Source organism: Mesorhizobium sp. M1A.F.Ca.IN.022.07.1.1, assembly GCF_003997575.1.
GTDB lineage: Bacteria > Pseudomonadota > Alphaproteobacteria > Rhizobiales > Rhizobiaceae > Mesorhizobium.
Map to the genome: position 1 here is coordinate 1 of NZ_RZST01000002.1, position 57,671 is coordinate 57,671.

Below are 57,671 nucleotides of genomic sequence, written 5' to 3' on the forward strand. Positions count from 1 at the left end.
CCACAGGTCGGCCTCGACGATCCGCCAGCGGCCGATCAGTTGGCAGCCCGCCGGCGCGGTCATGTCGGCACCGCCATGAGCTTCGGCAATCGCACCAGATTGTAGGCGGCGGCTGCGAAGGTGAAGCCCCACTCGACGCGGTCGCGGCCGCGCAACTTGGTCTTCTCCTGACCGGCGACCGTCTTGATCCAGCCGAACGCCTCCTCGATGCGCTTGCGAATACGCTGGCTGACGGCATAGCCGCCGTGCCGCGTCGTGCGGCCCTCGATGGCTGAGCGGCGGCCGCTGGTGTTCTGCGCCACATGCGGCGTCACCTTCATCGAACGCAACTCGTTGATGAAGTCCTCCGCGTCATAGGCCTTGTCGGCGCCAAGCGTGATCGCCCGCGGCCGGTCGGCGCGGGGCTCGATCATGTGCAATGCCGCCACTCGCTCGGCATGTCCGCCGGCCAGCGTCAGGCAGGCATCGATCAGCAGGCCGTGGCGGTTTTCCATCAGCCCATGCCCGATGAAGCACAGCTTCGTCTCCTTGCCTTTACCCTTGCGGTAGAGTCTGGCGTCGGGATCGGTGGTCGAGGCATGCGTATCGTTCGACCGCTTCTGGCCATGGAAGTCCGCTTCGGCATTGCGCCCGCCGCCTTGAGTTGGCGGCTCGCCCAAGCCATTCCCCGGGCCTTCACCCGAACCGTCCTTTGGCTTGACCCTCTTCATCGAAGCCCAGGCATCGATCAGCGTGCGTCGACCGAGAAGTGATCCGTGGACAGGAGCTTCTTAACCTTGGGCTGCGCCAGCACCGCAGCAAGGAACTTCGTCGCGATGTCGCCCTCCAGCACCCGGTCACGGTTTTTGGAGAACACCGAATGGTCCCAGGCCGCGGCGTCGACGCCGATGCCGACGAACCAGCGGAACAGAAGGTCGTATTCCAGCCGCTCCATCAAAAGCCGCTCCGAGCGGATCGTATAGAACGCCTGCAAAAGCATCGCCCGCAGCAGCTTCTCCGGCGAGATCGATGGCCGTCCGATCGGCGAATAAAGCGCCGCGAACTCACGCTCCAGCGCCGACAGGGCTTCATTCACGATCGTCCGGATCGCCCGCAATGGATGATTGCGCCGAACCCGCGCGTCAAGGTCCACATAGCTGAACAGTTCGCCAGTTCGATCGTCGCCGCCGCGCACTCGTCACCTCCGAATCCCTTCGGAGCCAGTGAATCACCACTGCGGTCCAGTGGCGAGTGCCTTTTTCAACCCCTACTAGACCTTTGCTGGCAGCGGTGACTAGAACCCTTCGGGTACTTCATGCATTTGATGCCCCCTCCCATTGGCAGCTGTATTCGTGTAAACGTGCGATCAATTAACATGCTTAACGGTCACGATGACAGCGGGACCTCAAGCTGAGCCAACCCGAATATGGAAAAAGCTGAGCCGGAGGCAGTGGCAACCACGGTCGCTGTGCTCAGAATGGTGCGCGCCACTGGTGTGGTCAGACCCCATTTGATGCATTTTTTTGTGAGGTGCCGATGAGCCGTTTGGAGTACGAGCCGCATTTCCTTGTACCGTTTCGCGCCCGCACGGGTACCGATCGTGTCTATGTAAGGCCATTGACTTCTCAAGCCTTTCCAGGATCGTGCGCGTCGCGGCCGCCGCAAACAATTGGGACCTTTCGATATAGAACATGGCTGCCGAGATGTGGGTGGGATCCCTGGTTTTTGCGTTACATGTCGCGGGAACAAGCAACGCGATCCGGCCGGATATCATATCGAATTTTACCCGACAACCTACACCTTCATTGCTGCTCCCGCTCGTGCAGTATGGCGTCGCTCATCTTCTCGGCAATCATAATCGTAGGGATGTTCGTGTTTGCTCGCGGACAGAATGGCATTACCGACGCATCGGCAACTCTTAAACCCGATAGTCCATGAACGCGGCCTAACGGATCCGTCACACTGGTCGGATCCTGAGCAGATCCCATTCTGCAAGTTGAAGTTGGATGAAAGTTCCCGAAGACATTTTGCCTTACAAAGCGATCAAGAAACTCGTCATTAGCTAGAAGGTCTGAGATGCTGCGACCGTCTGTGATTGCAAATCTGATAAGGCTTCGACGAAGCGCCGAGGAACTATCCATAAGCGCCGCCAGAAAGGATGTAAGACCGTAGTTCAAACGGTTGTACGCACCTATTCGCTTTGCTCGTCCCGTCCAGGTAGAAGGAAAAGGATCGAGCGCAGTATTCACCAGAGCCTTATGACTAATCAGTCTCGCAATGAATCGAAACGCGCTCTTCAACCGCTCCGCGTCGCGTTCGTCGCTCAACATTTCAAAATTCACTTCAGGCTCAGCGAGATGAGAGGGACTTACGAGCGAAACAGTTCCTGTCGAGTAGACGCGATTAACCCAGAAATTGAGCGTCCCTAGACGTTTGCCAACGGGATGCCAGGCAGACTTTGCCAGAACCGAGACGGCCATATCGGTAGGGGGGCAACCGTCGTGACCGGATGAATATCGAGCATGCATCTGGATATATCCTGTCGCGGTCGGCAACATCCTATCCTTCGGTTTCAAGTACGCCGATATGGCGACCCCGGCGTGCTCCTGCAGATTTTTTCCGACCCCTTCAACGTCTGCGATGACTTGAATGCCGAGTTTTGATAAAGCCTTACCTGGGCCAATCCCGGATCGCATCAGTATCGCCGGTGAATGAATAGCGCCAGCGCATAAGATAACCGTTTGAGCGATATAGGATGGTCGGCCAGTTTTACTGTCAGTATCAACGCCAGTTACCTGGAGACCCGAAAAGGTTAACTTTACGACCGTGGTCTCAGACAATATTATTAGGTTTGGCCGAGCGCGGACACTCTCTGGCAAATAGGCCATCGCAGCTGATACGCGGCGACGGGCGAGATTTGTGAGTGGAACAACTGAGTGGCCATCGCGGAACTCACCGTTGAAGTCTGGCCGGTAGGGTATATTCTCGTCTTCAAAAGCAGTCGACACCGCGTTGACGAACCCTGACCACTCTCCCTTATCGGCACGGCTAATCGGCAGCGGCCCGCTATTGCCGTGCAAGCGATCGCGAAAGTCCAGATCGCATTCAAGCCGGCGGAAATATGGCAGGACGCCTTCCCAATCCCAACCCGTTGCCCCGGTGGACGCCCACTCATCATAATCGGCAGGGCCGCCCCGGTTGGCGACCTGTGCGTTGATACTGGAGCCTCCTCCGATGACACGAGCTTGCTCATAGTGGACACGTCGGTTGCTATTTCGCGCAACCGCTGCGGTAAGCGACGGCCATTGGTACCGTTGATTATAGTAAGCTCGCGTGGGGTTGCCATCGAGGATATCCTCAGGGATAGCGTGCGGGGGAAAGTCAGGACCAGCCTCTATGAGCAGGACGCGACTGCCATTGGCCGACAACCTGTTGGCCATGACGCATCCGGATGAGCCGCCACCCACAATTATATAGTCGAAAAGCAACCGACCCCTCCCATCTTGCGAGAGAAAAATTAGCACAATCTACAGTGACGACCTGCAAAGAGAGCCGTTATTAGCAGTGAAGCTGCAATCTTCTGTGGCGTCCGCAGAATGTGCTCTTCGGCTGTAGTACTGCGTAGAGATGCCAATTTCCCCCGCCAGCACTGAAGGAGTCTATAACCATCGAAGCCAGCCTCAACGGAGACGCGGGCGAGTTTTACCCGCACAACGACCTCAGTTTTTTCGGAAGCGATTGCACGAACACGCACTGCTGCCGATAGTGTGCGTGCTAGCGCGCATTGCGCGTGGCCACGACGCATGCATCGCGAAGGCGCCACGCGAGCAAAGCACGGAGAAGCATGCCGCAATTATCTCGACTTCACCGCTACGGCTGAACAAGATCGCTTAACATAATTGGCTGAGAAGGTACCTGATCGCGCGTGACGGTGCTGCGCTGGGCCCTGCTGCCTTCACCGGATGATGGCGGCGAGATTCGGATGCCGATATTTCTCGTCTGGACGTAGCCATCAAGTGCTTCCTGCCCCTTCTCCCGGCCGTAGCCAGACTGTTTGACTCCGCCGAATGGTGTTTCTACGCCGCCGACGTACCAGCCATTCACGTACACTTGGCCAGCCCAAAGGCGATCGGCGCACCATAGAGCACGGTCGATATCCCGCGTGAACACGCCAGCTGCTAACCCTTGGTCGGTATCGTTTGCTAGTTCGATCCCCGTAACTGCGTCATCGAAAACAGTTACCGCGAGAACGGGACCGAATACTTCTTTCTGGAAGAGATTACTGTCTCGCTTGACATCTGCAAAAACAGTAGCGGCCATGAAATAGCCGCTCCGCTCCGAAAGTGCGGCTCCACCGGTTACGACGCGTGCCCCCTCCAAAACGGCAATCTCACAGGCTCCCTCGACCGCCTTGCGCTGCTTCTGGGAGATCATGGGTGTGATGTCACAATTTTCTCGCCCCGGACCAACGGTTAGTCCTTCGACGCACGCTTTCACTTTCTCCAACAGTTCGTCTGCGATCGATCGTTCAACGAGCAGTCTTGTTAAGTTGTTGCAATTCTGACCGGCGTTCAGATAGGTTCCGATACGCACAGCGTCTGCGACAGCATCGAGATCCGCGTCGGAATATACCACTGCAGCTGACTTGCCTCCAAGTTCCATGATACATGGGACGATGCGTTCCGAGGCGGCCTTGAGCACCGTTCGCCCAGTTGCTGTGGATCCTGTGAACACGATGTGACCAACATCGGGATGCTCGATCAACGCTTGGCCAGCAGTCTGGCCGTAGCCGGTGATCACGTTGATGGCTCCGGCAGGCAACCCCGCGGTTTCACAGGCGCGCGCAAACTCGACCCCGGACAAGGGAGCCAACTCCGGAGACTTCACCACGACTGAGTTGCCGGTGGCAATGGCGCAAGCAAACGAACGAGCCGTTAGTTCAAGGGGGCCATTCCAGGGCACGATCTGGGCCGATACACCAAAGGGGCTCCGGACGGTGTAGTCGACAAACTCGGCGCCGCGAGGGATTGATCGACCTTCTAGCTTATCGGCCAGGCCAGCATAGTAGCGCAGGTATCGTATAGCGGTACGAACCTCACCCCGGGCAAGGTCCAACGCCTTGCCCGTCTCGATGCAGTTGATGGTCGCGATCTCCTCGCTCCGCGCCTCGAGCGCGTCTGCCACACCAAAGAGCATTCGTCCCCGCTCGTAGGGATGCATGTCTATCAGAATGCGGTCGCGAAAAACTCGGTTGGCGGCAGCAACGGCGAGACGAACTTCTTCAGGCCCGGCCTCAGCAACGACCGCAATCGTCTCCCCAGTTGAAGGATCATCAACCTCGATCCGTCCGCCGGACGAAGAATCTTTCCACTCACCGTCTATATAATTCTTGATTACTTCTGCGCCAGCCATCCAAGTCCTCTCCCAAATCTCAACTATCATCCAGATCGAAGTACTGACGTGCGCCACTTGGGGCAGAACGGTTCCGATGGTTCCGCGACAAGAAACGAAAACACATTAGGGCGGACATCGACCAGCCCTGCGAACGCAACCGATCGGTGCTATTTTTGCCGTACGCCTCTTCTTTCAGAGACTTGCCGCCGTGCTGTCCTGCACCGTTCGTATGATGTCGCGGATGATTGACAAGCCCCGACGCAGATCAGCCTCAGCTATGGTGAGGGCCGGCATGAACTTTAGTACTTCACCGTATGAGCCAGCGGTTTCTAAGACCAAATGGCGAGCGAAGGCCTCCTTCGAAACCCGCGCAGGTAACGAGTGATCTTTTGGTGAAACGAGTCCATACATCAGGCCGCGGCCTCGTACGCTCAGCCCGAGAGCTGGGTAATCGGCGGCGATAGATGCAAGTTCGGTAGCTAGGATCGCGGACTTGCGAGCGATCTCATCCTCAAACTTTGAATCGGACCAGTAAGTTTCAAGTGCCGCGCGAGCAGTGACGAAAGCCAAATTGTTGCCCCGGAATGTCCCGGTATGGGCGGCGGGCTTCCAAACGTCCAGGTCGGGCTTGATTAGAACTAGAGCCATCGGCGTCCCGTATGCCGACAACGACTTGGACAAGGTAACGATGTCTGGCACGATGCCAGATGGTTCGAAGCTGAAAAATTTTCCCGTGCGTCCGACACCAGCTTGAATGTCATCCAGGATCAATACAATCCCATGCCGCGAAGTTAGCTCACGCAACCGCTGCAACCATTCAACACTGGCAGGATTGATACCTCCTTCCCCTTGAACTGCCTCGAGGATGACCGCGGCAGGGTTATCAAAACCGCTTGACGGATCCGCGAGAAGCTTCTCAAGATAGTCGATGGTGTCGAACGAATCCCCGAGATAACCCTCGTATGGCAACGACGTCACGTGAGCGAGCGGGAAGCCGGCGGCTGCCCTCATCTCTTTATTCGCGGTCGCCGCCAAGGATCCGGCGCTGACCCCGTGATAGGATCCCGTAAACGCCACGATGTTCGACCGACCCGTTACCTGACGAGCCAGCTTCAGCGCCGCCTCCACGGCATTGGCACCTGTAGGACCCGTGAACTGCAGTTTGTACGTCAGGCCACGCGGCTTCAGGATATAGCGCTCGAAAGCTTCAATAAATCCCTTCTTGGCTGTTGTCGCGAGATCAAGGCTGTGCACGATCCCATCGCGCTCAATATAGTCTAACAAGGCCTGCTTAAAGGCTGGGTTGTTATGGCCGTAGTTGAGCGCACCCGCTCCACCGAAGAAGTCTAAATATTCCTGACCGTCTGCCGCTGTGAGGGTGGTGCCAACTCCCCGATCGAACAGGACCGGGAATGAGCGGACATAGCTACGCACTTCAGACTCCATGCGGTCGAAGAGTGCGAGGCTCACATCTTTGGCAATCTGGTTCATAAAGGAGGACTCCTTCGAGTTGAGTAGCCTGCAAGGCAGTAGCTGGTTCAAATGTGAAGAGGACGGCCAGTGCCGTTACTTGCAACGTAGCTCGTCCCGCAGCCCGGGTTCAGCGAAATATGGACCCGCGACCGCAGGAAATCAGCGTTCTTTAGCCACTTGCGCAGATTCCGAACAATCGGGCTTTGTGCCGGGTTCGCCAGTTACAAAACGGGCGGGATGACTTACTTATTGCGAGGGAGCTATGCGCGACGCCTCCGAGATGATGATCCTGCTGAGCAGCTCCGCACGGTCGGTCTCAGAGAGCTTATCAGGAGGAACCTTGAGCGCGTCCTGTGATCGATGAATCGATTGTAATTTGACAACTGCATTTTGTACCTACTCAAAATCCACCCCGATAGAACTGGGCGTTGGGGAAGAGCATTGAGCGGGAATATAGTCGCGCGTCTTGGAAGGCGAGGACGAGGGCATGTCGGCGCGGCAAGCAGCCGCGCCGTTCGGCGTGGGAGTGTCGAGGGATCCGCTGCGGGCGAAGATCGGCAATTGGCGCCACGCCCGCAGGGCCGCCGCGGGGCCTCCAGCCTCGATGCGCATGACGCATGAAGCCTCTTCATGCTCGGGCTGCTCGAGGAGCAACGCTGAAGATGGTTGGGCGGCTCGGAACTGGCTGCCGAAGCTATCCGCTTCCGATTGGGCGAAGACCCAACAAACGAGGTTCGAGCGCGCATGCCTGATGGTTTGGTGGACTTGCCGGATCGTCCCGGCGACTATCACCGACAAGCAGATTTCACGCCGGTCTTCACGTCTCAATCAGTGATGCCGCGTTTGTGATGGCAATTGATGCCAATTCCGCGATCTCCTTCCGTCATCCGGATGCCATTTCAGCCCATCCTCGGAACGGTGAGAACCGGGCTTGCCGGGAAAACGACTGTTCGGTTCCCATTGATCAAGGTGCGATGTGGATATGCTCGTGAATAGCGCGGGCCAATACTTGGCTTTCCACATCGCGGCCGATGGAAACGTAGTCCTCAGTGCTCTGCGCATCTGTGATTCGGGCAACATCTTGCTCGATGATCGGACACTCGTCGAGATCAGCGGTAACGTAATGCGCCGTAGCGCCGATCAGCTTCACGCCACGCTAGAAAGCCTGTTTGTAGGGGTTCGCGCCCTTGAAGGACGGCAGGAATGAATGATGAATGTTGATGATCCGGCCGGACATCTTATGGCAGAGCGCATCGGAGAGTATCTGCATGTATCGGGCGAGCACGACGAGTTCTGTCCCCGTCTCCTCGACGATGTGCATCAGCTGTGCCTCGGCCTGCGGCTTGTTTTCCTTCCTAACCTTGATGTGGTGGAAAGGAATATCGTGGTTCACGACCACCTTCTGATATGTCAGGTGGTTGGAGACCACGCCGACGATATCGATCGGCATCGCACCGATCTGCCAACGGTAGAGGAGATCGTTCAGGCAGTGTCCGAAGCTCGAAACCATCAACAAAACCTTCATGCGATGCGTGCCGTCATGCAAATTCCATGACATGCAGAACTGGTCCGCAATCGGGTGGAAACCCTCTTCAATTGCCTTCCGTTCGGCTCCCTCCTCACTGATAAAGGAGACGCGCATGAAGAACTTACCGGTTATCAAGGTCATCGAACTGTGAGCTGTCGACAATGTTGCAGCCTTGAGCTGCGAGGGCTCGAGATAGCAGCAACGATTCCCCGTGCGGCCGGACACGAGACCGTCAGAACATATTGCTTCATGGATTGTTTTCCATTGCTGCCGGTGATTGAATTCGGGAGATCACAGCGCCTTTTGCAGTTCCGGCAGAATGACGAAAAGGTCGCCGACGAGGCCGTGGTCGGCGACCTGGAAGATCGGCGCCTCCTCGTCCTTATTGATGGCGACGATGACCTCCGAATCCTTCATGCCGGCAAGATGCTGGATGGCGCCGGAGATGCCGACGGCGATGTAGAGATCGGGTGCGACCACCTTGCCGGTCTGGCCGACCTGCCAGTCGTTCGGCGCATAGCCGGCATCGACTGCGGCACGAGAGGCGCCGACGGCGGCGCCGAGCTTGTCGGCGATCGGCAGGATGACTTCCTGGAACTTCTCCGAGGAGCCCAGCGCGCGGCCGCCCGAGATGATGATCCTGGCCGAAGTCAGCTCCGGACGGTCGGTCTCGGAAAGCTTGTTCTCGACGAAGCTCGACAGGCCGGGATTGACTGCTGCCTGAACCGTCTCGACCGGGGCTGAACCGCCCTCGGGTGCAGCCTGGAAGGAGGCGGTGCGCACGGTGATCACCTTCTTGGCGTCGCTCGACTGCACCGTCTGGATGGCGTTGCCGGCATAGATCGGCCGCTTGAAGGTGTCGGGCGAGACAATCTCGATGATCTCCGACACCTGCGCGACATCGAGCAGGGCTGCCACGCGCGGCGCGACATTCTTGCCCGACGAGGTCGCCGGCGCGATGATCGTGTCATAGCGCCGGCCATGCCGACGACGAGCGCCGCCAGCGGCTCGGCGAGACGCTCGGTGAGCTCGTCGGCTTCGGCGAGCAGCACCTTGCTCACGCCCTTGAGCTTGGCGGCGGCGTCCGCTGCCGGCTTGGCGCCGTTGCCGGCGACCAGCACATGCACGTCGGAGCCGATCTGCAGTGCCGCCGAAAGCGCTTTGGCGGTCTGGTCGGAAAGCGTCGCATTGTCGTGTTCGGCAATCAGAAGAATTGTCATCTTTTGTCCCTTCCCAGCCCTACAGCACGCCGGCTTCGTTCTTAAGCTTGTCGACCAGTTCGGCGACGCTCTTGACCTTGACGCCCGCCTTGCGGCCGCCCGGCTCCTCGGTCTTGATCACCTTCAGCCGCGGCTTGACGTCGGCGCCGTAATCGGCGGGAGATTTCTCGTCGAGCGGCTTCTTCTTGGCCTTCATGATGTTGGGCAGCGAGGCATAGCGCGGCTGGTTGAGGCGAAGATCCGCGGTGACAATCGCCGGCATCTTCAGCTCCACCGTCTGCAGGCCGCCATCGACCTCGCGCGTCACCTTGGCCTTGTCGCCATCGATAACGACCTTGGAGGCAAAAGTGCCTTGCGCCCAGCCCAGAAGTGCGGCCAGCATCTGGCCGGTCTGGTTCGAATCGTCGTCGATCGCCTGCTTGCCGAGAATGACGAGACCGGGCTTTTCCGCCTCGACCACGCCCTTCAGCACCTTGGCGACACCCAGCGGTTCGGTCTGCTCGTCGGTCTTGACCAGGATGGCGCGGTCGGCGCCCATGGCGAGCGCGGTGCGCAAGGTCTCCTGCGCCTGCTGCGGCCCGATCGAGACAACGATGATCTCCTCCGCCTTGCCGGCCTCCTTCAGCCGGATCGCCTCTTCGACCGCGATCTCGTCGAACGGGTTCATCGCCATCTTGACGTTGGCGAGTTCCACCGCCGAACCGTCAGCCTTCACACGAACCTTCACATTCGCATCCACAACCCGCTTCACGGGCACAAGGATCTTCATCTCATTTCTCGTTTCTTGTGCTGTCTTGCAACATACTTACGGAAAATATCGCCACGCCCAAATGTAGGTTGCCCGCCAAACGGTCAGCTCCCATGCTAGGTGGTGCCGGAGGACGGTGCTTCGCTCTAAGATCACGACATCCTTTTTGCCGTTTCTTGCGAGATGAACCGCCACGCTCGTTACCGCGATTTCTCCACCAACAATCTGGTGATTGTGCGAACTGGAAGTTCACGAGGACGCAAAGGCGAGTTCGTGATCATCTTTATCCTCGTTTGGTTATTCAGCGGTTCGCAGCAGGGTGTTTTGAAAGTTCGGTCAGCAGGAGCTTCTGCATCAGCGCTTTCGCATGCCGAATAACGGCTTAGCCATCCCACTCTGGACAGAGTAAGCGGCGAGGTTCGCAGAGATTGTGCTAATTCGAGTGGAGGACGATTTCATTCTGCGTTGTTGTTGATTCGACCGCTGAAGATATGCGCGCCGTGTTCGAGGCGGCGGTAAGCGGTTTCTACCCATAGCGACGTCATTGCGGTCGATGGGCGAAATCCCCGTCGCGCCCCCAGCGCACCGTGAAACCAGACGGAACCTCCACATTCCGGCGGCGCAGCGAATTGGAGTCGAACATATCCTCCCAGGTTCAAAATTGCCACTACCTGTTAATTCAGTGCAGAACAGGAGCGAGGCAAGCCGAGCGCCGCCTTCTTGTGCGGCTGGTGGACAAATTCTGAAAGCTCACCGCGAGTCCAGTTCGTCGCACCACTCGGTTCGAAGTCATGGCAGGGCGTGATCTTCCTCCAGCCGGGTGCGTGTGATGGCTCCTGGTCGGGAATGGCATCTCGACATTGTCGATCAGCCGCGTATCTCCACGCCACGCAGCCCCGAGCAAGCGTCCGGGCCTGTCAAGCGTCTGCATCGGCGCGAGGTTCTCCTCAGCCCGCAATCGACATACTCGACCCGGACGTAGCATGCCGCACCGATCGCCGACCGCGCCTCCTCGAGATCGAGAAATGAGGAGATTGCGCATAAGTCGACCAGCGTAGAGAGCAGTTCTGACGCTTTTCAAACGCTCACTCTGGCGAGCTCAAGTGAAATCGTGACCCAAGGACTAATTACTTAAGCCGCTCGCGCGGCACTGGCGCGCGTGGTGAGGGTACAGCGATGAGCTGAACGCCGTGCATTGAGTTTGCGCTCCTGGCTGACGATTGTGGTTCTTCCCAATTATCAGACAGGAGGTCTCCACGACGAAGGAGAGAACCACCCCGCTGCGCGAGCGGATGATCGAAGACATGCGCATCCGGCGGTCGGGGGACAAGCCAGCAGGCTCATATCCGCTGAAGCGATCTCCGGACATTGCCGCACCTTGATGACCAGCGCGCCTATCAGCTGCACATCACCACCGCGGGCATTACTCCGCCCACCTTCAACGCGCGCGCATCGTCGCGCTGCGCTTCTTTTTCGGGACAACGCGTCAGATTCGCCGGAGGTCGAATGAAGTCCATAAGGATGCCTGTCGACGCCGCTGGTCGAGAGGAAATGGCGCAGTCTGTCACAGGCGGCAGCCGTACCCAGCCCCGGCGGCGTTGAATTGTGCGGTCTCGTTGGGTCAGCGCTATCAAGCCGAGGGCCGGGCCGGCATGGCTGACCGCTCGTCACGACCCAAGCACAGCCCAGCGCCACCGACCAGCCGATCTCGAGCGGATCGTTGCGTTGCGGCGACAGCGCTGCACCGGCCAGCACATCGCGCATGAGGTTGGCGTTCGCCGGCGACGGTGAACCGGGTCTTGCACGCGCGGGCCTTTCGCGACCAGCGAACTTGGAGCCGGCCGAGCCGGTGGTGCGCTACGAGCGCGAGCAGCAAGGGGAATGATCCCCATCGACATAATCGCAAAGTCCCTAGAATGAGAATGTTCCGCACCCGTTTTGGAGAGACCCACCATAACCACTTAAGAGTGCTTGGAAAGCGTTTTCGGACTCGCTCGACTTTGTTGCATCGCTCGACGGATCGCCTCTGTCGTTGTGGCGCACCCATGCAGAATCCGGCCCGTAGCGCATCCTTTGATTAAGATGACAAATGTTGAACCATCAAAGCGCTGGAAGCAAAACATCTAAAAGAAGCGAGCGACCGCAGGGCCGTATCGGGAGCTCTTTTTGCAGCCCGATATATTAGCCCACGTTGATGCGCGCTTGCGTGTTCTCGCCATGGTCACGGCGAGCCTTTCGGCATGCTGTTCTGCACAGCGCCGATGCTGTCGCGAACGATTGACAGACCACGGCGCAGGTCAGCCTCGGCAATGGTGAGAGCAACAAGAAATTTCAGTACCTCATTCTGCCCGCCACAGGTCTCGATCACCAAGCCGCGACGAAGAGCTTCCCGCGAGATTTGCACAGGTAATGAGTGGTGCTTCTGAAATACGAGTCCGTACATCAGTCCGCGGCCCCGTACACTTAGGCCAAGGTTGGGGAAATCGTCTATGATTGAGTTGAGTTCCTCAGCCAGAATGGCGGATTTGCGTCCGATTTCTTCCTCGAATTTGGAGTCAGCCCAATAAGTCTCAAGAGCCGCACGAGCAGCGATGAAAGCCAGGTTGTTGCCCCTGAAGGTACCGCTGTGCGCGCCAGGTGACCAAACATCCAGTTCAGGCTTCAGAAGAACGAGGGACATCGGCGTGCCGATCGCCGACAAGGACTTCGACAGAGTGACGATGTCCGGCACGATCTCAGCCGCTTCAAAACTGAAAAATCTTCCCGTGCGACCTACGCCGGCCTGGATATCGTCGATGATCATCAAGATTTCGTGTCGCTTGGTCAGATCACGGAGCCGCTGCAGCCATTGAAAGCTAGCGGGATAGATCCCCCCCTCACCTTGGACTGCTTCCAAAATGACCGCGGCGGGTTTATCGAGGCCACTGCTAGGGTCATTGAGCAGCTTCTCGAAGTAGTCGAGTGTGTCAACGGACGGGCCGAGATAGCCATCGTAAGGCAAAAATGTGACGTGCGCGAGCGGGTAACCTGCGGCACTTCGATACTTCTTGTTTCCGGTCGCCGACAACGATCCAGCGCTGACACCGTGGAACGAATTGGCAAAGGCGACGATGTTTGACCTGCCGGTCACTATGCGAGCCAGCTTTAGTGCAGCCTCGACCGCGTTCGTACCTGTGGGACCAGTAAACTGCAGTTTATAATTCAGACCACGTGGCTTCAGAATGTACCGCTCGAACGCCTCGATGAATGCCTTCTTGGCGCTGGTAGCGAGGTCGAGCCCGTGCACAATTCCGTCCCGCTCGATATAGTCCAGCACCGGTTTCTTGAAGGCCGGATTATTGTGCCCGTAATTGAGGGCGCCTGCCCCCGCGAAAAAGTCAAGGTATTCGCGACCGTCTGCAGCTATAAGGCTGGTGCCAACCCCGCGATCGAACAGGACCGGAAACGACCGGATGTAGCCGCGTACCTCGGATTCGAGACGCTCAAAAATCGAGATGCTCGCATCGCTCGAAGGCGCAAGTTTCTTGTCGTTAGCGGCGGTCTTCTTGTTCATATGCGAATTCCTTCGGATGAGAGTCTGATGGGTACGCGGCGTTTATGTTGCGAGTCGACATATCGTAGCTCTGAACAAACTCCGCATGACGGCGCCGGGTTCGCGTTCATGAGTGGTCAGAGACATGGCCCCATGATCTCCCAAAATGAGCGTTCGTCGAGTTAAAGATTTGCGATTTTTATAATACGGTGGACTGCTGGTCCTTGCAGGCCATGCCGTCCTCAGTTTCAGCCGCAACGTCGAGGCGAGATCGGACAAACCGCTCAGTGGGTGCCGCTTGAAAGCGCGCCGACCGGTCTGGGATCCGATCTGCGGATTTTCATATTGATGATGTCAAGCTTTCGCCCGGCCTTTTTCCGGTCCATGTCGGCCAGAACTCGCGGGGCCAGCCGCGTTACCTCCCTGCCCAACGCGTGACTGCGCCCTAGTGCCGCCTGCCGGCGTGGCGAGGCTTGTGCGCGCCCGCCACCGGGATCAGCGCCTCGGCGGCAGATGCGCGATCTGCGCACCGAGCTCATAGTAGCCCTCTCTGATGGCCCGGAAGGGGGCGTTCTGCGCCGGGGACACGGGCAGGAACATCCCATCGAGCCGCAGCTCGCCGCTGATATAGCGGGCGAGCTCGCGGCCGAACACGGTGCCCGGCGCGATGCCTCGTCCGTTGAAGCCCGTCAGCGCGATCATATTTTCCGCTGGGAAGTGAAGGCGGGGCAGATGGTCGTTCGTCATGCCGATCCGACCGTACCACTCATGCTCCAGCTCGATCTCACCGATCTGCGGGAAGAGCGCCCGGATACGCCGCCGCGCCCAGTTGCGATGGATCACGGTTCCGGTGCCGCGGAGCGCGCCGACGCTGCCGACGATGAGACGGCCGGCATTGTCTGTGCGAAAGGCGGTCAGCACGGTGCGGGTGTCCCACGCGCCGTGCCCTTCGGGCAGAATCGTGTGGCGAATTCTGTGGCTCAGCGGCGCAGTCGCAACATGGAAGAAGGGCAGCACCACTTGCTCGCCACGCAGCTCGGGGAAGATGCGCGACGTGTAGGTGTCGGTCGAAAGAACCGCCCACTTCGCCCGGACGGTTCCATCTTGCGTGGCGAGCCGCCAGTGGCGGCCCTCGCGCCCGATGTGCTCGACCGGGCTCGCCGTAAAGACGGTCGCGCCCGCGGCAATCGCCGCACCAGCGAGGCCGCGCACATAGGCGAGTGGCTGGATCGTCCCGGCACGCAGGTCGAGGAGGCTTGCGGGGAAGGCCGAGGCGCCTGTCTTGGCACGTGTCTCCGCGGCGTCGAGGATGTGCACCGGGGCGCCGAGCGCCTGCCACTGCCGAGCTCGCTCCGTGATCTCTGCAACACCTTTCTTATCGGCTCCACAATGGACCGTGCCGACCCGCTTCAGCTCGCACGGCAAGTTGTGCTTGTCGATGATCTCGAAAACGGTGCGTGGGGAATCGCGCAGCAAATTAAGCAAGCGACTGCCATAGACCGGACCGAGCGTCTCCTTGAGCGCCGATGGCATCACCCAGAGGCCCGCATTCACCAACCCGGTGCTTCGCCCGGCGGCGCCAAAACCAATTTCGGCTGCCTCGATCACGACAGCGTCCAGGCCCCGCTCGGCAAGGTGCAGCGCAGTGGACAAGCCGGTGTAGCCGGCGCCGACGATCGCCACATCGGCGACAAGGTTGCCTCGCAGATTCTCCGTTGCAGGCGGCGGCGGAGCTGTCCGCCCCCAAAGCCCATGCGACCGTCGATCGTTCAGCATTCTTTCCGGTCGCGATCGATTGTGGACATCTTCAAGAACTCTCGCTTTTCAAGGCTTGACTGCTCTGACGACCCGGCGAAATGAACCGGGAGTAGTCGACTATGATTGCCACCTCCCGACGAGGGATCGTCTACGTGTGCTGTGTGACGGCCTGCGGGTAAACTGGCGTCGATTTGTAATTCTTGCCTGGGCTCAGGCTGGCAGTGAATCTAGCATTCTCAGCGATCTGCTTGCGCAAAGATTGGGTAAAGATTGTCTTAAGGACTTATAACTGTTTTTGTCACCCGCAGCTGTATCCAGTTGCCTCAAGTCATCCGGCCTTTGCGGAAATGAGACCACGTCATGAGGGGCCGAAGCCGGTCATCCTGTCTGGGTTCCTGGTCTTATCAAGAATATGCACGAGACCGAGCTAAAAGCGGTGCCTACCCGGCCGCGTTATGGCCGGCAGCCAGGGCGCACTAATCACGAGGAAAGATGGAATTTGTCGAGAGGACCCGGACAAGATTCGCCGTTGTGCCGCCTGGGAACGTCCCACTGCTAATTGATTCGTTTCTTCTTTAGTCGCCACTGCTGAGCATGCATTGGTTCCTACGTGTGTTCCCACTAGTGGCGAGGCGGCCTTATGAGCTTCCGGGCCGCGCTTCACATCACCATCGTTCCGCCTAAGAGGAGGTCGGGGCGAGAACAGCGATCCTCGGCGACAACGGGGATCGAGCCTCGCCGTTCTGCTCACGTCGTAATACCTACCCGTATGCATGGGGGATTTTAGTTTTAAGTCGACGTATGTATGGCGTCATGGCGCCGCTGGTTTCTGAGGGCACCTTCGGCAACCCGAGCGGATTCGCGGTGCCGGGATTTGTGGGGAGGCGGGCCGATTCGGCACGTGCAGGTTCTGGACTGGGCACGCGCCGTGGATATCATGGTCTTTGCACCATCTAAACAGATTTGCAAAGCTTGATGACACGGGTCGGAAGCGGAGCAGGAATGTAGATAGATCAGATTCCGACGAATACCCTGAGATTGAGGGGAATATTGGTCGGCAACTATCATGGAATCTTCCGGTCGGTGCGGTCGGAGTAGGATTTGACCTGCACGCTCCCCGAGCGCAGTTGGATCTACGGAAAGGCGCCCGTGCCGCCCACCGCCTTTGAGCAAAGCTACCGGCTGAAGCGCCGTCGCGCCCTAGGTTCGGCGTGACCAGTTGTGTCGGCGATCACATGAAGTCATCGACGCGGCCTGACACTTCTCCAGGGCGCAGAAAACGGGGGACCGTCTTTGTTCGATTATATAATTGTGGGTGGAGGTTCTTCCGGATGCGTCATGGCGAACAGGCTATCGGCTAATGGAAGTCGGGTTCTGCTCATTGAGGCTGGTCCTGACTTTTGCCCCGATGCTATCCCTGATGATATCCTCGATGGCGACCCTACGAGGGCTTACTACAACCCGCGCTATCAGTGGCCCTCGCTCAGCGCAACCATAGTGCAGGATGTCAGCAGGCGTACACACTATGAGCAAGCCCGCGTCATGGGCGGGGGCTCTAGCATTAATGCTCAAGTAGCTAATCGGGGAGCCCCCGGAGACTATGACGAATGGGCGTCTTGCGGTGCGACGGGCTGGGACTGGGAAGGTGTCCTGCCATATTTCCGCCGACTAGAGTGCGATCTGGATTTTAATAATGAATTTCATGGCAACGACGGTCCATTGCCGATTAGACGCGTGAGCAAAGCAGAATGGTCCGGATTTATTCGCGCCGCTTCGAACGCTTTGGAAGATAACGGGATACCCTTTCGACCAGACTTTAATGGCGAGTTTGGAGATGGTCACTCAGTTGTTCCATTGACGAACCGCAACCGTCATCGCGTCTCAGCTGCAATGGCTTACTTGTCGCAGAGCGTCCGAGCCCGACCCAATCTGACAATCCTGCCCCGGACGACGGTGGTACGTTTAACCTGTTCAGGACGTCAAATAACTGGCGTCGAGACCGAAAGTGAGACCGGGAAGCCCTCATATAGCGCGTCAACGGTTATCCTATGTGCCGGCGCCATCCATTCGCCGGCCTTGATGATGCGATCCGGGATCGGCCCAGCTGAACAGCTGTTAAACGTCGGCATCCCGGTTGTCGCAGATATAAAGGGTGTCGGGAAAAATCTTCAAGAGCACCCGGGCGTCGCCATCTCGGCGTATTTGAGGCAGGACGATCGCATGGCGCCTGTCGCGACCGGCTACATTCAGATGCATGCTCGTTACTCGTCAGGTTTCGAGGGCTGCCCGTCGAGCGATATGGCTATCTCAGCCCTCGCCAAGTCCGCGTGGCATCCGATCGGTAAACGCCTCGGCACCTTGGCTTTTTGGGTCAACCGCGCCTACTCGACGGGAAGGGTTTCGCTCAAGAATTCTTCTCATGCTACTGAGCCGGAGGTGAATTTCAATATGTTGAGCGACAAGCGGGATGCTGAGCGGTTGAAGGAGGCGTTTCGGTTCGTAGCACAGCTGCTTCAGCACAAGGCGCTGGTGGCGCTCGCACTTGACCCATTTCCTTCCACCTGGACTGGGCGAGCAAAGCGGATTAGCAAGTACAATCGCCTTAATTTCGGGCTCACTTCCATTGTCGCCACGCTTATGGATAGTACCTCGTGGTTGCGTCGAAGCCTCATAAGATCTGTAATCACCGATGGTCATAGCGTATCAGACCTCCTCGAGAGCGACGGGCTTCTCGACCACTTTATACGCCAGAATGCCTTTGGAAACTTCCATCCGACTTCGACCTGTCGAATGGGACCTGCTCTGGAGCCAACTAGTGTCACGGATCCGTCTGGGCGCGTTCACCGAGTGTCGGGCTTAAGAGTCGCCGACGCGTCGGTGATGCCATTCTGCCCTAGAGCAAATACGAACATCCCAACAATTATGGTCGCTGAAAAGATCTCTCACGCCATACTGAATGAGCGCTAATCGAGACGTGAATGCCGTAAGGGATAGCATTATTCGGCGGAGCATTCCCAGACGTTCTGGCGCCTCCATTGGCTCGGCGTCAGTCGGCCCTGCTCGGGACAAGTCTATATACCGCTGTGCCTAGGCCTTCATCGCAATCTGTATCGCGGCACGGTAGTCGTCAGCTCTGACAAATTGCGGGGCGGGTTACTAACCCCTGCGATGCTTCGGGCAAGCAGCAGCCCTCCTGTATCAGGGATTGGAAGAGATGAATGACCTGAAGCTTCTAGCAGAAATGGAGGTGTCGGCAATTCGTCGGTCTGCCGATCGCGAACATGGAAGGATCGTGGAGGGCTCAGGTTCAAGTGAACCAGAGGCACTCCGCAACTCCGTCAGCCTTGGGCAATAGAGGTGATCGGATTAGCCCGCTGTCACAATGATTGGTTGGGCGACTTCGGGTTCGTGCTCATGGGAATCCGACACGTGAAGGAGCGCTAGAGGCGATACCGGTCAAGATGGATCGCCAGAATGCAGATACGTTGGCTTCGCGTATACGCTAATAGGGCACAAGTCTCTCAGGTTGGCCAAAGGTCATGCAGAACTCTCGGAGTTGCAGCCTTGGCCTCTTCGATCTCTGCTGCAGACAAACGGTCCGCCAATTGGCCTAGGACGGAGCGGGCGACCTCTTCCGGATCCACTGCCGGGTCGCGGTGGACGCCGTCGTGGATCCGATCGAGAAACGAATTCCGGTTTCTGGCTATGGCCCGTCGGCCGGGGTGCCAACCCTCGTAATAAAAGCCGCGCAGTAAGGCTGGCAGCTGCGCACCCATGTACACGGCCTCGTCCCGACCCAGGCAGTCGCGCAGGGCGTGCAGCGTTGCAATCAAAGCTAGGAAAACCCGCTCGCGATCATGCCAACGAAGTCTCCACGCCAGATCGCTGACCCAATTCTGGGTCGCCTGCAATGCATAGGTGAGATCATGACTCACGAACATGAGTATTTTTCTGTTCTTGAAGGTTGTCTAAGGGCTGCAAGGACCATGACTAGACGGCTTCCGTCCGCCTGCCGCCGCGCTATACGCGCGACGCGGGATTTTGCGTGAGTTCTCCCAGCGTGTCACCTCGAGGTGGTCGTCCCCATGAGCTTAGGCAGCCTGAGGACACCGGACACTTTATTGCAACTCTCGGGCGCGCCCGGCGCCATTCCCGGTTTCGACTGACTCGTAATTGCGCAGCATCATTTCCGCGACACTGAAGGTGTGGCGCCCTTCCCGCGAAGTCAGGCGCGCGTCGACGTCGGGATAGATAAAGAAGGGAAGCGAAATTCGGTCGGTCAGACCATTGTGCGCGACCTGATGCGGCGTACTCTTGAAGCGGTCGTCGCTCAAAGCCTGAAGCATATCGCCCAAATTGACTACGAGACTGTCGGGCAGGCTCGGCACCGGCATCCAGCGCCCGCGCAACCACACCTGCAACGACCGGGTGGGGAGTTCCTCCTGCAGCAGCAGCGTGAAAAAGCCACCATCGGTGTGCTTAGCGCACGTGCCGCCGCGAGCTGGATACCGGATTACGCGTTGCTCGAGCGTCGGCGGGCTGAAATACCGTTGGAACCAGCCCTGTTCCAAACCGATCACGTCGGCAAGCGCGGTTCCGAGCTGCGGGACGACCTCGCGGAGCACGGTAGCCTGCAAGGCAAGCAGGCTTCGCGCGAAACCAGGAGCCAAAGCCTCATCCGGAAACAGTGTGCTCCCCGCAAACGGACGCCGATCGCCTTCGTTGTCGATTCCGAGATCGAACACTTCCTTTGGATCGCGGCCGGCCTCAGGATGCAGGATTTCGCCGTACAGCGGACTGTATCCACGTGCGATAGTGGGGCGCACGTTTTGTGCGGCGTGACCGAAGCGTTCCTTTGTAGCCAGTGGCAACGCGAAGAACCGCCGGGACCCGTCGATGGCATCCGCGATCTGTTCCTTCGGGATTCCGTGCTCGATAAGGTAGAAGAACCCGTACACCTCGCATGCATTGCGCAAGCGCTGTTGCTCTTGATGTCGCGTCGCATCGGCAGACAGTTTCGCCAATGAGATTTGCGGTAGCGTGGTCATAGTCATCCTCCGTCTGTATCGGCGCCCCCTGCTGGGCTCCTGGAAAATCTCGCAACTCAGTTTCTGCCTAAGTAAAATAAAACAATGAGGCCCCTGATCCAGTTAACTCGTGGGATCAATACCACGTTATTGGGGGACCACTCAAGAACTTATATGTTAAAAATATAATACAAATTCGTTCTGATGTTTTAAACAACATCAATATTATAGGTGATTTCGCCTACTTTGACCTCATGGGTGGCGCTAAGTTCTTTCCTGGTATGCGAAGCTTATTGCCGTCATGGACTTCTGTTTCAAGAGCAAACCAGACAGGAACTGACGTTTGAGTTTTCCCGCCGTAAGACAGACTGGCAATTGCTCGCGAGGTATTCGGCCTCTCCTCTGCGGGGCGACCAGGAATCAGGCCAGCTTTCACTCAATCGGAGCGACCTTTCGAGAAATCTTTCAAAAACTGAGAATCTAAGATTGTTTCATTATTATATTGAGCCGTCTTTAAAGTGTGTCGATGGTGCCTTCCACCCAAGCCGTCAGCCGCGGATAGCGAGGTCAAGTCACGCGGGGAGATCGGTCTTGGCACGGCGAGATCGATAGTGCTTTCGACGGGAGGTGGCGCGCCATGATGCATGAGAATATTCCGGCCCAATCTCTACCGTGCTGACTTACCAGGGCAGACGCTTTACGCACGCGACGGGGCCGGAGGCGAGGGATCCAAGGCGTTCATCTCAGTGGGATGGTCAATGGCTTTTCAACCGGTCAAAGCTATGACGCCGCAGTCGTCGCGCTTCGCAAGAAAGAATTCGTGCGACGATCCCATGTTTCTTTCCCTGCTTCGGAGGCCGGCACCTTGCAAGCAACGATGTCCTCGTTGGAACTCACGCCACGAGTGATCTTCTTTCTACATCAATTAGGATGGACTCTAATTGCAGATAGAGGAAATAGCCCGTGGCAAGTCCCCCGTGACGAAGGATGTTCACGCTTTAACTGCCGGCTAAATCCGGTCGGTCGCTGCGACATTCCTATTTCAGGTCCACCAGAGAACAAGATCAGGCCGGGCAAATCCGAAAAAGCAATTCAGCACCAGGCGACGCTTTCCGTCGCCTGATTGACCGGTAACCCCGTGAACGAAGCCGCCATCGATTAGGGCGATATCCCCGGCCTTGAGCTGGAACTCGCGGCACGGGACGGCCTCAAGATAGGCTGCCGAATAGGGATATCCAGTGGTCTCCACACCCTGCGACTTTCGGTCCGCAACTGTCGGCTTATGGCTCCAGAGCCTCAGATTGCCCCCGTTCTCGGGCATGCTGGGATAGAGGTTGAGCGCTGCGACCGTATTGTGCGCCACCGCAGAAAGCTCGTAATCATCGCCAGCACGTAAGACTTGAGCGACATCGTCGTGGGGATCCAAGGAAAACGTGCCACTGCCTGACCAACTGAGAGCGCGACAAACATTGGCCTGGCCGTGTTCGGAACGGGCCAGCCGCAATTCGATGCCCTGGTTGTGAAGCTCTCGCTTCAACGCCCCGAATACTGCTCGAACCGGGTCAACCAAATTCTTAAAAAGGGCATCGACGTACGGCCGCGCGTTTTCGGCGTCTGCGAAATATGTGGCTGCATCCTTCTTGTAGTGAGATGCGCCGACATATTGTCCGGGCACACCATCTTTACGCTCTCTGAGACCGGAGCTTCCAATAAAGTTCGTAGTGATCTCCTCGGCTACTTCGGTGCTGAAAGCTTGCTTGATGTGCAGAGCGGTGAGCTCACCTTTCAGGACCGAGATGACCTCCGCCGTGTTGATCGACCCGGTCCGTTCTTTGATCGAAACCGGCGAGATGGCTGGCACTTGAGATATCTGACTAGGCATTGTCTTGCTCCTGTAATGCGTGTTCAAGGATGGTGATGCCACGATCGAGTTCGGCATCGGTGATGGTTATCGGCGGGAGGACTTTGATAACGTCGCGATTTGGCCCCGAGGATTCGATAAGAAGGCCATTTTCGAATGCGACATCGTGCACGCGGCCGACAACTGCCGGTGAACGGCATTTCAGGCCGGCCATCAGACCGCGGCCGCGCTTCTGTTCGATGTACCTTGGAAATTTCGCAACCAGGCGATCGAGGTGCGTTTGCAGCCTGACGGCTGTCCGCTCGACACCTGCAGTAAATTTCCTATCCGACCACATCTTGCACATGGCTCCTGCCGTCACGAAGGCGAAATTGTTTCCTCTGAAGGTCCCGCTATGTTCTCCGGGCTTCCATATGTCCAAGTCGGGTCGAATCAGAACGATGGACAACGGACTACCTGAACCGCTTAGGGACTTAGAAAGACACACAATATCCGGTTCGATTTTTGCAGACTCGAATGAGAAGAAGTCGCCAGTTCGGCCCGCACCCGCCTGAATATCGTCGACGATAAAAACAATGCCGTGAGTACGGCAAATGCGCTGAATTTCCGTGAGCCAAGCCGCGGACGCGGCGTTCATGCCGCCTTCTGCCTGGATGGTCTCCAGTATAATTGCGGCAGGCTTTTCTATGCCGCTCCCCGGGTCGCTCAAAACGTGGTCGATGTAACTGGCGGAATCGAAAGCTTGGCTCGGATAGCCGTCATAGGGAACACGGATCACATCGTGGCGAGCAACGCCGCCCAGTTCCCTGGTTGAGGCCGAGCCCGACACCGCCAGAGAGCCGAGCGACATGCCATGGAACGCATTCGTAAAGGCCATGACGCTCGAGCGGCCGGTGTATTTTCGCGCCAGCGCCAGCGCCGCTTCGTTGGCGTTCGTGCCGGTCGGCCCGGGAAACTGAATCTTGTACGAAAGACCTCTGGGTTTCAGGATCCAATCGACGAACCCTTCAATGAAGTCACGCTTTGCCGCCGTATGCATATCAAGTGACAGAAGAATGTTCTCACCGACGAGATATTCAATCGCCGGCGCCATGATATCCGGATTGTTGTGCCCGTAATTGAGCGCCCCGGACCCAACTAGGAAGTCGATATATGCGTTACCGGACTCGTCCCAGATGGTGGCCCCAAGTGCCCTCGCAAAGACCGCGGGGAACGACCGGCCATAGCGACGAACGTTGGACTCATGGGCCGTGAAAGGGTCGGTGTTCATATTGAGTCCTCTGCACATAGGTCGTTCAAAGAAGAGAGCTGTTTAATGGCTAGTGGTTTGCGGTAGATGTTCGTCATCTAACATTGAGAGCAGAATGCCGGAGGAAGCTTTGGTTGGTCTGGTGATGCCGGGATCCTCATCGAATATTGTTGGGTTGCGTTGCCCTCCATTCGGATGCCTTCGGAGAATGTGCTGCAACAGGATGGTTTCTAAAGCTTCCGCGAAAGCACCGCTACTATGGCATCAGGTAGTTGACGTACCCACCCATCGCTACCCATAGCGCCTCCGGACAATGAATGGGTCCAAGGACGATTAGCAGGGTCGCGTCGCCAGAGGTTGTGTAGCTCGGCGGTAGCGAAGCCGCTCGCGAGCGCGCTCCTCAATAGCGCCGTAGCGAGCGAGCGGCTTTGCGGCGGCCATCAATATTCGCCGTTCAACCTCGGGCTGCGGACACCAACCTGATTCAAGAAACTATTTGATGACCGATGACAGAGCGAAAGCCGCGCTCTCTTGGAGAAGACTGCGGATTCCGATCTCTTGCGCGAGATGATTGGCCCGAGCCGCCGGGTCAAGAGGGCGGGCCGCCGTGGGCGCCCTTGACGGAAAGCCCGTTTGTAGGCCAGGCGGAAGCAACCGAGAGACGCGCTGGCGAAGGGCCGAATCGGTTTCGAGAACGTCCACTACCGCGACGGCAACCATCCCCGGCCGCAGCTGGGGCTGCTGCCTTCAGGCGAGTCGAAAAGGAGATAGTCTGGGAGGGTAAAGGCGTTGACGAGGTGGGCCGTGAGTAAGCAATCAAGCGCTGATCGGGATCGACAACGCTGTTTCCGTCCGACCGAGGTTGACCTGTGATCGGCGTTACCTCAAGGCAGGCAGGCCGACAAGCTCGGTTGGAAGCCGAAGACCACTTTCGATGAACTCGTCTCGGAATGGTCGAGGCCCACTGCCGCGCCTACGGGATCATGCTCGCGTAACGTGAAAACACGATCGCCTCGCCGGCAGGTGCATGTGCCGTGGGGCCATCCGGATTGCCAGGTACGCCCTCTCGGCCGGCATCCACTCAGGTCCGGTCGTTTGGGTCGGCGAATTCACACATTCTGCAAAGCAGAAAACCATCCGCTCCATTCATGCGGTCGACGATTTCGCGAAAAACTGGCTTTTCAAACAGAGCGGAGTAACCCTCATATAGAAGGTTGCCCAATACGTGACGCCGTTCAAAATCCATGGAGCACAGGGTAACGTCGCTGTTTGGAAGAAGAACATTCCGATACTGTCGTTCGTCCACGCAGGTTAGGGCTCCGACCACTGGCTGGCGTGGTGCAACGATCTTAGGGTCGACGCTTCCACCCCTACTGCTCATGGGCCGCGCTTTTATCAGTGCTTCGGTAGGAATAATGTCGGCTATATCTGGGTGGGGCTCGCCCAAAGCCACGAACCGGATCAAGGGGATATCCGCGTCGACGAGTTGACGAACCAGATCGCGATACTTGTCTCCGACCAGGCGGCTGTTCATGTAGGTGCCATCATCGAAAACATGAACCACGAATACGCCCAAGCGCAAGGCTTGCAATCGTTGCAGGTCCTGCCCGTTCATTCCCACCAGCGTCGTAAAAATCCTGATGCCATGGCCTTTGGCGAAGGCGTGCTCCACCATTTCGGTGCAGTCCGGATTGAGCCAAGGTTCGGAGTATCCCGCAAAACCAATGTCGACGGAAGCCGGTACGCGGGCTAGACACCGCTTGAAATCTTCAAGACCCAGATGACTCGCATGAGACACTTTTCTTTGCCGGACCGCGAACTTGTCCTGGGGACAATATGAACATCCTACGACACATCCCGTGGTCGTCGTTATCTCCAAAACCCTGCCGGCTGTGTTTGCTAAGCGAAGTTCCGGCAAAATCACTGGTGACGACTCCCATCTACTTACGTCGAAGCGCCACGATGGTGTGCCTTTGGCTTTCTGGCACCGCCTGCTGATCTACTGAGGCAACGCGGCCATCTACCCTTTTGGCAGCCTAAGCCGCCCGGTTCGCCGATTTGCCGGGCCGACTCCTCACAAACTTCGAGCGCGTCGGACCAGAGACAGCATTGCATCTTTCGAGGCATCACTCGCTCCGGAGATGTAGCCTCAACCGGTGATCGCTGGCCCATCGCCGAGATGCGCGCACAGCACCCTCGAACCCGCCGGAAAGAAGCTTTCTGGATGAGATCGATCACCCCTTTCATCGAGCGAGTTCCGTGTTCTCATGCGGGTCAACCCTCACCCTATATTGCCGCACCTCGACCAGCAAAGGCCGTGCCAGTGCGCCTGGCGCGCAGTTACTGCGTGATGGGCTTCGAAAAGCCCGACAGGCCCAAGACGCTCCGCTGTTTTGAACCCGACATGTTTTCTGACGGCTGTCAGATTTGGACACACATCACTCATGCGTCAGTCGCTTAAGACGGAATGGCGTGCTGAGTTCTGCAAATTCGCTGAGAGTGGGCGGTCATGACAGGGTGGTGTTCAACGTCACCGATTCCCTGGAAGGAACGCCGCCATGATCAAGACAGAAAGTAAGACCGCCAGCGCTGCCGTCAAAGACATTCTGCTTTGGAACCCGGATAGATTGAACGAGGTGATCCGCGCGGTCATGCAGGAGGTGCTCGAGGCCGAGATGGACGATGCGCTGGATGCTTCGAAGAGCGAGCGCACGCCGGAGCGTCTCGGCTATCACTCGCGCTACTACGGGCGGAGAACTAGCTGCGCAACCTACTGCCGTTCGATAATCCCAAGTTCCAAAGCTTTTACAACAGCTACCGTTCTGCTGGTCGCATCCAACTTCCGCATTACATTTTTTAAATGGAAATCTATCGTATTTCGTGATCTGCCTAAAATAGTTCCTATTTCCCATGACGATTTTCCTTTCGACACCCAATAAATGCACTCTATTTCTCTCGCAGAGAGCTTATAAATTTGCTCCGGTTCAGTCGGAGTGCCGAGCTTCAAAACCCTCAGATGAAACCGTAGCGCGGCCATTTGCAGGTAGGTGATCGCTCTATTTTGCAATTCGCAGTCCGAGGATTGAGCAAAACTCATAAACCTAAAGCTGTCAGCAGGGCCATGTAATGGGACGGTAACGCCTGACCTCAAGCCGAATGTTGCTGCTTCGTCCAAGACGCGGCGTCCATCTTCAGTTATGCTTTCATCGGTATACACCTCGCTCCATCGAAAGGCCCCTGCCTCCTTTCGACCTTTCTTGATGAGTGGGTCTATTTTGGCATAGCCCATTCTCGAGTAGCGCTCCTGCCATTCAGCAGGATAATTCCACATCACCACAGAATCCTGTCGGTTCGGCTTGAAAACCCTCTGTTTTGATGCGAGCGGGCCATAGGCAATCCACGGGCAATCGAACTTCAGCGCAAACGCGGACAACAGTTCGAACAACTGTTCGGATTGAGCGATATCATCAGTCATGTCGAGGAATAGACCTAACTCGAGCTCAATCCGCGGGAGTTCCACGATCTCTCCTTCAGTTGCTTTCTCATTGGTGCACAGCTCCAGCCCAGCATCGCAACATGCGTAGTGCGCGGGAATCGACAGCCGGAGTTTCTTCCGCCACCTAAAGACGTACCCTCAAGAGTCGTGCCACCTTGCGAGCGGAGCTTTCTTCAGGTTGTAAACCGACTGGAGCAAGGTACCGAGGAGGCGAACCGAACAGCACTGTGTCAGGGAGCGCACAATCCGACAGTCGAGCATTCGATTGACGGAACATGGGCAGGAAAGTATTCGCGGCGCGTTTTTGAAATCAGCACCTAAGCCCCGAGCACGTGAGAAAGCTGCGTTGCAATTGTACTTATTTGATCGAGGCAACGTGTTGCACCACGTGATTACCGGCACACGCTCCGCTTATTGGGTAGAGAAAGAACAAGTTCAACATTCAATCGATACATCGGCCATTCTTTTCCAATCTTCCCCGAGTTGGGGAGGCCATAGCAATCGTATTCGACTGGATCGCGGCTGACTTTCTCCAGGCTCGGTAACCTGCTGAATTTGTCCTTCGGCTGTTCCCGCTCAGTTGGCACGGCTTTTGAACTCACCGTCGTGAGGCGGCAGGAGCTGCCCGCCAAAATTGATGCTGTTGTGGGGGAGGTCGAAAATTCCAGTTTTGTCATTTAACTTCTTTGGGACCGAGCGTGTTGATGCGCCCGCTTGGAAACCATGAAACGTTTCCCCGTCCATGGGCGCGGCGCCACTTGTCGCGACGTTTTCGCCTTCACTGTTCGCCTCTGGAACAGGCAGCCGGCCCGGCTCGCGATCATCATGACCGCGATGCTCGCCTCCACGCTGGCTGACGTGTTGATGCCGCTCTATTCTGGCCGACTCATCGACGCTGTTTCTCGTGCTGCTAATGCGGCAGCACCAGCTTCGGCAGCTGCTGCAGCATTCTGTATACCGATTGCATTGGCACTCGGTGCCATTGCCATGCGCCACGTCGCCTTCATTGGCCTGAACGACCTGGTGTTGAAAATGATTTCCGATGTCGCGACCGAAGCGTTCCATCATGTGCAGCGCTTTTCGACAGACTGGCATGCAAACAGCTTCGCCGGCTCGACAGTGCGCAAGATAACGCGCGGCATGTGGGCGCTCGACCTCCTCAACAGCACGATACTCGTCACGCTGCTCCCGTCGTTTGTCATCTTGATCGGCTCGACGGTGCTGCTCGGCTGGCACTGGCCGGTCATGGGCGTGATCTTTGCTTGCGGCTCTCTCGTCTACCTTGCGTTTTCGATTTCGCTGTCGCTCGGCTATGTCGCGCCAGCGGCGAGCCTTGCCAACAGCTGGGACACAAGGCTCGGAGGCGCGCTTGCGGATGCGGTCAGTTGCAACGCTGTGGTCAAAGGCTTCGGCGCCGAGGATCGCGAAGACGAGCGCCTGGCAAACATCATAACCAAATGGCGGCACCGCACGCGCCGGACTTGGGTGCGCGGAACGATCATCGGCTCAACCCAAGGCGTCACCTTGGTTGCGCTCAGGGTGGCGGTGATCGGATATGCCTTGCTTCTATGGTCTCGCGGACAGGCAACGCCAGGCGAGATAGCATATGTTCTCACGTCCTTCATCGTCCTGAAGGGCTATCTGCGTGATGCCGGCATACATGTCCACAACGTGCAGCGCTCGGTTAATGATATGGAAGAACTGGTGGCCATCCAAAATCAGCAGTTGGATGTTGCGGATCGTCCAGAGGCCAAGCCGATCCGGATCACGACGGGCCGCATCGATTTCCAGAACGTCCACTTCCGCTACGCCAACCATCCCCTGCCCCTCTATAGCGAATGTTCGCTGTCGATTGAGGCTGGCGAAAGGGTTGGGTTGGTTGGGCCCTCCGGTTCCGGCAAGACAACATTCGTGAAGCTCATCCAGAGACTCTACGACCTGAGCGGCGGCCGGATCCTGATAGACGGTCAGGACGTCTCCGAGGTGACCCAAGAGTCCCTTCGTTCGCAGATCGCGATCGTGCAGCAGGAGCCAATCCTGTTTCACAGGTCGCTTGCCGATAACATCGCCTATGGCCGGCCTGGCGCGAGCCAGGCCGAGATCGAGCAAGCGGCACGGCTGGCCAGTGCTCACGAATTCATCGCGCCTCTGCCGAAGGGCTATCGGACCTTGGTCGGCGAAAGGGGTTTAAAGCTCTCAGGCGGCGAACGCCAGCGGGTGGCGATCGCGCGCGCCTTCCTGGCAAACGCGCCGATCCTCATCCTGGACGAGGCGACGTCAAGCCTCGATTCCGAATCCGAGGTGCTCATTCAAGAAGCGATGGATCGGCTGATGGTGGGTCGGACCACGCTTGTCACCGCACACCGGCTGTCGACGGTCCGCGCGCTCGATCGTCTGCTCGTCTTCGACCGCGGCCGCATTGTCGAGGACGGCGATCATGCGGCGCTGGTCGGTATCGATGGTGGCATTTACCGCCGCCTATATGAACGGCAGGCATTGGAACTAGCGAAAGGCCTTGCCTGATCGCCAACCGGGTTGCGCGATGCGCCGAGCTGTTGCCGAAGAGGCGTGTGGCAGTGAGGCCTTACCGACGAGCGGGGGGCGTTACGGCCGGCAAAACCACTACGGCCGGAACTGTCCGCCGAGCGGGCGGGCGGGAATGCACCACGTCTAAGTTTCGGCGAATGCGCGCAGTTACACGCCGGCACCGAATTGTCGCGCCTCACGGCGAACGCACCAAAAGGGCGGGAATGTCGACGGTCATTTGGGTCCGGGAAGTGTGCGGCCCTCGCCGTTACCCACATTTCGCCAAAGGAAGCGAAGTCAACGCACATTGAAGAGGGCGGTGCTTCCCCGGCGGCTGGGAGCCCTGTCGCTGGCCCAACCTGCCGCACGCCGGCCACGTCAACGCATCAAACTCCCTTCGGTTCGCAAAGTCGTCCCTGGGAGACCCGGAAGCGCAGGAGCTCCGACCGCAGTCTTCGCTCAACTCTCGCCATCTGCTCCGGGGGGATTGGATTCCGTTCCCTTGCTAACAGAGTGGCAGCTGAGCACGAACTCGCCGGCCTCGTGTCTTTCGATTACGGCCAACGGCATAGGAAGAGATTGGATTCGCCGGCCCTCTGCGGACCGAATGAACAGTTCTACAGATCATCGACGTCCGCGAAATTGACCTCGGCCTTTCCGGCCCAGCGCTGAACGGTGTTATGCACGTCCGGTACGGCAGGACGGCGGAATCGTAGTCTGCCGAATGTCAGCCGTTGCGAAAGGTGTAGCCGTACCCGTTGATCGCCGGGGCGCCACCGAGATGTGCGTAGAGGACCCTCGATCCCTGTGGAAAGAAGCCCCTCTGGACGAGATCGATCATCCCTTGCATCGATTTGCCCTCGTAAACGGGATCGGTAATCATGCCCTCGAGCCGCGCGCACTGACGGATTGCCTCTTTGGTTTCCTCCGATGGAACGCCATAACGCGGGTACGCGTAGTCCTCGAGCAATACCACGTCTTCCTCCACAAGTTCCGTCCCGAGATCGACGAGCATCGCTGTATGTTGGGCTATGCCAAGCACCTGCGCCTTGGTCTTGGCGGGGGTGGCAGAGGCATCGATACCGATCACGTTGCGCTGTCGACCGTCCTTGGCGAACCCGACGAGCATGCCGCCGTGGGTTGAACCAGTCACCGTACAGACGACGATATAGTCGAAGGCAAACCCAAGCTGCTTTTCCTGGGCGCGCACCTCCTCAGCGAACCCCACATAGCCCAGGCCGCCGTATTTGTGGACAGAGGCGCCGGCCGGTATCGCATAGGGCCTGCCGCCCCTTGCCTTGACCTCATAAAGTGCCTTTTCCCAGCTGCGGCGGATGCCGATGTCAAAGCCCTCGTCAACCAGGCGCACCTCTGCCCCCATGATGCGGCTCAAGAGGATATTGCCGACCCGGTCGTAGACGGCATCATCATGTGGGACCCAGCTCTCCTGGACCAGGAGGCATTTCATGCCGATCTTGGCGGCGACCGCAGCGACCATGCGCGTATGGTTGGACTGCACGCCACCGATTGTGACGAGCGTATCGGCATCTGACGCGATCGCGTCGGGCACAATGTATTCGAGCTTGCGCAGCTTGTTTCCGCCGAACGCGAGACCGGAGTTGCAATCCTCGCGTTTGGCGTAGATTTCCACCTTGTCGCCCAGATGCTTGCCGAGGCGGTCGAGCCTCTCGATCGGCGTGGGCCCAAAGGTGAGCGGATAACGTTCGAATTTTTCCAGCATGCTCTCTCCAGCAAAAAAGTACCTGAACCGGCTACGCACCGGTCAGCCCAAGGGTGTGTGTGATCAAAGCCACCCGTCTTTCGAAGCGGGTGCAGAAAACGTTCATCGTTATTGCAGCACCGAGTTTGTCATTGCGACAAGCAGACCGCATCCGGCGTGCTGCGATGACTCTTATGTGCCTAATCGACCCAACACCCGCATCTCCCGGCCTAAGGACAAACCGAATGTGGTCGCGTCTTAGCCGAACACAGATTCCCTATACGATCAACTCAGTCATCAGAGGGTGACCAAAATTGGTGTGGGTCTGAGCACTGATCCTGTCATCCGCGCATCAAAGCAGCAGCACATGCTGGGCATTCGACCATAAGCCGGGACACAGCTGAAAATTTCATTCCGCAGCTGATCAGAGTCAGGCGACTGATACTGAGCTTCCCTGGAACCATTGACATGCTGGCCCATGTGGCGAGTTCCACGAGCGCGGCTAGACCGCCAGATCAGAAAGAGCACGGTGTCGAGATAGCCGGCCTGAAGCAGCAGCGAACAGGCCAGCGTCGTGACGACTGCCACATGGGTCCAATGCGAAGCGAAGTAAACCATCGACGCATTGCTGCACAGGACCAGCCCCACGAGCCGACAAAAGGATGTGAAGTGCAACGCCGTTCTCCTGGTTTTTCGGCCTGATCATGCTGCGAGCTCGTCGGCCGCAACATGGGTCTGGCAGTTCTTGGGGCAGACGCGGGCGCAGGCTCCGCAGCCGATGCAGCGGCCGGCATTGTCGACAACCATGATCATGCGATTGAGCTCGCCATCGAAATCCTCGTCCTCGTCATCGCAGGGGCCGAGGATTTCACCCGCGTCATCGACGCCGTGAAGATGCATGACATCGCGCGAGCAAACCTTGAAACAACGGCCGCAGCCGATGCAGGTCTTGCTATCGATGAAGGTCAGGTACGACGGCATCCAGATGGAGCCGTCACGGGTGGTGAATGTGCGCATCATCCTAAATTCTTCATTGAAGCGAGTTCTCTCTTGGCAACATCCAACTCGGCATAAACGGCGTGGGTTTTCTCAGCGACATCCTGTATGTCGGCCCACTTGCCCGGCAGACCCTCGACAAGGTCCTGCAATGCCATCTTGGCAATAGCTGCACGCAACTGGAGCTTTCGGACTTTCTTCCTCATCTTATCTAGGTCTGACATAGATCCTTCCTGGAACAATGGTTTTCTTGATGCGCGCCATCTCGGGCTAGGCTTCAATGGCTGCAGTCGCATCGTCGACCAGTTTCGTACCGGCCTCAGCCAGTTTGCGGAAAGTCTCGAAGCCGAACCGGTGGACGTCTCGATAGAACGACCAACCGCCGAAACCCCCCAGGGGTTTCATTCCAATTATTGGCGACGTCGACACGCCGGAGCGCTCCTCAATCGCAAGCGCCACGGCGGTGTAAAACATGTCGAGCCTCCACAGCGCGTCCGAATCAGGATGGCCGATGAGAGGGGTCGCACATTGCTGTTCCTTGGTGATGATGAATTCGGCCAGCAGCTCGGCGTCCGAATTGCCTTCCCATAAGCCGAAGGAATCCTGAGTACGGATCAGCCGCAGAAGGCATTTGACGAACGGGCGAGCAAGGGCTTCTTCGTCCTTGTTGACAGCAGGGCCAACCGGTGCATGAGGCATTTCGTTGTTCCTCATTTCAGTCTTCGTCTTCGAGGGACGGTTTCCTTTTCCTGCGATGCCCACTCCGGGCCCACTTGCGTGGCCGACGAATGGCTTGGGCGGGTCAACCCCAACCAAGAGTGCCCCGTGGCCGACCTCGACATGTCCACGAGTGCGAGACCTACGGCGCGAATTCGCGGCGCACATCGTCTGCGCCGCGATCCGACCGGTGGTCAACGCAATTGAAATCCAACCTGCCGCAAGCCGCCCGCCCTTGCTGCATCGACATACTTGCTGCGAAGCGAGCCTCGATGGGCGGATTGGCCAGTGTTCAATTCCAATTGTCATCCCCTTCGCGAACTTTGCTCAGGAAGTGACTGCGTTTTGAGTTTCGAAAGCCTTATTTTGCGGAGCCACACAGATATCTGCGTGACAGGCGGGCTCACCCGTGTAGTTGGCCAGGGCTTGAAGCAACGGGGTGAGGTAGTGCTGTTTGGTGTGGTCCGGCATTGGCTCCGGGTGGTCCAGCGATTTGATTGCTACCTCGATCAGCTCGATCGCGCGATCCTTGTTGCCGCTCTCGTAATAATACTGAGCGACCGGGATGTACCAACGGAACTTAAGGGGCCCGTCGCCTTGCGGAGGATTAAGTTCCAGGATCTGTTCTGAGAGCTCGTTGCCCATCGCAAAGCGATCATCATGCGGAAGATGGGAGTTGTCGATCGTGGGATCGAAGAGTTGGTTCAGCGCCATGACCATCCAAGACATCGCTTCGAACTTTTTGTCGATCGCGTCCTCGACCAATTGGCGCATAAGCGGCAAGCCGGTTTTGATGTCGCGCAGCTTGTGAAGCACAAGATCCGCATGAATCTGCCGAAAATGATAAGATTCTGGCATCACGGCGAGGCCTTCTTCGATGGCCAATAGTGCCGCGTTCCAATCCTTGTCCTGCATCGCCGGCCTAAGTTTGGCGTATATCGGCCGGGTAAGCGACATTTCGCGCGCTGCAAGTTGGTTATGCGCGATGCGCTTTGCATCGGCGGCTTTCGCTTCATAGCTGCTGCGCCAGCTGCCGTTAAGGACTTTCGGCAAAACGTCATCGAGTTCCGCCGGGTGGCCAATAAAAGCGATGTGGCCGTCGCGGTCGACCACGAACGAGGTGGGAATCCCAATCGAAGAGCTGGGATCCATCCAGAGCTTGTTCATTTCGCCAATGTAATCGAACCCGATACGATAATTCAGATTCGGGAACTTCTCGGTCAGCCAGGCATCCACGTTGGTCCGCGCCTCGTCCGCGGTTGCAGCCTGTTCGCAAGCTGCGACTCCGATAATCTCAAATCCGCTGTCTTTATATTTCTCCTGCAGTTCAATCAAATGGGGCATGGCGTCGACACATGGTCCGCACCAAGTCGCCCAAAATTCAACGAGGTAGACCTTGCCGGGCTTAAAGTTCGTGACGCGCTCGCCACGCAGCCAGTTCTCCACTTTGATCGGAGGAGCCGGGGACCCCATACGCGGTTCCATGATGTTCTTATCCAAAGCTACCCACACCTTTCGTGGCTTTTATGCGTAGTTGGTTTCTCTGTCAGAATCGCAACACACGGATCAGGAAGCCATCGCTCGTCTTGCGCGTTTGCATGCGATTCAGCCCTCTCACAGTGTTGCCGCCCATCAAGCAGCAATGGGCGTGCCAACCCCTCTCAGCTCCGGTAAGCGGCGGGGAATGCTTTGAAAATTCTCCACGAGCCCAAACACGGCCGATAGTCGTGAACCTGACATGTCTTCTGCCGCTGTCGGGTTTCGCCCTCTTGAGCCAGCCGCTTTAGGACAGGTGAGAGCTTGGACGGCTCGCCTGTGATTAGACTGGCCTCGGCGTCCTCGAGCAGTGGCACTTTGGCGCCGGGTCGAAAGTGCGGGGCGGCTTGGTCCTCGTGCCGCCACCGCCGCGTGTGGATCCTTGCCTCGTGGACATAAATCACCACGCGGCTGCCAAGTCGGCGGCATTGGGCTCAATCAGCGCGGCGTTGAGCCCCGACAGCACGTAATGCTGCACCAATGTATCGGATGCCCTTCGCTGCCTCCACTTCTGCAGCCAGGCGTCGAGCGACGCTACCTGCCCACGTTCGAGCGCGACTGCAGTAATCTGCGCCGCAGGATAGCCAGCCGCCATTAGAAGGTACGATTGGGTCGGATAGGCATTCTGCCAGCAAATGAGGTCCGCTGTATTTCCTCGCGATGGATCACAGGCGTTCTCGGGTGATCGGGCACTATGCAAGGCGCGTCACGCTGACTAGCGCCTCGAACCACACCGGTAAAGACGGCGAGGGTAACAGGACGGATATCGCAAGATCCCTTGAAATGTCTCGTTCCCCCGGCGGAGCGCGTCCAGCTCACCTTGCGGGCGTACCAGCGCCGAATGGGTACGCACGACGTCAACCTGCCTTTGGGCCCAGAGCCTCCTTGCCCTAGCCGCATGGCCCGGCTGGTCGAGAATTTCTGGTCGTCGAGCAGTAGAACTCTTTCACATGATGGCGAATGCGCGGCGTCCAGTGGGAGAACACCTCGGCATAAAGAGCGTTACTTCCCGGGCCGACGGTGGTGAAGCATAGCGCCCCGGTCGGAGCTATTTGCCTGAGGGGCGGAGGTCCTCTTGCGCAAAAGAACGAGACGTCCTCCCAATCCGCAAGCGGTCCTGTTCGGCGCTATCCGATGTCCGACAACGTCGGAGGCGTAACGTAGCTGAGCAAGATCTATCGCTTTGCCTCGAACGATTCTCATTTGGCATGGCGCGTGCGCGTTGATCCGCAAACCCCGCCATGAGGCGAAATCGGAGCTGGCCGCCACTCCACTTCCTCCTACCACGAGAGCAGACGGGAAGCAGCGCCTTCAAATGAGGAACAAAATCACTTTACCTCGAATCTTGCCTCTCGACCACAACCGGACCCATGGAACCGCGTCCGCGACCATACAATGAGTGCGCCCCGAGGCAATTGCCCAGCGCAAAATGGCTACGCGCGATCACGCCATGCATCCAGGCTAACGAAGGCACCTCGGAGAGCCTCGCCGCCATCATCGAGACCCATCTAAGCCCACTTGAGCCAGCACAAAGGAATTTCAAACATGCACCAAGATACCGTCCGTGGGAGAGCTTTCGCCATGCCCCTGACCAGCCCGGCCTACCCACCCGGCCCATATCGCTTCAGCAACCGGGAGTATCTGATCATCACATATCGCACCGATCCGCAAACTGCGCGACCTTGTGCCGGAGCCGCTTCAGGTGTGCGAGCCTCTGGTCAAATTCGAGTTCATTCGCATGCCGGACTCGACGGGCTTCGGCGACTACACGGAAAGCGGACAGGTCATCCCTGTCTCCTTCTGCGGCCGCATGGGGAGCTACACCCACTGCATGTTTCTCGACGACCATCCGCCGACAGCGGGCGGACGCGAGTTGTGGGGCTTTCCCAAGAAGCTCGCCAGCCCAACGCTCCGAACAGAGACGGACACGCTTGTTGGCACGCTGGACTACGGCCCGGTCCGCGTCGCGACGGGTACGATGGGCTACAAGCACCGGGCCGCGGACCTTGCGAGCGTTAAGGCCTCGCTCGCCGACCCGAACTTCCTCCTCAAAGTCATCCCGCATGTCGACGGCACGCCGCGCATCTGCGAACTCGTGGAATACCACCTGGAGGACATCGATCTGAGAGGCGCCTGGACCGGCCCGGCAGCCCTGAACCTCTGGTCGCATGCGCTTGCCCCCGTCGCCGAACTGCCGGTGCTGGAAGTAGTCTCGGCCGTACACCTCGTCGCCGATCTCACGCTCGCGCTCGGGAAGGTCGTCCACGACTATCTCGCGGAAGCCGAGCCTCGCCATCGGAAAGGAAGAAACCATGAACTTTCACAATGATATGTTATTGAACCAGCGCGACGGGGAGCCGGTGGCCGGCTTATCGACAAGGTGGCGGTGATCGCCGAAGCCGCGAGCGGGGTCGGCAAGGAAAGCGCGGTTCGCCCGCGAGGGAGCAAGAGTGGTCCGCGGATCTTGATCACAGCGAAGTCCAACAACGGCGTCCGGGATCGATCGATTGACGAAAAATGGTTGCCAGGGTGAGAGGCAGGTGGAACGCGGCTGATGCAGGCAATCGAAACCTTCGAGCGCCTCGATGTCCTGTCAGCAACGCCGGCGTCCAGAACGTAGCGCCGCTTGTCGAGTTCTGCCACAAGGCGCTTCCCGCCCGTGATAGGCTCCATCTCACGGGTGTCGGCGAACTCAATGTCACCAAAATCAGTGTAAGGCTCGGCCTGCTGTTCGGCGTCTGCCTCAGAGGCAGACGCTCGCCCCTGTCGCCGATATCGCCGTAAAGACTCGGCCGGCAGGGAGGTGGACTACGACCTACCTTGAACTTTGCTTTCTACCGTCGTCAGATGAAGCGAGCCGAAATGTTGCGCCGCGGTGCTGATGACAAAAATTCTCGGCGGCTCGAACTTTACCTCTCGCGCCTCTACGAGGAGGTTGCACGAAAAGCGCGGCCTTGCCCACTCGTCATCACAAGAGCGACACGGGCCGACATGGCGGCCGAAACGCTCACCTCATGCGCAACCTGGTTAAGAAGCTGGCGCAAACGGGGCCGAGCGAGGCGGAACTCGAGCGGACGAGGATGAAACGCCCAAATCCTCAAAGAGACGGCCCGCATCGAGAAAAGCCGTGCCTGCCGAGATCGGGCAAGGGCGGGTAGCCAACGCTACCCAGCCGTAGGGAAACCCGTGATCACGCTTTAGGCACCCAATAACGATAATGGAAAAATCTGCGCGAAACGGTCGCACCGGTATTGACATTAATTGACACACCCCGCGAACACTTGCATAAGTCACATAGCGGTAGTGACTAGGTGCATGCCGCACCCAATTTTTTCCCTAGGGCGAGGTCTGATCTATGGCGGCACTGGCAAAATTCAGACCAGTTGATTCCAGCCAACACGACAAGGACGAACTCCGCGAAATCGTCCGTGAGCGCTCTTTTCGATCCGGACGCTACACGCTCTCGTCGGGCATAGAGAGCGACATCTATTTCAATATGAAGCCTACCATGATGATGGCGCGAGGCGCGCAACTTGCCGCTCTTGAGTTCCTAAAAATCGCTGAGCAAGTGAAAGCAGAGTACGTCGGCGGCCTTGAAATGGGAGCGGTCCCCGTAATCGGATCGATGGCAGCTGTCAGCTCGGCGATGAACAAACCCATAAACACGATCTTCGTTCGCAAGACTCCAAAGCCTCATGGCACAAGGGACGTGATTGAAGGTCTTGGGCCCAAAGAAGATCTCGAGGGAAAAGTCGTCCTGATCGTTGACGACGTTGCCACAAGCGGCAAGTCGATATTGAAGGCGATTGAAGAGGTTCGCCGCGCCGGGGGCATTGTAGGTGACGCTGCTTGCCTCGTGGACCGCGACGAGGGAGCTACGGCGCTGCTAGCCCAACATGGGGTCACGCTGCATTCCGTTCTGCATGCGAGCGAATTTGTGGAACGCCACTGACAATCTCATACAACGGCTTTCCGGCGACCTAGCCTTAGAGGACATTCCGCCGCTTTGCAGCGAGTGCAGGCGCCTCGCGAGTAAGAGCGACTGCCCTTGCCCATCCTCACTGCTTTTGGTGCAACATATGCTGGCTGCCGTTCACCAGCCGCTTGACGCCATTGACCACCTTTCTGAGCAAGGCGCCATCAGACTGAAGGCTTTTACCGATTATCTGGCGACGGTCGTTCGAATAGCTTCAGAGCGCGGAGACGCGGCACCCTGGATCGATCTAGCCAGCCGGTTTAGCGCCCTTTTCGGTCCCGACGAGGTTGCCCATTAATCTAGTGCTTATCGCTTTCCATGAACTAGCAGCCTCGGCGGCATCGCGTCATGGATCGCCAGCGGCATGCCGGCCCATGATGCGAGCGTAAAAGCGCCGAGCAGCCGGTGCTGAATCTCGGACGTGACGACGCCGATTGGCGCGATGCGCGTTGGCACGGGCCCTCGTGCCCAAGCATGATGCGTTCCCATTCCGCGGCATCATGCTCGCGATCCCGTCTGTGCCGTGCTCAAGCAAGCGAGCCCGAGCGAACCGCCCTGGGTAGCGGATTTAGACAATCGTTGGTGGAGTTGGCTGGCGAATTGGCGAGTTCGGCCTTTGGTTGGAAGACCGGCTTGCGGCGGGCCAACCAAACGGGATTGGCGACACTGGAGTATGCCTTCACTGGGGTCGCGTCCTTACGCTGTAACGCGGCGGTCAGCGAAGCCGCGCGAGCGCCCCCTCGATAGCGCTGAGCGGGCGAGCGGCTTCGGGGCGGGCGCAGGGGCTGGGTAGACCGGGCCGGACTCACCTAACTCACCGGGTCCAGCCACGACATGCATCGCCAAAGGCAAGGACCCTCCCCGCTGAGCGCGGGCTCAGCCATGGCCGCTGAGGCTACCGCACTCTTTCGAGTGAACGTAAGGACTTAACGAGCGTAGGGGAAACGTCCGCAGAATATACGATGTGCCTCAGGGCCCGAGTGCTTATTCGGTCAAGATGATCTGGGCTAAGGCTCCCGCGTTCGCCGCAACGAAGGCGTACATCATTCCCTGGATGCCACCGCCAATGAACAATAGTAGACCAGTTATATCCCGCTGCCCATTTCTTCGGCTACGAGGTCGGGCCGGCGCTCGATCAACGTACGGCTGATGAAGCCCAGATGCTCGGGATTGGTGCATGGCGGGCGCCCCAGAAGGCTGTCCAGGATGCGGCGCGCTCGCCAGGCCAGCAGGCCAAAGTTCGGATCAGCCAGCCCGCGCTGTCCAAGGCAGGCGTTCTGAACGAAAAGGCGTCTGTCTCGCGGTCCGTCCCAGTACACCGAAAAATCCTCGCCGGTGGCGAGCTCATTGCCGATCTGCTCGAGGCGATCTGCGATCGGTTCCAGGAAGTCCGGCAGCGCGTTCTCGTACCCCGTGGCCAGGATGACGATGTCCGCGGTTACTTCTCCGATGTTATCCATGCCGCGCTGCAGCGTGAGCCTGTGCCCCGCCCCTGCGTTGATGCAGCGCGACACGTTGCAACTTGGCCGCAGTGTGATGTCGCATTGGTGTGGCTCGAGAAAGGCGTGGTGGTAGAGCGCCTGATAGACCGCGCGCAACGTGCTTTCTGAAATCCCGTCGGAGGCAAGCGCGAAACGCCGCAGGAACAGCTGGCGATGCACCTCGCTCATGGCCGCAAAACGATCCGAAAAGCAAGGCGTGAACAGCTCGTTTGTGAACGGGTGGTCGTCGAAAGGCATCTCGCGCGTCAAGACCCAAGTGATCGCCGCGGGCCGCCGTTCTTTCGGCCGGCCGACAAGGTGCAGCAGCAGCTCGGCTCCCGACTGTCCGCCGCCAACAACGCAGACATGCTTTTTTTGCACCTCAGGATTGATGTGGGCCAACTCAGATGAGTGGAACAGGTTGGGTCCAGTCCAGCCATGAAACTGAGGCGGAATTTGCGCCTGCTTGCCTATGTCGATGACGAGGTTTCTCGCATCAAGGACCGCGTTGTCCGTCCGCACGCGAAACTCGCCGTCAAAGCGGATTTCGCGAACGGCCTCGCCGCCACGGACAAGCGGATTCTTCTGGAACGCCCAGTTGAGATATTGAGCGAACTCGGCTCTGAGCACCCCGTGAAATTGCGCATTGAGGAAATGGTAAAGACGCCCGTTCTCGTGGAGGTAGTTTACGAATGTGTAGGCTGATCGCGGATTGACCAGAGTAACCAGATCCTGGAAGTGGCCGACCTGGAGCTCCGCGCAATCGAAAGCGCTGCCTGGATGTCCGCGGAAATCAACCTGCCGATCCAGGAACAGTGCCCCTTGCGCAATCTCTTCCTGTATCTGACACGCAAGGCTCAAATTAGACGGCCCAGCACCGATACCAATGCAAAAGAGGTCCACTTATCCTTGCTCCTCTAGGAGTGTTTTCCAACTCAGCGGCATGTGCGCGGCGACCGCCAGGCATTGAGCATTGCGAACCTCACAGGCATCCTTGAGCCGCGGTCCCGACTGAGAGGAAGGCAAAAGGCCTGCGCGGCCTTCCAGATCTTGGGCTCAATGGGCGACATCGACAGCGGGCACCGCATCATCCGAACCCAAGAGCGGAAGGAAAGCGTGTGATGCTGTCGCGCAGCTCTCCGGATTTTACGGCGGCTCCTAGCGGCTGCCTCCACCCCAGGATTGGCTGTTTCCCGGTTACGACGGAAGCGGCTCTTTCTTCGAGGGGCGTAACCATGGATAACGGCTCGTAATGCGTTCGTAGACTCCCATGCATGCAGCGTGCCGGATAAAGAAAACGTCAAACCAACGAGTTCGCGTAATTCCAGCTCGTCTGGAACCCGACATTGTCGCACGCCCGACGATCGGGCAGAGGAAGCTCCGCGGCAGCGGCCCTTGCACACCGCAGGCCTGACAGGGGGCAGCCGCCGATTTGACCCGCGTCCGGGTACTGATCAGGGGCCAACAGGGTTCGCGCCCCGAGGTGGGGGTCCCCTGGTACACCCGCCCTGTGGCTTGGCTGCGGTCTGCTGCAGCCGTTCGTCTTTACTGCCCGTTACAGACGATCTCGCACGAGTTGGATGCACGAGAGCGTCCTGAAGCAGTCGAGGCGTCCGGTTTGGCTCTGAAAAGCGTCGCAAGATGTTCGCGGATCCAGCCATGTCTCCGCAATCCGACCGGTAACCGACGACGACTTCGGACTGGTTGGCGGTCCTACGACCTGATCGGTGTTGCTACGGAACTGATCAGCGAGCCAAAAACAGCGGCAATGTGGTCTTCTCAAAGCTCCAGCTCGGCGGACCGCCGAAAATCCGCTCACGCAGCCCACGGCTGCCATAAGCACCCATGACTATCATGTCGGCGCAGGTGTCGGCCGCGTGCTGCGTCAGCACTGTGGCCGCCGATTTACCGGCGCTCTTAAGCAGGTCAACCGAGACCCGAGCACCGTGCCGAGTAAGATAGGCAGCGATGTCTGCTCCAGACTGCGCACCTTTCCCGTTGTTTTGCGCCTTCGGATCGACCATAGCGACACAAACTTCCTCAGCAGCGGATAGGAGACTAAGAGCTTCCCGAACCGCACGCGAGGCCTCTACGCGCGAATCCCAGCCGACCAGCACGCGTCGAGGCGACAGGGTCGCCTTAGCGCCCTTCGGCACGATGAGCACCGGCTTTCCGCTATCGAACAAGCAGCCGTTGACAACAGGAGGTCCGAGAGTCTCATCGTTGAGGAGGTCCGCTCCAACGATCGTCAGGTCAGCGCAGAGCGCCCGCTGTCGCGCCACTTCACCGAGGCTAGCCGGATCGCAATAGTCGGTGTCAACGTCACAGGAAAGCGACATAGCTTTCAGCCGTTTGAGGATATCCGCGGACCGTCTTTCCATTCTGGTCACGTCCTGTGAAAATTTCTCGATTTGCTGAAATCGATAGTTCGGTACTGCAATTGCCTGTGCACGTCCTGTATTCCATTCGGGGGGCGGAGACGACATCAAGAGCAATGGAGGCGGTATAATGAGTACCGATAGGTGCGCGCCGACCTCGGCACACAGTCCGGCAGCTGTTGTGAGGTCCTCATCAGAATGATCAGCACCCGTCACACTGAATATGCTTTTAAATTCCATTTGCCTGCTTCTCCTGGTCTTCGTTAGGAGCGTCTCAAAGCGGCAACACCGCTCTCAGGAGGAAGAGAGAGCGGCACCACATTCGACCACCGATTTCAGTCGTCCGGCTTCTCGAGCGAGTAGCCGGCCGACCTGACGGTGCGAATGACGCTGCCGGGCAAGGCCGTTTTCAGCGCCCTCCTGATTCGGCTGATATGGACATCGACGGTGCGTGCACCGACATGAATGTTGGGCAGCCAGGCCGCCCCGATAAGCTCGTCCCGGCTGAAGACCTTGCCGGGGGCCTCAATCATAAGCCGCAGCACGTTGAAATCGATCCGTCCGAGATGGATGTCGTGGCCATTACCGCGAACCCGATGGGCATCGAGCTTCATCTCCAGGCCTCCACAACAAATCCAACTGTCGTTTTCAACCCCGTTCGGACCACGCTTGGTCAGCCCGAGCCTCGCCCGCAGGCAGTCGAGCAGCTTGGCCGGAGCCACCGGCCGCACAAAGCTCTCAACGCCTGCCTTCAAGAGATCGAGGTGCTGGTGCTCGGCGCCAGGCGCGATCAGGGCGATGATGGGCAGGTCGGTGGTGCGCGGTTCCCGCTTGAGGTGGGCGCAAATTGCGGACCCGTTTATGCTGGCTGGGTCGCAATCCAGCACTACGGCCTGAAGCTCCCGTTGTTCGGCCAAGGCCAGCGCAGCCTTCGCGCCGTCTGCCGTCTCACTGCTGAAACCGTCCACCTCCAGTATGTGGCTGTAGAGCAGATAGAACTCGGCATCTTGCGAGCAGATCAGGACCAGCGGCTTCTTCATCGGCGATACCCCAACAACCTGGTCGGCCTCGAGCCCCTGGATCGAGGGGACTGGCCAACATAGTTTCTCGGGTCCGTCATGATGGCCTTTCTCGAAAATCGCGCCCATCATGCCAGCGCCACGTGGGGAAAGGTTTCGATGACTGAAATCGCATCGTCGACCAGCTTCGTACCGGCCGTGGCGAGCTTCAGGAGCGTCTCGAAGCCAAACCGGTGGACATCGCGCAGCGTTTTGGACAAAACGACCAGCCGTCCGGTCGTGAAAAGCACCCGACCAAAACCCTCATGGCTCACCTGGATCATCGGCGATGCCATAAGGCCGCAGCGCTCCTCGATCGCAAGCCCGATGGCGGCGTAGTACTTGTCGAGCCTCCACAGCACGTCGGGATCGGGATCTCCGATGATTGGGATCCCTCGGCGCTGTTCCTTGGTAATGATGAAGTCGCCCAGCAGCTCAGCGTCCGCTTTGCGTTCCCACGAGCCATAGGAATCCTGAGAACGGATCAGCCGCACGAGGCATTTGACGAACGGGGTGCAAAGAGCCGCCTCGTCTTCGGCGACAGCTGGGGGGATTGCGGGGTCAGGCATTGGCGTCCTCCTCTTTTCAGTCCTCGTCCTCGAAGGACGGTTTCTTTTCGGCAATGCCCGCTCGCGCCAGCACCTTGCGCAGCCAGGGCGGAGGACACGTCCTGAGCATCATCTGCGTGCGCAAGAGCACCTGTGGGATCGATTGGGGCTCCGCCACTTTGATCGGGTGGATTTTTGCCGCGACAAGCTTGGCTGCCGAAGGGCCGCCAATTGCCAGACAAAACAGGATCTGACAGCCCTTGAGCGCATCCACCTTGGGCGTGATGCGGTCATCGCCCTCGGCCCGATGCTCCCCGCTTTCATCCGAAACGTCATCGAAGGCCACGGCTTCGACGAGATTCCATTCCTCGCGCGTCACGTCGTAGACAGCAAAGCGCCTGGCCGACCCGAAATGGGCATTGAGGTTCTGCATGTCCTGAGTGGCGATCGCAACGCGCAATGCGCCCGCACGTCGTTCAGGCATCGGGGCGAAAACCTCATTACTGACCAGCGAGAGGCGGCGAACAGCGTTCATGTGATATTTCTCGATTACGGAGTGGATCAAGCGCCTCAGGAGTGGGCGCGTGTTGGTTGGCCTGGAAGATGTTGGCGACCTCGAAGATCAGGTCGCGGGTGCCCTGATAGAGAATTGCGAGCTTGTGCTGGCTGCCTAGTCGATCGAAGACCGGGAACCCGATGCGCATGAGCGGAATTCGGAGCCGCTCCGATGCTTGGCGCCCGTGCGAATGCGTGACAAGCAGGTCAGCACCGACGGCAAGACTTTCCAGATCGCCGAGATCGCCGATCTGAACCGAAACCGCCGGGACTTTCTCGAGAATTTTAGACCTGTCGGTCGTTGTGACGGCCGCGGCTATCTCGGAGCCGAGGCCAGCAAAGAAGGTTGCAAGTTGGAACAGCTGGTCTGGTTCGGCAGCGATGGCAATTTTCTTGCCGCCGAAATGGAAATGTCCGTCGAGCATCGCGTCCTGCAATTGCGCCCGGCGCCGGCGCACGCGGGCCGGTACCGCCGCGCCCGAAATCGAAGACAGCAGCGACACGAAGCGGTCCGTGTCCTGCAGCCCAGTCAGTGACTGGAACAACACGTAAGGCACGCCGGTCAACCCGAGCAGCGCTTTCGCCGGGCGGCGCATGTGCTCACCGATGGCGATGCATTGCATGGCCGTGCCCAACTCGCGAATGTCCTCGACGCTGGTGCCGCCGTATGTGGTCGCTACCCAGCGGTCAGGAACCGTACCGTCGAGCGAGCCTGAGATGTCGGGCAGAATAACCGGCTTGAGCCCAAAGCTTTCAACCATGTCCCGCATATGCTCGACGTCGGCGACAGTGAGGTTGCATCCGGGCAGGATTGCGATCTTCATCGGGTGCCGCGCCCGTTCGCCCGAGCGTGTAATCCCTTCGATCATTGCGGTGACTGCCCTGGCCCAGCCCTCTTCGATCGCGCCGTCAAAATCCGGCGTGTTGGCCAGCACGACCTCCGTACCCGCAAGCTCTTGCGTGTGCTTCAGCTTGACGTTGGCAATATCACCCGCGCAATCTTCGCCACGCGTCTCCACGAGCGCGGTCGTGCACACCCCGATCAGCTTTGGCTTCGTGCGGTTCTTGAGGTTGAGGATCGCCTCTTCCAGATGGTCGGCTGCGCCGAGGATGGTCGCCACCTCATCCATCGCCGTAGTCTGCAAGGGAATCGCTTCTTTGAAGTGCCGCACGAAGAGAACGAGCGCAAAGCTTGTGCATCCCTGGCTGCCGTGGAACAGCGGCATCGCACCGTCGACGCCAAGAAAGGCAAAGGCGGCACCCAGCGGCTGCGACGACTTCAGCGGGTTGACCGCAGCCGATTTGCTCTGGAGAAGGATGCGGGCCATCGGTCGCCTCAACACTCGTGTGCCGTCGCGCAGGCGAATTCATCAAACAGGTACGCGGTCTCGTTCCTCGTGCACGGCAATTCGCCTATCAGATCAGGCTGGCAATCCCACGGGGCCGGCTGGCGCACCTGAGACCAGATCGGATTGTGAATGGCGAGGTCGATCTGGCGTACGAGTTCCACCATGCCGTCATAGCCGGCATAAGGATGCTGGCGCTCCTGGTTGATATCGAGCCAGGGCGTCTTGGCCTTGAGCGCAATGAATTGCGTGCGACCGCCCGACAGCATGATATCGGCCCTGTGTTCAGAGAGCATGGCGTACAGCTCGCGCGCAGCCATGGATTCGAACATGTGCTTGTCGTGCTTGAGAACTTGTTTGATGCGCTCCTTGTCCTGCACCGTAGATTTCTTGACCGAGGTGCCGACGATCTCGATTCCGATCTCCATCAGCGCATGGACAACCGACCAGGACTTCACACCGCCTGTGTTGAGCAGCACGCGCTTGCCTTGGAGCCTTTGCCGGTAGGATTCGAGTTTCTTCCACGCGATCGCCTCCTGCTGCGCGATTAGCGTCTCTGTGCGCTCGAGGATCTCCGGATCGGCGCCCTTCCTCACCAGCAGCCTGACAAGGTTGCGAAGAGCTTGCGATGTGTCGGAGATGCCATAGAAGGAGCCCTCGAAGAACGGGATGTCCCAGCGCTCCTCCATCTTGCGGGCAAGACTGATCAGCGCGGTCGAGCACACCATCATTGCCGCCCGGGCGCGGTGCGCGGAAGCAATGTCGCGGTAACGCGCATCGCCGGGAATGCAGGCGCGCACCCGGATCCCGAGCCGATCGAGGAGCGGCTTTACAAGCCAGAATTCGCCCGAGAGGTTGAATTCGCCAAGGATGTTGATGTCGTAGGGCCCAGAGTCGTCGGGTTCGACCGTGCCGATGACATGATCGAGCAACGCCTCGGCGGCGAGCTTGTTGCCGAGGTTCTTGGAGCCTGCCAGGCCAGGCGCATTGATCGGCACCACGGCCAAACCGAACTTTTCCGTGGCGCGTTTGCACACGGCCTCGATGTCGTCACCGATCAGCGCCGTTACGCAAGTCGAGTAGACGAAGATCGCCGGCGGCGCGTATGTGTGCTTGATCTCGCGGATCGCCTTGAAGAGTTTCCGCTCGCCCTGCCCCATCACCAGGTCGAGTTCGGTGAGGTCGGTCGTGAAGCTTGTCCGCCACAAGGTCGGTCCTGACGAAACCGCACCACGGTTGTCCCAAGAATTGCCCTCGCAGGCAAGCGGCGCATGGACCAGATGCGCAACGTCGGTGATCGGCTGCAGGACGATCTTGGCTCCGTCAAAGGCGCAGCCGCCGGCTGCCGCCCCTGGTGTCAGCGACTTCGAGCAGCCCTCCTTGCGCGCCTTGGCATCTTTGCCACGGTTCTTATCGCAGGCGGGCTCATCGAAGGCGTCCTTGATTTTGGCGCTGAGGGAGGACATTGCTCAGCCTCCCCAGTCCATTGGGCAAGGAATGGCCTCGGCGAAAAGCCGGCCACGGCTCTTAGCGCGTGAGGTCATAGGAATAATCCGTCACACCCGTCTCGCTCGTCTCGCGATCGAGTTTGTCGAAGATCTTGTCGAGGATCGTCGTAAGCACGCGCAACGCGCCCTGGTAGCCAAAGAGCGCAAAGCGGTGATGATGGTGCCGATCGAAGATCGGAAACATCAGCCGGATCAGCGGCGTTCCGGTGTCGCGCTCCAGGTACTTGCCGTAGGAATTGCCGATCAAAAGGTCCACCGGCTCGGTAAAGAGCAGTGAGCGCAGCGCCCACAGGTCCTTGCCCGCCCAAACCTGGGCAGCCTTGCCGAAAGGCGAGGATGCTAGCAGCTTCTTCAAATCGGCTTCCCATGCCGAGGTGCCATTGGTGGCGAGGCAATGGGTTGGCTCGCCGCCGGTCTCCATGACAAAGCGGGCCATCGCGTGAACGAAGTCGGGATCGCCGTAGATGGCGTATTTCTTACCATGCAACCAGGATTGGCTGTCCGCCATGGCGTCTACCAGTCGGCCGCGCTCGAGGCGAATTGCCTCGGGGATCTCCTTGCCGGAAATCGCCGCGACCTCCATCAGGAATTCGTCGGTCGCCTGAACGCCGAGCGGATAGTGGAACGAGGCCGTCGCCTGCCCGACCTCCTCGCAATAGCCCAGCGTCTTTCGGGTGTTGTGATGCTGCAGCGAAAGCGTTGCCTCGGCGTTGAGGGCCTTCTTCACCTCGTTGATCTTCGTGCCCCCGTCATACATGCGGTATTCACCGTCCGAAGGCGTATCGAACTGGTCAGAGGCATCCTGGATGAATGTGTAGGACACGCCCATTACATCGAGCAGGCGCTTGAGCTCCCGGTTGTTGCCGACGCAGAAGCCGTCGAAGCCCGGAATGATGTTGATGGCTCCTTCGACTTGCATACGCTCCTGGCCTTTCCAGAAGTGCTCCAAAATGCCTTTGACCATGTTGTCATAGCCGTCGACATGACTGCCAACGAAGGCCGGCGTGTGGGCAAAGGGCACGTCGAAGTCGCGCGGGACTGAATCTTCGTCCTTGGCGTTCTGGATGAAGCTGTGCAGGTCGTCGCCAATGACCTCTGCCATACAGGTCGTCGACACGGCAATCATCTTCGGGTCGTAGAGCTGGTAGGTGTTGGCGAGCCCGTCGACCATGTTCTTCAGGCCGCCAAACACCGCCGCATCCTCGGTCATTGAGGAGGAGACCGCCGCGGCAGGCTCCTTGAAATGGCGCGACAGGTGCGAGCGGTAATAGGCGACGCAACCTTGGCTGCCGTGGACGAAGGACATGGTTCGTTCGAAGCCGGCGGCAGCGAATACCGCACCCAGCGGCTGGCAGGCCTTGGCCGGGTTCACGACAAGCGCTTTGCGGGCGAGGTTCTTTTCGCGGTATTCCCACGTCTGGGTGAAATCGCGCTGATCGGAAACGATCTCATCGGGGTGCGGACATTCGAAGTTTAGCTTCTTCTCAGCGAGCATCTTTCTGTATTCCGGCTCGCGGAACAGGGGAGCGTGATCGAGAATTTTTTCAGCCGACTGCGGCATGATGATTACCTCTTTTGCATCTGGCTGCGCGGTACGGCAGCTCAGGACGTCAAGACGTTCCAGGCTCCGGCGGATCAGAGGCCGCGGGAGTTCACCGTCTCAGTGGGAGACTGGGGCTAAAGCAGATGTTTATTCGGCAGCCATCGCCCGCTCATCGCCCCGGCTTCTTTTCCAAGGCGCGTGGAATAGGTCCCAGACCGGGTTGTTGATGGCGAGATCCACATCACGTGCGAAAATGGCAAAGCCATCGTACCCGTGATACGGGCCTGAATAATCCCAGGAATGCATCTGGCGGAACGGTATGCCCATCTTCTGCACCGGGTATTTTTCTTTGATTCCCGAGCCGACCAGATTTGGGCGAATCCCTTCGATGAATTTCTCCAACTCATAGCCGGTCACGTCATCATAGATCAGCGTGCCGTTCTTCACGTAGTGGCCGGTGCGCTGATAGTCGTCGCTGTGGGCGAATTCATAGCCGGTGCCCACGATGACCATGCCGAGGTCCTCGTAGGCCGTGACGACGTGGCGGGGGCGCAGGCCGCCGACATAGAGCATCACGGTATTTCCTTCCAGGCGCGACAGGTACTTGGCGATGACCGCATCAACAAGCGGCCTGTACTTGGCAATGACCTTTTCGGTCTTTTCCTCGATTTCCGGCCCAAAATGCTTGGCTATGTTGCGCAGAGAGGCTTCGATCTGGGAGGGACCGAAGAAATTGTACTCCATCCAAGCGACGCCATACTTTTCCTCCATATGCCGACAGATGTAGTTCATCGACCGGTAGCAGTGGATAAGATTGAGCTTAGCCTTCGGGGCGCGCTCGATCTCTGCGAGTGTGGCGTCACCCGACCAGTTGCCGACCACGCGCAGCCCTATCTCCTCAAGCAGTATGCGCGAGGCCCAGGCATCGCCGCCGATATTGTAGTCGCCGATGACGTTGACGTCGTAGGGGCCGGCCTCGAACTTGACATCCTTTTTGTCGAAGACCCAATCCCGGATCGCATCATTGGCGATGTGGTGGCCAAGCGACTGCGAGACGCCGCGGAAACCCTCGCAGCGTACCGGCACGATCGTCTTGTCATACTCCTTGGTCTTTTTGCGAGAAACCGCCTCGGTGTCATCGCCAATCAGGCCGATAGGGCATTCGGATTGCACGGTGATGCCGTTGTTGAGCGGAAACAAGACTTCAATCTCGTCAATGATCTGTTCCAGCTTCTTGTCGCCGCCGAAGACGATGTCCTTCTCCTGGAAATCGGAGGTGAACTGCATTGTCCCGAACGTGTCGACGCCCGTCGTACCGACGTAGTAGTTGCGGCGCTGCGACCAAGAGTATTGGCCGCAGCCGACCGGGCCGTGCGAGATATGGACCATATCCTTGACTGGCCCCCACACCACGCCTTTCGAACCCGCATATGCACAGCCGCGAATCGTCATCACCCCGGGAATGGACTTGATGTTCGATTTGACGTCGCATTCGGAAAGGACCTCGCTTTCCCCGCCAGCCTCGTTGCCGCTCTTTGCGACGTTGAGGTGCTTCTTGCGGCGCTTCGCCGCCTTGTCGGGATAATGCGACAACACCTCTTCGATAAGCTTCGCATGAAGAGCACCGTCATTCTCGTATTCCCGGCTCATGAGTCCCCTTTCAAGGTTGGGTGACGCCTCAACGAATAGGCGCCGTTCTCTGCAAGGCGCGCCGATTCATGGCAGCGCTAATGTCACTACTGGGCCGCCGCCTTCGCCGCTTCCTTGGAGTGAAGCTCGGCAAGCATCTGCTCGTCGGTCTTCATGATGCCGAAGTCGAGCAGCATCTCCTCCAGCTCCTCCATGGTGATCGGCGTCGGGATCGTACCCTGGCCCGAATTGGCGTGGATCTTCTCGGCCAGAGCGCGGTATTCCCCTGCCTGCTTGGAGTCCGGCGCGTACTGGATCACCGACATCTTCCTGAGTTCGGCATGCTGGACGATGTTGTCGCGGGGCACGAAGTGGATGAGCTTGGAATTCAATCGGCCAGCCAGTGCTTCGGCCAGATCGAGTTCACGGTCGGTTTGACGTTCATTGCAGATCAGCCCGCCCAGCCGCACACCGCCCGAATGGGCATATTTGAGGATGCCCTTGGCGATGTTATTGGCGGCATAGAGCGCCATCATCTCGCCGGACATGACGATGTAGATCTCCTGGGCCTTGCCTTCGCGGATCGGCATGGCGAAGCCGCCGCATACCACGTCGCCGAGGACGTCATAGGAGACATAATCGACATCGTCATAAGCGCCATTCTCCTCGAGGAAATTGATCGAGGTGATGACGCCGCGGCCGGCGCAACCGACACCCGGCTCGGGGCCGCCGGACTCCACGCACTTGATGCCTCTGTAGCCGACCTTGAGCACGTCCTGGAGTTCGAGGTCTTCCACCGAACCTTCCTGTGCGGCGAGATCCAGGACGGTATCCTGAGCTTTCGAATTCAGGATCAAGCGTGTGGAATCGGCTTTGGGGTCGCATCCTACGATGAGGATTCTCTGCCCGAGGTCGACAAGGGCGGCGAGCGTATTTTGGGAGGTGGTGGACTTGCCGATGCCGCCTTTGCCGTAAAAGGCGATCTGACGCAGACCTGACATAATAGCTTTCCTTCCTTCGTTCTAATCATCGCGACTGCCCGCGACACAAGTGCCGATAGGCAGCTCGTGCCGCCTCACACCAAGCATCGCAAAAAGCGTACCAGCGTGATCGGCCGATCCGAGAAGAAACTTCGTTATTAAATTCCAGCCACTTAGACGGCGGCAAAACGCGCGAGCGGGCCTTTCAGGCGTCTGTCACGGACACGACAAAGCCGACACAGATTGTCGTGCGCCATCGAAACCGCCCTGTGTCGAGCTCGAAAGCGGGATAATGGGGAGCTAGCCCAAAGCTGATGGCGAGACCATCGGAAGACGTCGGCTATTGTCTTTCCAGCCTGCGGTCGCTGGATGAGCAGGAGCCTGGGGCTTGACCGCCGCGCGGATTAGTTCAGGCAGGCTTGCGGAGCGGGAACGCCGGCGGCCGATAGACATCCGCGCTTAACCTTTCATAGCCCGTCTACGAGTTGGTTCCGCCGACGCGCTATATCGAAGGCAAATAATTCAGTACCTTAGCACGAGATCATTGATATTTTCAAAAAGATACGTATTATACGGATATAACGGATTATCGGGACAATTCTATGTCGGTCATTAGCTCGGTTGAATTTCAGCGCAACTTAGGGGTGTATCAGGACAAGGCGCTAGCGGAACCCGTGATCATCAGCAAGAATGGCCGCGAACGGCTTGTGCTGCTTTCGGTCGATGAATACCAGCGCCTAAAGGCGCATCGTGACGGCACTAGCGCGGGGCCTGAGAACGCAGCCCCCCCTGCTTTGCAGAGCACGGCGCACTTTTCACTTAAGAACCAAATACCAACCGAGCCACTAAGGGAATTGCTGTCGCACTTTCATTCGATCAAATCTGCCTTCGTGTACGGTTCAGTCGCCAAAGGCACGGACACAGAACGCAGCGATATCGATTTGATGGTGGTCGGCGATAACCTGAACCTCTCTGAACTTTATTCAGCCGCACAAAACGCGGAACTGAGACTAGGCCGAAAGGTCAGTCCGACATTTCTGTCGCCGGAGGAATGGCAACGAAAGGCGTCGCAGAAAGGGTCGTTTGTCCGAAAGGTAAGTACCCTTCCAAAGATTTTCCTCATCGGCTCGGAGAAAGATTTACAAGCGTGGGCAAGCAAGAACTAGACAACCTCGTAAAGATTGGGCTGATGAAAAGTGAGCCCCCATCGCTGTCCGAATATGACGGCATGCTGGGTGGCGCCCGCAAGAATTTAACTGACGCACAGAAAGGTCTCGACCCCGACAGCCAATTCACTCTCTTATATGGAGCTGCGCATCGGCTTGCCCTGGCAGCCCTACGCCGCGAAGGCTATCGCTCGGACAATCGCACTTCGGTGTTTCAAGCGCTCGTTCATACCGTCGGAACCGACAAGGCTGACATTCAGATTTTTCTAAAGCGCACAACGAGCGAAACCTCTCCGAGTACGAGGGGCACACAGACATTGATGCCAAATTGCTAGCTAACCTTATTGAGTGCACCACGAGGCTAGAGGTTTCGGTTGGCAAACTAGAACCGCCAGAAGATGACGAGTGAGCGGCAACCGAACGCGCGGGCAAAGGGTTGCGCCTTTTCGTTGTTGGTCAGCACGGTGCGCCACTACGGCTTCTCGAGAACGCTCACGATGTAAGTAGCCACCCGCTTGTCTGCATAGGGCTAATATGCACCTGGTCATGATAGATGGGCATACTGCCCCGCGGGGAGAAAGAGCGAGGGCAAACGGCGCTATGTAGACAATGAGTACAACCGCCGAACCCATGGCCGGCGCCATCATGCGCGTGAGACCCCGTTGTGGGCGAGGCTCGCGACTGGCTGCACGATCCTAGCCGGCCTGCTTGCCATTGAGTTTGGTCCCGCCGCGGTAGGCTGCGGCATCAAGGGCAACATCAGCTACAACTTGACCTCTGCATGATGAGAGCAGCTTTTACACCAGGTGCGCAGCACATGTCTTTAACGAACGCATCGCCTTCAAGAATATAGAGAGCAATTCGGAAAACCGAGTAGTTGGCGGCGAAGCTAAGAGAAGGTATACACCGCCCTCTTGTTACCCCAGAGTAGAACGTGCAGCTGCGGCAAGACGCGGGCTTCGAACCACCTGTCGCTGGTCACCTTTTCGGCCAGCTATTCCATGCGCATCATATTCCGTCGGACTCGACAGAGACGTCTTCATTGCCACGGCGGGGCGGCGTGTGATTGCCGGGTTGCAGACAAACCTCGCCGCGACGTCTTTGGGACGAGTGGTGCCGGCACCGAATCCCTATCCTTTAGACTAGCCAGCTTGGGGAGCGCCGTCAGACCGCCAGACCGGAAGAGGAGGCTTCGCGCCAATTTGTGCCAAGAATGTTGGACCGTGCGGAACCGCTGGGGCGGCGCTCAACTCTGGCGCAGGATGAAGCGTCGATTGGGTGAATGAAAAGGGCGCGCGTTCACGGGTAAAGTGAGGTAAATCGCTGGATGTCTGCCGGATCAACGTCAACCGGTTCCATCGCCACCATCCACTCGACGTTTTCGGCGCACGGCGGCGTCGTCAGTGAGCCCTCATAAGTCCAATAGCCAAGCGACGCTGGCAGAAGCCAGTTGGGATTCACCTCGTCGATCGTAACCTCCCCATTCGGCAGTTCGGGAAAGGCCGCAGCAAGGGCAGCAAAGCTGGCATTTGTCGCGCCGGGCGTTAAAAAGACGCCCAGCACGCCCAGAGTACCACTTTGCGTGTCCTTGTGAACGAAATGCACCTCCAGCGGGAAGCTCTTGCCCGCCACGTGATGTTCGCTTGGCGCATGGAAATGGAACTGTACCAGTTCGTAGACACGATCGCCGCGGGTCAGCGTGCTGCCTTGTGGCATATTGATTTGAATGGTGTGGCCGTTGTTCACCATATTGCCGCCGCCCTTGTGCCAGCCGATGGCGATATGCGGGATATCCGCCTTGACCGCGCTGTTGATATCGATCGGCGATTGCTGCGTGCCGGCAGAGCATACGAAATTTTTCTTATCCAGATCAGCCCAGTGCTCCGGTCCGACCGGACCGGTGTATCCCCAATGGGCACTGGTCGCTTGGGCGGCTTGAACGCAAATCCGGCATGCGCCGAGCGCAACCAACCCTTTGATCAGGTGACGACGATACATATTGCTTTTGCTCCTCTTGCGAACTGATGTTGGTGGCTGCCCTAATGGACCCGTGATGGCCAATCGGCGCGGCCACTATTGTCCTTTGCAACTGACGGATGCCCGCATGCCTTGGCGTGCTTTTATAAGTGCGGCTGCCGTTTCTCGGCCGGCCGGCTTCTGCAGCCCGCAACGGACGCAGTTTCAACCAGCTAGACGATAAAAATTCGAGCAGACCAGCGCTTGACCCCCGCCGCAAAGGCACAGGCGAAGGTGATCACTGCGCGGCTCGCCGTTCGCGCCTGAGGCCGCATCGCTACACTTTACACTCGCCGCCCAAGGAGACGCAGGCGACCCCAATACGTTTTCATCGCTACTCCTGACGCAGCCGACGACGCCACGAAGACGTTGCTATATTTCACGTTGGGCCAGTGAGGAAATCGATCTTCTTTATGGAAGGCATTTACGCAATGGATGCATTCCCATGCACATCGCCGTTCTGTTTAGCAGCTGCCGTTGACCGGCGGGCCAGCCCCGTTGGGCGTTCTGGTGTCTGACAGTCGAGCGTCAGGCCGGACAATGAGATACATCGATAAGAGCTGAACAAGGATGAGGGGATGACGTGCTTGCGACGGAGGAAACAGTCAAGCAGGTGGGGCGAGAAGGCCAGTTCTTGCGGATTTCAACTTTGCGTGACGACAGCTCATCGGAGTCAAGGTGACACACGCCGGCAGCGGGTGTCCGGGCGGTTTCCAGCCGCACAATCGCGAGACCGCTGGCGCGAACAAAGCTCGGCTGTACTCGGCACGCGAAGAGAGCCTGCCAAGCCGTCGGAGCCCGGCCTTCCGGTGCGACGCAAGCCGCAGACTAGACCGCCCTCTTGTTACCCCAAAGCAGAACGTGCAGCTGCGGCAACACGCGGGCTTCGAACCACCTGTCGCTGGTCACCCTTTCGACAAGCCATTCCATTCGCATCATTATTCCGTCCAAGTCGACAGAGGCGTCTTCACTGCCGGGGCGCGGCGGCGTGTGATTGCCGGGTTGCAGATAGATCGGAAGGTGCGGATATCGCGCCGCGACTTCTTTGGCGTAGGCATAGTCACTCTCGTCGAAAACGACGAGCTTGAGCACGATTTGCGGCTTCTCTTGCGCCGCTTCGAGGCACGCCTCAAACGCAGCCCAACGGGTCGTCATTTCGCTGGACGGCGGCTTTGGGCTAAGGGTCAGCACGTCAAGATCCGCAAACCACTCCCTCACCACGGAACCCTGCGTTTCCAGTGCAAAACGATAGCCCTCGCGATGGCCTCGTTCTATGAGGGGACCGAACGGCTGAATGGCCGGGTTGCCGCCTGACAAGGAGACCATAACCGGCCTGCCGCCGGAAAGCGCATGGACGGTTTGCCACACGGCATCGATCGGCATCGGTAGCCATTCATGGCGATACTGATTGTCCACCGCGTGAAGGCTGTCGCACCATGAACAGCGATAATCACATCCGCCGGTTCTGATGAACACCGTCGGCAAGCCGATGAGCACGCCCTCGCCCTGGATCGTCGGCCCGAATATCTCGCTCACACGGATTACGGGATGCATGTCGGTCACGGACGGTATTCCGCCCAAGTTTTCGGTGTTTCGCTAACGCGCACGGCCGCGGTCTGCGGCAGACGTGCCTTGCACCATTCATAGAAATGTCTGGCCAGGCATTCCGCCGTGACCTTCTCATGTCCCAGCACGTCGTTGAGGTGCCGATGGTCGAAGCTCTCGTCAATGTAGCGTTTGAGCGGCGCCAGATCGTGATAGTCGCGCACGAAGCCGTGGGCGTCCAGTTCCTTGGCCGACAGCTCCACTACGACGACATAGTTATGCCCGTGCAGGCGCGCACATTGATGGTTGGGAGGCAAGGAGGTGAGCTGATGCGAGGCCGAGAAGTGGAATTCCTTGCTGATGTGGAACATTACGCGCGCCTCCTGCGCAGCGCCTCGAGCCAGAAATCGGCGTCCTCGTAGTCGGTGGGATCAGCGTGCCCGGCGAGATGGAACGCTTCGCGCCGCTCGACGCAGGTCCCGCATCGTCCGCAGTGACGCACGCCGCCCTTGTAACAGGACCAGGTCTCGGCAAACGGGGTGCCGTATCTTGCGCCATCCGCAACAATGTCAGCTTTTCCGAGATTCACATACGGTGCATAGAGGCGTATCTGCGCATAGCCGTCGAGCGCGCGGTCTTGCATTGTCTGGAAAGCTTCAATGAAGGCCGGACGGCAATCGGGATAGATGAAGTGGTCCCCACCATGCATGGCCGCCGCCACCGCTTCGGCGTTGTGGGCGGCGGCGAGACCGAAGGCGATTGCCAACATGATGGCATTGCGGTTCGGCACCACCGTAATCTTCATCGTGTCTTCGGCGTAGTGGCCGTCCGGCACGTCGACACTGTCGGTCAGCGCTGAGCCGGAAAGGCCACGGCCGATTTCGCCGATGTCGATGATCTGGTGCGGGACCTTCAGTCGCTGCGCGCAAAGAGCGGCGAAGCCCAATTCCTTCCTGTGCCGTTGGCCATAGTCGAAAGATAGAAGGCCGGTGAGTTCGTGCTCCGCTGCCACCATGTGAGCAAGGGAAACGGAGTCCAATCCGCCAGAGCAGACGGCGAGAGTCTTCATCATTGGTATCCTTGTTTTGACCGGGTAAGGCTGCGACCGGAGATTTCTCTGCGCCCCCACTACTCCAGCGACTCAATTTTGTGAACCGGGAGAATTTCCGCACAGCCCGATTG

General features: G+C 58.4%; 36 protein-coding genes and 11 pseudogenes. 8 read left to right on the forward strand and 39 right to left on the reverse strand.

Features of this window, described 5'->3' with window-relative positions; genetic code table 11:
• Positions 1-59: 59 nt before the first annotated feature.
• From EOA75_RS00585 to ectB (EOA75_RS00600), 4 genes and pseudogenes are all read right to left on the reverse strand, one after another.
• Positions 60-1,174: pseudogene (locus EOA75_RS00585) on the reverse strand (IS5 family transposase).
• A gap of 607 nt (positions 1,175-1,781) precedes the next feature.
• Complete coding sequence (locus EOA75_RS00590) at positions 1,782-3,503, reverse strand: GMC family oxidoreductase N-terminal domain-containing protein (RefSeq protein ID WP_281058514.1); 1,722 nt, start codon at positions 3,501-3,503, stop codon at positions 1,782-1,784.
• A 346-nt stretch (positions 3,504-3,849) separates the two neighbouring features.
• On the reverse strand, positions 3,850-5,391 hold the full coding sequence (locus EOA75_RS00595) for an aldehyde dehydrogenase family protein (protein WP_127323351.1): 1,542 nt from the start codon (positions 5,389-5,391) through the stop codon (positions 3,850-3,852).
• Positions 5,392-5,565: 174 nt separating this feature from the next.
• Positions 5,566-6,864, reverse strand: a complete 1,299-nt coding sequence (gene ectB, locus EOA75_RS00600; RefSeq protein ID WP_127323352.1) for a diaminobutyrate--2-oxoglutarate transaminase — start codon at positions 6,862-6,864, stop codon at positions 5,566-5,568.
• Between the two features lie 469 nt (positions 6,865-7,333).
• On the opposite strand from ectB (EOA75_RS00600), the pseudogene EOA75_RS34430 reads away from it, so the two are divergent.
• Positions 7,334-7,464 (forward strand): annotated as a pseudogene (locus tag EOA75_RS34430) (IS630 family transposase); the annotation flags it as partial.
• A 281-nt stretch (positions 7,465-7,745) separates the two neighbouring features.
• Here EOA75_RS34430 and purU read toward each other — a convergent pair.
• The 3 genes and pseudogenes from purU to EOA75_RS00620 all read right to left on the reverse strand — a co-directional run bounded on the left by purU (position 7,746) and on the right by EOA75_RS00620 (position 10,363).
• Positions 7,746-8,625, reverse strand: a pseudogene (gene purU / locus EOA75_RS00610) (formyltetrahydrofolate deformylase).
• A gap of 40 nt (positions 8,626-8,665) precedes the next feature.
• Positions 8,666-9,594 (reverse strand): annotated as a pseudogene (locus tag EOA75_RS00615) (electron transfer flavoprotein subunit alpha/FixB family protein).
• 19 nt (positions 9,595-9,613) lie between these two features.
• Positions 9,614-10,363: an electron transfer flavoprotein subunit beta/FixA family protein gene (locus EOA75_RS00620; RefSeq protein ID WP_023797241.1), complete on the reverse strand. Its 750-nt coding sequence runs from the start codon at positions 10,361-10,363 to the stop codon at positions 9,614-9,616.
• Positions 10,364-11,947: 1,584 nt separating this feature from the next.
• Between EOA75_RS00620 and EOA75_RS34765 the strand changes: the two are divergent.
• A pseudogene (locus tag EOA75_RS34765) lies at positions 11,948-12,224 on the forward strand (helix-turn-helix domain-containing protein); the annotation flags it as partial.
• A gap of 88 nt (positions 12,225-12,312) precedes the next feature.
• Here the strand turns inward: EOA75_RS34765 and EOA75_RS00630 are convergent.
• The 3 genes and pseudogenes from EOA75_RS00630 to EOA75_RS00640 form a co-directional block, all read right to left on the reverse strand.
• Positions 12,313-12,420, reverse strand: a pseudogene (locus tag EOA75_RS00630) (IS481 family transposase); the annotation flags it as partial.
• A gap of 143 nt (positions 12,421-12,563) precedes the next feature.
• Entirely contained in the window at positions 12,564-13,895 is a 1,332-nt protein-coding gene (ectB, locus tag EOA75_RS00635; protein ID WP_127323353.1) for a diaminobutyrate--2-oxoglutarate transaminase, read from the reverse strand.
• 474 nt (positions 13,896-14,369) lie between these two features.
• On the reverse strand, positions 14,370-15,650 hold the full coding sequence (locus EOA75_RS00640; RefSeq protein ID WP_127323354.1) for an FAD-binding oxidoreductase: 1,281 nt from the start codon (positions 15,648-15,650) through the stop codon (positions 14,370-14,372).
• A 1,275-nt stretch (positions 15,651-16,925) separates the two neighbouring features.
• On the opposite strand from EOA75_RS00640, the gene EOA75_RS00645 reads away from it, so the two are divergent.
• Complete coding sequence (locus tag EOA75_RS00645) at positions 16,926-18,599, forward strand: GMC family oxidoreductase N-terminal domain-containing protein (RefSeq protein WP_281058515.1); 1,674 nt, start codon at positions 16,926-16,928, stop codon at positions 18,597-18,599.
• A gap of 554 nt (positions 18,600-19,153) precedes the next feature.
• On the opposite strand, the gene EOA75_RS00650 is transcribed toward EOA75_RS00645, so the two are convergent.
• From EOA75_RS00650 to EOA75_RS00675, 6 genes and pseudogenes are all read right to left on the reverse strand, one after another.
• Positions 19,154-19,573: a DUF2267 domain-containing protein gene (locus tag EOA75_RS00650; protein ID WP_091599435.1), complete on the reverse strand. Its 420-nt coding sequence runs from the start codon at positions 19,571-19,573 to the stop codon at positions 19,154-19,156.
• Between the two features lie 177 nt (positions 19,574-19,750).
• A complete protein-coding gene (locus EOA75_RS00655) occupies positions 19,751-20,680 on the reverse strand; it encodes a 2-oxoglutarate and iron-dependent oxygenase domain-containing protein (RefSeq protein WP_127323356.1) in 930 nt (309 codons plus the stop codon).
• A 1,021-nt stretch (positions 20,681-21,701) separates the two neighbouring features.
• The gene (locus tag EOA75_RS00660) at positions 21,702-22,541 is read right to left on the reverse strand and encodes a hypothetical protein (RefSeq protein ID WP_127323357.1); all 840 of its coding nucleotides are present in this window, start codon (positions 22,539-22,541) and stop codon (positions 21,702-21,704) included.
• Entirely contained in the window at positions 22,534-23,790 is a 1,257-nt protein-coding gene (gene ectB, locus EOA75_RS00665) for a diaminobutyrate--2-oxoglutarate transaminase (protein ID WP_127323358.1), read from the reverse strand. Before ectB (EOA75_RS00665) ends, EOA75_RS00660 begins: the two co-directional genes overlap by 8 nt.
• Before the next feature lie 1,060 nt (positions 23,791-24,850).
• Complete coding sequence (locus EOA75_RS00670; protein ID WP_240992583.1) at positions 24,851-25,567, reverse strand: SPASM domain-containing protein; 717 nt, start codon at positions 25,565-25,567, stop codon at positions 24,851-24,853.
• 351 nt (positions 25,568-25,918) lie between these two features.
• Positions 25,919-26,022, reverse strand: a pseudogene (locus tag EOA75_RS00675) (aminocyclopropane-1-carboxylate deaminase/D-cysteine desulfhydrase family protein); the annotation flags it as partial.
• Between the two features lie 305 nt (positions 26,023-26,327).
• Here EOA75_RS00675 and EOA75_RS00680 point away from each other — a divergent pair.
• Positions 26,328-26,522 (forward strand): annotated as a pseudogene (locus EOA75_RS00680) (transposase); the annotation flags it as partial.
• Between the two features lie 17 nt (positions 26,523-26,539).
• Here the strand turns inward: EOA75_RS00680 and EOA75_RS00685 are convergent.
• On the reverse strand, positions 26,540-27,289 hold the full coding sequence (locus tag EOA75_RS00685; protein WP_127323359.1) for a LuxR family transcriptional regulator: 750 nt from the start codon (positions 27,287-27,289) through the stop codon (positions 26,540-26,542).
• A 699-nt stretch (positions 27,290-27,988) separates the two neighbouring features.
• On the opposite strand from EOA75_RS00685, the gene EOA75_RS00690 reads away from it, so the two are divergent.
• Entirely contained in the window at positions 27,989-29,788 is a 1,800-nt protein-coding gene (locus EOA75_RS00690; protein WP_127323373.1) for an ABC transporter ATP-binding protein, read from the forward strand.
• Between the two features lie 730 nt (positions 29,789-30,518).
• Here the strand turns inward: EOA75_RS00690 and EOA75_RS00695 are convergent.
• From EOA75_RS00695 to EOA75_RS00725, 7 genes are all read right to left on the reverse strand, one after another.
• A complete protein-coding gene (locus EOA75_RS00695) occupies positions 30,519-31,532 on the reverse strand; it encodes a 1-aminocyclopropane-1-carboxylate deaminase (protein WP_127323360.1) in 1,014 nt (337 codons plus the stop codon).
• A gap of 276 nt (positions 31,533-31,808) precedes the next feature.
• Entirely contained in the window at positions 31,809-32,129 is a 321-nt protein-coding gene (locus EOA75_RS35520) for an exopolysaccharide production repressor protein (RefSeq protein WP_127323374.1), read from the reverse strand.
• Between the two features lie 84 nt (positions 32,130-32,213).
• The gene (fdxB, locus tag EOA75_RS00705; protein ID WP_127323361.1) at positions 32,214-32,531 is read right to left on the reverse strand and encodes a ferredoxin III, nif-specific; all 318 of its coding nucleotides are present in this window, start codon (positions 32,529-32,531) and stop codon (positions 32,214-32,216) included.
• Entirely contained in the window at positions 32,528-32,731 is a 204-nt protein-coding gene (locus EOA75_RS00710) for a CCE_0567 family metalloprotein (protein ID WP_127323362.1), read from the reverse strand. The genes fdxB and EOA75_RS00710 overlap by 4 nt, the downstream gene beginning before the upstream one ends.
• Before the next feature lie 46 nt (positions 32,732-32,777).
• Positions 32,778-33,221 (reverse strand): DUF269 domain-containing protein, encoded by a 444-nt coding sequence (locus EOA75_RS00715; protein ID WP_245466523.1) that lies wholly within the window; start codon positions 33,219-33,221, stop codon positions 32,778-32,780.
• Positions 33,222-33,551: 330 nt separating this feature from the next.
• Positions 33,552-34,709, reverse strand: a complete 1,158-nt coding sequence (locus tag EOA75_RS00720; protein ID WP_127323363.1) for a TlpA disulfide reductase family protein — start codon at positions 34,707-34,709, stop codon at positions 33,552-33,554.
• A 451-nt stretch (positions 34,710-35,160) separates the two neighbouring features.
• On the reverse strand, positions 35,161-35,355 hold the full coding sequence (locus EOA75_RS00725; RefSeq protein WP_127241403.1) for a hypothetical protein: 195 nt from the start codon (positions 35,353-35,355) through the stop codon (positions 35,161-35,163).
• 950 nt (positions 35,356-36,305) lie between these two features.
• Here EOA75_RS00725 and EOA75_RS00730 point away from each other — a divergent pair.
• Positions 36,306-37,089 (forward strand): annotated as a pseudogene (locus EOA75_RS00730) (acetoacetate decarboxylase).
• A 1,026-nt stretch (positions 37,090-38,115) separates the two neighbouring features.
• Entirely contained in the window at positions 38,116-38,712 is a 597-nt protein-coding gene (gene pyrE / locus EOA75_RS00735; protein WP_029356507.1) for an orotate phosphoribosyltransferase, read from the forward strand.
• Positions 38,713-39,821: 1,109 nt separating this feature from the next.
• Here the strand turns inward: pyrE and EOA75_RS00745 are convergent.
• From EOA75_RS00745 to nifH, 10 genes are all read right to left on the reverse strand, one after another.
• Complete coding sequence (locus EOA75_RS00745) at positions 39,822-41,120, reverse strand: SidA/IucD/PvdA family monooxygenase (RefSeq protein ID WP_127323364.1); 1,299 nt, start codon at positions 41,118-41,120, stop codon at positions 39,822-39,824.
• Positions 41,121-41,962: 842 nt separating this feature from the next.
• A complete protein-coding gene (locus EOA75_RS00750; RefSeq protein WP_127323365.1) occupies positions 41,963-42,835 on the reverse strand; it encodes a universal stress protein in 873 nt (290 codons plus the stop codon).
• A gap of 95 nt (positions 42,836-42,930) precedes the next feature.
• The gene (locus EOA75_RS00755) at positions 42,931-43,746 is read right to left on the reverse strand and encodes a response regulator transcription factor (RefSeq protein WP_063169370.1); all 816 of its coding nucleotides are present in this window, start codon (positions 43,744-43,746) and stop codon (positions 42,931-42,933) included.
• A complete protein-coding gene (locus EOA75_RS00760) occupies positions 43,743-44,222 on the reverse strand; it encodes a NifX-associated nitrogen fixation protein (RefSeq protein ID WP_024505267.1) in 480 nt (159 codons plus the stop codon). The genes EOA75_RS00755 and EOA75_RS00760 overlap by 4 nt, the downstream gene beginning before the upstream one ends.
• 16 nt (positions 44,223-44,238) lie before the next feature.
• Positions 44,239-44,736 carry a nitrogen fixation protein NifX gene (gene nifX, locus EOA75_RS00765; protein ID WP_127323366.1) on the reverse strand — a complete coding sequence of 166 codons (498 nt, stop codon included), beginning with the start codon at positions 44,734-44,736 and terminating at the stop codon, positions 44,239-44,241.
• Positions 44,702-46,084, reverse strand: coding sequence for a nitrogenase iron-molybdenum cofactor biosynthesis protein NifN (nifN, locus tag EOA75_RS00770; protein WP_127323367.1), 1,383 nt, complete (start codon positions 46,082-46,084; stop codon positions 44,702-44,704). The genes nifX and nifN overlap by 35 nt, the downstream gene beginning before the upstream one ends.
• An 8-nt stretch (positions 46,085-46,092) precedes the next feature.
• A complete protein-coding gene (gene nifE / locus EOA75_RS00775) occupies positions 46,093-47,568 on the reverse strand; it encodes a nitrogenase iron-molybdenum cofactor biosynthesis protein NifE (protein ID WP_126057648.1) in 1,476 nt (491 codons plus the stop codon).
• 61 nt (positions 47,569-47,629) lie between these two features.
• A complete protein-coding gene (nifK, locus tag EOA75_RS00780) occupies positions 47,630-49,171 on the reverse strand; it encodes a nitrogenase molybdenum-iron protein subunit beta (protein WP_127323368.1) in 1,542 nt (513 codons plus the stop codon).
• A 129-nt stretch (positions 49,172-49,300) separates the two neighbouring features.
• Positions 49,301-50,803 carry a nitrogenase molybdenum-iron protein alpha chain gene (gene nifD, locus EOA75_RS00785; RefSeq protein WP_024505262.1) on the reverse strand — a complete coding sequence of 501 codons (1,503 nt, stop codon included), beginning with the start codon at positions 50,801-50,803 and terminating at the stop codon, positions 49,301-49,303.
• A gap of 86 nt (positions 50,804-50,889) precedes the next feature.
• Positions 50,890-51,783, reverse strand: coding sequence for a nitrogenase iron protein (nifH, locus tag EOA75_RS00790; protein ID WP_024505261.1), 894 nt, complete (start codon positions 51,781-51,783; stop codon positions 50,890-50,892).
• A 581-nt stretch (positions 51,784-52,364) separates the two neighbouring features.
• On the opposite strand from nifH, the gene EOA75_RS00795 reads away from it, so the two are divergent.
• Positions 52,365-52,928 (forward strand): type II toxin-antitoxin system prevent-host-death family antitoxin, encoded by a 564-nt coding sequence (locus EOA75_RS00795; RefSeq protein WP_245466524.1) that lies wholly within the window; start codon positions 52,365-52,367, stop codon positions 52,926-52,928.
• Positions 52,929-53,817: 889 nt separating this feature from the next.
• Here the strand turns inward: EOA75_RS00795 and EOA75_RS34770 are convergent.
• From EOA75_RS34770 to queC, 5 genes and pseudogenes are all read right to left on the reverse strand, one after another.
• A pseudogene (locus EOA75_RS34770) lies at positions 53,818-54,014 on the reverse strand (7-carboxy-7-deazaguanine synthase QueE); the annotation flags it as partial.
• Positions 54,015-54,174: 160 nt separating this feature from the next.
• Positions 54,175-54,926 (reverse strand): annotated as a pseudogene (locus EOA75_RS00810) (carbonic anhydrase).
• A gap of 846 nt (positions 54,927-55,772) precedes the next feature.
• On the reverse strand, positions 55,773-56,498 hold the full coding sequence (gene queE / locus EOA75_RS00815) for a 7-carboxy-7-deazaguanine synthase QueE (RefSeq protein ID WP_164747234.1): 726 nt from the start codon (positions 56,496-56,498) through the stop codon (positions 55,773-55,775).
• A gap of 5 nt (positions 56,499-56,503) precedes the next feature.
• Positions 56,504-56,860 (reverse strand): 6-carboxytetrahydropterin synthase QueD, encoded by a 357-nt coding sequence (gene queD, locus EOA75_RS00820; protein WP_063169374.1) that lies wholly within the window; start codon positions 56,858-56,860, stop codon positions 56,504-56,506.
• Positions 56,860-57,558, reverse strand: a complete 699-nt coding sequence (gene queC / locus EOA75_RS00825; protein WP_091599584.1) for a 7-cyano-7-deazaguanine synthase QueC — start codon at positions 57,556-57,558, stop codon at positions 56,860-56,862. Before queC ends, queD begins: the two co-directional genes overlap by 1 nt.
• Positions 57,559-57,671: the final 113 nt, after the last annotated feature.

Excerpts from the sequence above, each read along its gene's own strand:
- EOA75_RS00595 (WP_127323351.1), bottom strand. The coding sequence starts at position 5,391 with ATGGCTGGCGCAGAAGTAATCAAGAATTATATAGACGGTGAGTGGAAA.
- ectB (WP_127323352.1), bottom strand. The coding sequence starts at position 6,864 with ATGAACCAGATTGCCAAAGATGTGAGCCTCGCACTCTTCGACCGCATG.
- EOA75_RS00620 (WP_023797241.1), bottom strand. The coding sequence starts at position 10,363 with ATGAAGATCCTTGTGCCCGTGAAGCGGGTTGTGGATGCGAATGTGAAG.
- ectB (WP_127323353.1), bottom strand. The coding sequence starts at position 13,895 with ATGAACAAGAAGACCGCCGCTAACGACAAGAAACTTGCGCCTTCGAGC.
- EOA75_RS00640 (WP_127323354.1), bottom strand. The coding sequence starts at position 15,650 with ATGCTGAACGATCGACGGTCGCATGGGCTTTGGGGGCGGACAGCTCCG.
- EOA75_RS00650 (WP_091599435.1), bottom strand. The coding sequence starts at position 19,573 with ATGTTCGTGAGTCATGATCTCACCTATGCATTGCAGGCGACCCAGAAT.
- EOA75_RS00655 (WP_127323356.1), bottom strand. The coding sequence starts at position 20,680 with ATGACCACGCTACCGCAAATCTCATTGGCGAAACTGTCTGCCGATGCG.
- EOA75_RS00660 (WP_127323357.1), bottom strand. The coding sequence starts at position 22,541 with ATGCCTAGTCAGATATCTCAAGTGCCAGCCATCTCGCCGGTTTCGATC.
- ectB (WP_127323358.1), bottom strand. The coding sequence starts at position 23,790 with ATGAACACCGACCCTTTCACGGCCCATGAGTCCAACGTTCGTCGCTAT.
- EOA75_RS00690 (WP_127323373.1), top strand. The coding sequence starts at position 27,989 with ATGAAACGTTTCCCCGTCCATGGGCGCGGCGCCACTTGTCGCGACGTT.
- EOA75_RS00695 (WP_127323360.1), bottom strand. The coding sequence starts at position 31,532 with ATGCTGGAAAAATTCGAACGTTATCCGCTCACCTTTGGGCCCACGCCG.
- EOA75_RS35520 (WP_127323374.1), bottom strand. The coding sequence starts at position 32,129 with ATGGTTTACTTCGCTTCGCATTGGACCCATGTGGCAGTCGTCACGACG.
- fdxB (WP_127323361.1), bottom strand. The coding sequence starts at position 32,531 with ATGATGCGCACATTCACCACCCGTGACGGCTCCATCTGGATGCCGTCG.
- EOA75_RS00710 (WP_127323362.1), bottom strand. The coding sequence starts at position 32,731 with ATGTCAGACCTAGATAAGATGAGGAAGAAAGTCCGAAAGCTCCAGTTG.
- EOA75_RS00715 (WP_245466523.1), bottom strand. The coding sequence starts at position 33,221 with ATGAGGAACAACGAAATGCCTCATGCACCGGTTGGCCCTGCTGTCAAC.
- EOA75_RS00720 (WP_127323363.1), bottom strand. The coding sequence starts at position 34,709 with ATGGAACCGCGTATGGGGTCCCCGGCTCCTCCGATCAAAGTGGAGAAC.
- EOA75_RS00725 (WP_127241403.1), bottom strand. The coding sequence starts at position 35,355 with ATGGCGGCTGGCTATCCTGCGGCGCAGATTACTGCAGTCGCGCTCGAA.
- pyrE (WP_029356507.1), top strand. The coding sequence starts at position 38,116 with ATGGCGGCACTGGCAAAATTCAGACCAGTTGATTCCAGCCAACACGAC.
- EOA75_RS00750 (WP_127323365.1), bottom strand. The coding sequence starts at position 42,835 with ATGGAATTTAAAAGCATATTCAGTGTGACGGGTGCTGATCATTCTGAT.
- EOA75_RS00755 (WP_063169370.1), bottom strand. The coding sequence starts at position 43,746 with ATGATGGGCGCGATTTTCGAGAAAGGCCATCATGACGGACCCGAGAAA.
- EOA75_RS00760 (WP_024505267.1), bottom strand. The coding sequence starts at position 44,222 with ATGCCTGACCCCGCAATCCCCCCAGCTGTCGCCGAAGACGAGGCGGCT.
- nifX (WP_127323366.1), bottom strand. The coding sequence starts at position 44,736 with ATGAACGCTGTTCGCCGCCTCTCGCTGGTCAGTAATGAGGTTTTCGCC.
- nifN (WP_127323367.1), bottom strand. The coding sequence starts at position 46,084 with ATGGCCCGCATCCTTCTCCAGAGCAAATCGGCTGCGGTCAACCCGCTG.
- nifE (WP_126057648.1), bottom strand. The coding sequence starts at position 47,568 with ATGTCCTCCCTCAGCGCCAAAATCAAGGACGCCTTCGATGAGCCCGCC.
- nifK (WP_127323368.1), bottom strand. The coding sequence starts at position 49,171 with ATGCCGCAGTCGGCTGAAAAAATTCTCGATCACGCTCCCCTGTTCCGC.
- nifD (WP_024505262.1), bottom strand. The coding sequence starts at position 50,803 with ATGAGCCGGGAATACGAGAATGACGGTGCTCTTCATGCGAAGCTTATC.
- nifH (WP_024505261.1), bottom strand. The coding sequence starts at position 51,783 with ATGTCAGGTCTGCGTCAGATCGCCTTTTACGGCAAAGGCGGCATCGGC.
- EOA75_RS00795 (WP_245466524.1), top strand. The coding sequence starts at position 52,365 with ATGTCGGTCATTAGCTCGGTTGAATTTCAGCGCAACTTAGGGGTGTAT.
- queE (WP_164747234.1), bottom strand. The coding sequence starts at position 56,498 with ATGCATCCCGTAATCCGTGTGAGCGAGATATTCGGGCCGACGATCCAG.
- queD (WP_063169374.1), bottom strand. The coding sequence starts at position 56,860 with ATGTTCCACATCAGCAAGGAATTCCACTTCTCGGCCTCGCATCAGCTC.
- queC (WP_091599584.1), bottom strand. The coding sequence starts at position 57,558 with ATGAAGACTCTCGCCGTCTGCTCTGGCGGATTGGACTCCGTTTCCCTT.